Here is a 57,671-nt window from a genome sequence, read left to right as displayed (position 1 = left end):
TGCTGCCGCTCCATCTCGAGCGTGTCTTCATCCCACAGGCAAGCGTAAGCGGCACACGGAAAGGCCAACGCCAAGAGAACGAACCAAGTCCAACGAGAACGCATCGCGCACCTCCTGTTTTGAAGAGATTAGATTCCTTCAACCTACCAGAGAGTACCGGTGCGGTCGAAGAAAAAGTGAGACAAAACGCGGATCGGTTGCTCAAGCGGGCGAGGCAAGGTGAACTCACTGCGACAGATCATTCGCCCGCAATTCCGCCAGCTTCGCGGCCAGCTTTTGCTGAAACTCTTTCACCACGTCCTCGTACTTCGGATCGCTGGCCAGGTTGGTGTACTGCTGCGGGTCGTTCTCCATATCGAATAGCTCGACGCCGCCGGTGCCGTCTTCCTTGTATTGGATGAACGCCCAGCGATCGGTTCGTAGGAGGAAGCCCTTTTGCATGGGCGAGACGTTCAGGATCTCTTCGTGTACGCTGGCCTTGGGGTCTTTCAGCAGCGGGGTGATGTCCTTGCCTTGCAGCCGCGCGGGGACCTCCAGGCCGCATAGTGCCGCCGTCGTCGGGTAGAGGTCCAATAGCTGCGTGAGCGAGTCGCACACGGCGGGCTTCTGGCCTGGCACTTTGATGATCAGCGGAACGCTGGCAGACTCTTCGTGCAGGCTTACCTTCGCCCAGAAGTCATGCTGGCCCAGGTGAAAGCCATGGTCGCTGGTGAAGATGACGATCGTGTTGTCGGCCTGGTCGCTCGCTTCGAGGGCATCGAGCACCTTGCCTACCTGGGCGTCGAGAAACGCGACCGCGCCGTAGTACCCGCCGACCGCTTTCTTCTGGCGGCGGACGTCCATCTTCATATTCTTACTGGTCTTGTAGTTGATGCCCATCTTAGGAATGTCGTCCCAGTCGCCCGGGACCTTTTCTGGAAGCTGGCGGTCGGCGTACGGCTTGTAAGGTTCGACGTACTTGCGCGGAGCGACAAACGGAACGTGCGGGCGAACGAAACCCACGGCCAGGAAGAACGGCTTGTCGGCTTTGGCGTGCTGTTCGATTAGCTCCACGGCTTTCGCGGCTGTTTTGCCATCGCTATGGACCTGGTCGTCCCCGTCCGCTTCGACGACGACAAACGTGTTGCCGCCGACCACGGGCTTCTTGCCATCGGGGTTGCCTTCCAGTGTTTCGCCGTCGCCGGGGGCTTTCCATTCGGGGCCGGGGCTGTTGAAGCGCTCGACCCAGCAGATGGGATCGTCGGCACCGTCTCCGCCGCTTTCGATCCCGCCTGGGACCCCCATGTGAAAGATCTTGCTCACGCGAGCCGTATAGTATCCGTTGTTCTTAAAGTGCTGCGGCCACATGGCCCGATCGCCGATCTGCGGACGAGGACTCACGTAACCAAACACGCCGGTCGCATGCGGATAATAGCCCGAAAGAAACGACGCACGGCTCGGACCGCAGTAGGTGGCATTGCAGTAGGCATGCGTGAACCGCGTTCCCTGGGCCGCCAGCCGATCGATGTGGGGCGTTTTGCTGACGTCATTCCCGTAGCACGAAAGAGCCGTCGGCGTGAGGTCGTCTGAAATGATGAACAACACGTTCAGCGGCTTGTCGGCGGCCTGGCATAGGGATGACAGGAAGAGAACAAACAACAATCCGGTCAGGCGAGTCATCGGCAGGCGTTCCTTGGCAGGGAGGATCAACGTTTGGGGCAGGCGATACTCATTTTAAACAGTGTGCGCGAAATTGCACGACCTTTCGCTACGTTGATTCACTCGGCGGTTCTTTCCTGTTATATTCCCGCACTCACGAATCCTTTAGGAAAGAAGACGCCTGTGTCGGAAGATCCAAGCAGCCTGGAAGCAGGCAACCCCTATCAGTCTCCCCATAACGACGCTGACGCAAGTGAAGAATCGAAGCAGCCGAGTACCGCCAAGGTAGAGTGGCTGGCAAAGCCGTTGCCCCTGAAGTGGTTCTGGGAATGCCTGGCGTTGGGCGTTTTGATCAGCGTGGGTCCTCAGTATGAAGAGGTACTCGCGCTCTTCCGCGGTTCGTTGATTGCTCTGACGACGATCGTCCCGGTGACTCTTTTTGGCGTGATGACAGGCCTGGGGCTGGCCCTGCTGGTTAACTGTGCCAGCCGAGAGAAGTTCTCTCAACTGCAGCCTGGGCACTGGCGATTGATCGTGATTATGCTGACGAGCGTTCGCTTCCTGCTACAAGTGTTTGTGTTCGACATATCGCCCTACGATGGTCAGCCTATTTCTGATACGGAGTACCACAAGATCGAGCACCTGATGTATACGCCCGATGCGATTTACCTTCTCTTGGCGACCTCGCTCTACGTTTTGGTTCTTCGAACGACCAGCGAAACGAGCATCTGGAAGTGGTATGCCGGTATCTCGGCGTTCGTGTTTTTCGTTACTGGTACGATCAGAGGCCTTTTGGCGACACCGTTTCTCGACAGTTACGACTCGAATGGGACCGTACTTTCAATCGATAGTTCTGTCTTTCTGATCCCAGGTATCGTAATTACCTACGGCCCATATGCCATCGGACTTTTGATGGTGCTGGGGGTAATTTACGATTACGCGAAGAACGTGGAACGGGACTTCTATCACTATCTTGGTATCGTTCTCGTCGCGATCCAGCCCGGCGTCCAATGGTGGATGGACTACCTGGCGTATCACATTCGCTTCGGACCTCTCAATTAGAATGGCTTCCGGCTAATCTTCCAGCACGAGCTCGAAGTGATTTTCTCCCTTGTCTTTGACTTCCGCCTTCAGGGGAGTCTTGGACGCAGTGGCGAATTTGGCCGGGAGTTGATTGTCTGTCTGCAGGCTTTTCCCGCTTGCCATCGCGGCGTCAATTTCTTCCTGAGTAGGCTCGCGTGTTTTCTTGACCGTTACCTGATACTGGCCTGGCATGGCGCCATCGACCTGGCTCTTCGTGGCATTCCAATAGGTTGTAAGCGTGAAGTTTCCTTGCGAGTCGGTGGTCGCCGACGCGGGACTGGCGTTGGCTGCCAAGGGAACAAAAACGACCTGGGCTCCTTCCACGCCGCTACCTTTGTATTGAACGAGCCCGGTAACCTCCACGATATCGGGATTGCTGGAACTGCCAAAGCATCCGACGGTGAAAGGGAGAACCGCGACGATAGACAACCAGAGAAGAAAAAACCTGCTTTGTTGATCCATTTTTAAGCAATCCTAAAGGGGCAGTCGTCCCACGTGCTTGAAGAGAAGCAAGCTGGATGATCTGCCGATCGCGTGAACAAGCGGCAGATCATCCAGCGCGAAAGAGAATTAATACTCGCCAATCACTTCGCCATCGTGGCGATCACCCAGACGCTGGTAGGTGATATGTTCGATGGTCTCAGGCAGGAAATTCACGGAGCCATCGACAAAGACAAATTGAGCACCGCCGGGATGAAGGGATTTGAATCCCATGGAAGTCCAGTTATTGGGACGATTGGCACATCCGGAACCCGTATAACCATTCTCGCCTTCACAGGTGGGGAAATTGATGGGCATGGTGGTCGCGAACCACATTCCGTCCCCCTCAGCCCAGCCGGCGCCACCGCCGTGTTCCATGTTGCCGGAAGAGCAAACCATGCGGACTTCACCCATCGCAATGGTATTGGAGGTTCCGTCCTGAACATCGCTAAACCTGGCGGCCCATGGTGGTGTGAAATAGCCGCGTCCGAAGACTCCGGAAATCTCGCCGGAACGACCGTAGTCAGCGCGAATATTGCCACGATTGAAGGGATCTTCACCGTCGTCGTTCGAGTCGTAGGGATCGGGATATGTCACGACGGTGGTGACGTCGCAGCCGTCCATATCTTGCGCGCCCATGCTGGTTGCATAACTCGATTGTGCTTTGCCGTTAGGCATCAGCGGACCTTTCGATTCGCTGGGGCATTGAAGGTTGTCAATGACGCGATTATCCAATACGGTACCATCAATGGTCTGGTTAGCCACGTTGCCAGCTGCCAGGTCGATTGCATTATAGATGGCCAACTGCTCGAAGAACGGAAGCAGTTTGACCAGAGCGCTACTGTTGGTGTTTTCTCGTTCGTTATGGGGAAATCGCAAGTGTGTGTCGTGATAATTGTGCAGAGCCAACCCAAGTTGCTTTAGGTTATTGCTGCAACTAATTCAACGGGCCGCCTCGCGTGCCTGTTGAACCGCAGGCAAAAGAAGCGCGATCAAGACGCCGATGATTGCAATGACCACAAGAAGTTCGACGAGTGTGAAGCCACTCGATCTGGCGTTGGTGCGCATAAGACCGTTCCTTATGGAAAGATGAGAGTCAATGGCCGCGCGAAAAGTTAGTACAAAAACCAAAGCTCTCGGATCTTATGCCAATGGTGGGAGTGCCTACAAGAAAGATCTCCAAAAAAATTCCTAATTCGGGCATGTTTTACGGATACAGCCGTCACTTCTAGGCGTGGAGATCCAGAACCTCCCTTTACCAAATGGTGTGATTTCGATGACTCGATGTAAACCAACGGGAACTCTTGCCCTGATTCACGGGCCTAGAATAGCGGCTAATCCTTCGCGGCAACTAGCATATTTCGGCTGGAAATCGAGTTCTGCAACCAATCGGCGATTGCTCATCTTACGATCGGAGCCAGCCCGCTGGGCTGCTGGCGAATTGGGGTCTGGCGCTTCGAAGGTTGGGTCCGGGGCACCCAATAGCCGGGCTACTTCTCGGTAGTAGTCACGGCGGTCGACGGGGCTGCCGTCGCTGACGATATATAGGGGAGAAAACGTCTCGGCGTCGGCAGCCAGGCGGATGGCCTGGACGGCGTCGTCGACGTGGATCAAGTTCAACGCGCCGCCCCCGGGGGCGGGAATCGGTTTGCCGGCCAGGATATCGGCTGAGCGTGGGATGCGCCCCGGACCGTAGATGCCGGCCATCCGCAGGGTGACACTTCGCTGGGACCAGACCGGATGATCGCGCAGATATTGTTCGGCTTTCAGAAACGCTTTGCCGCCGGGGCGAGCCGGGTCGCAGGGGGTTTCTTCATCGACCGTCTGCCCGCCAGCGTCTCCGTAGACGCCGGTCGTGCTGACGAAGATCAGCCGCCGAGTCGACTCAGGCAGGTGATCGAGGACGTTTTTCAGGCCTTCGGCGTAGACTTCTTCCCGCGACGCACCGCTGCCGGTGTCATAGCCAACGGCGAAAACGACCGTGTCCGATTCTGGTAGCTTGCGCAAAGTATCCGGCTTGGTGACGTCGGCGATTTTTGCGTGGTAGCCTTGCTGTTCAAACTGTCGGGCTCGATCCGGGGAGCGTGTCGTAGGGAAAACCACATCGCCTGCGGCATGAAAAGCTGCGGCCAACGGCATTCCAACATAACCACATCCGATGATCATTCGCGAGCGTGATTCCAAAGGTTTTCCTTCCTAAACTGGGCAGACGAAACAAACGCTAAACTCTGACGAGCTTGGCGTTTCTGACAATTCTAACAATTCTAAAGCGAGACTACCAAAGTGCTCCGGGGTTGACTAACATGGTAGGAGGAATGCGGTGACAGCAACGCCTACCCAGGTTGGCCCCGCCTGCGGTGCTAGTGACCAAGAACGTGACAAACTCTTGATCGTATTCCTAGAATAAAACCGAACCTCGATACGACCCCTACGTATTTGAGGTTGTCAGTTGAAATTCTAAAGGGCACATCATGAAACAACGGATCCTCCCCTCCTCTTATCTTTCCGGTAGCGTGGCAGCATCCTTCCGAAAATTTCTGATCGTTTGTGGTTTGATCTTGTGTTTGCCGCTTCTGGCCAATGCACAAGATAAGGCCAATCCCCAGATTCAGCGCACGGCGCACTTCGCCGAGATCCTTACCGGAGACGCTCCGGATGACGTGGCTGATCTGCGGTCGATGGAACAGCAGATTCAACAAGTCAGCAAGAAAGCACTCGCCGCGACCGTGGGCGTAATCGTCGGTCCGGCTCAAGGCTCGGGCGTGATTGTCAGCGAAGACGGACTCATCCTCACGGCAGGCCACGTGATTGGTGCCCCCAACCGCGATGTGACCATCGTTTTGAACAACGGCGAGCGCGTGAAGGGGGTGACGCTGGGCATGGACCGCAGCATTGACTCGGGCGCGATCCAGATCACCACGCCGGGCAAATACGACTATCTGCCCATTCGTAAGTCGAGCGGACTGCACGAAGGAGAATGGGTTTTGGTGATGGGTCATGCTGGCGGGATCGTCAAGGATCGTCTGCCGGCTTTGCGACTGGGCCGCGTATTGGCTTCCAGCCGCGACGTGATCGCCACCGACGCGACCCTGGTGGGGGGCGACAGTGGTGGTCCGCTACTGGACATTCAAGGCAACGTGATCGGTATTAATAGCCGCATCGGCAACCGCATCACGGCCAACTTACATGTTCCTTCTACCCGCTACCTCGAGGACGTCGACCGCTTGAAGAAGTCGGAAGTCTGGGGGCGCGTGGGGGGAACGCAACCTTATTTGGGTGTACGTTGTGAATCTGACCGACAGGAAGTCGTTGTCACACGCGTCACCCCGGGTTCCCCGGCAGCACAAGCGGGAATCCAGGAAGGGGACGAAATCTTGCGACTGAACGATCGCACGATCGGAACCTTCGATGACTTGAAGCTGATGGTGAATCAGTATTCTCCGGGCGATCGCATTAAGGTACGGATACGGCGCAGCTCGGGCAGCGTAATTACTCTTGAAGTTGAACTTGCAGATCGTCGCGAGTTGGACCGGAACTAGAGTAACCCTGGGAAGAGACCGGCCTACAGCCACCTATTTGCCTAGAGTATCCCTAGCGCGAGCACGGCGTTTACGCTGGCTTGCAAGCCGTACCATCTTTCGACGAAACAACGGAGTGACCACATGCCCCGGTTTCGTTTGAATTCATTGCTGTTCCTATTGATCGTAGCCCCTTTGTCGATGGCGATGTTCGCCCCGACGCCGGTCATCGGTCAGGTCTTTGAAAGCGACGGCATCGCGATGCGTTTCATGAAACGCGTCCACCAGCGAAGCAGCAGCGAAGTGCTGGGCGCGTTCGACTCGGTCGTGCGCAATACGCGTCGCGCGACGGTCGAATTCAAGCGTGGCGGCGAACGCATCGCCATGGGGGGCATTGTCGATCCCAACGGCTTGATCGTCACCAAGGCCAGCCTGGTGAACACTTATGACAATGACGCTCCTCTGGTTGCGGAACTGGCCAACGGCGATCAGTACCTGACCAGCGAAGTCGCCGCGATCGACAAGGAGAACGACCTGGCCCTGGTTCGTATCGACGGCAAGAACCTGCCGGTGATGGAAATCGCGACGACCAGCAAGTTGTCGCTGGGCAGTTTGCTGGCGACCGCAGGACTGGATGAGGAACCGGTCGCGATCGGCGTGTATGGTCTCGATCCGCACAAGGTCGACATGAAGAACGCCATGCTCGGCGTGATGCTCTCACGTGAACCAGGCCCAGCGACGGTTGACATGGTGGTCGAAAAGAGTGCCGCGGCCAATGCAGGCATCTTGGCCCAAGACGTCATCGTCTCGCTGAATGACATGGTCATCGATTCAGGCAACCATTTGATCGAAACGGTCCGCACGTTCGAGCCAGGCGATTCGCTTCGCGTGAAGCTCATGCGAGCGGACCAGGAAGTTCTGCTGAGCGTCGTGCTCGGGGAATGGGTTGCCGGTCCGAACCAGGCTCGGCACGAGTTCCAGAATCACCTCGGCGGCGAGTTGAGCACGCGTCGTAGCGGCTTTCCTTCGGTCTTTCAGCACGATAGCTATTTGCAGCCAGAGCAGTGCGGCGGACCGGTCGTGAACCTGGACGGTCAGGTCGTGGGCCTGAACATCGCTCGAGCAGGCCGCGTGGCGACCTATGCCATCCCCGGGTCGGTGCTCTCGCAGTCGATCTCGAAGATGCTTTCGGCAGCCGGCGCGACGAAAAATCAGAACATTGTACAGTCGCGTCTGAGCGCCAAGCCGGTGATCTCTGAAAATAGCGATTCTGCCCTGGCTCCTGGCGAGACCCGCTGGATTCCTCGCGAGACTTCGAAGTAGAATAAGGTTCGTCGAAAGACGATCAACTCTGACTACTATCGAAGTTTTCCGTTGGAAGTGTTCATTCTTCAGCGGGGGCAGTCATCCCTGCACTGCCCCTGGCCGAACATGGAAAACGGTGTAACGAAGAACCAGGCTATCATGCAAGACAAACTAGCCGAGCTACGCGAAACGCTTGTCGAACTGCAGCGCGAACTACGCGAAGTGGACCAACTGGATGCCGATACCAAGTCGCGTCTGGAAGGGGTCATGGAATCGATTAACGACGCCCTGCATCGCGAGGACACCGAAGCCCTGTCGCACCCTTCGTTGCGAGAAACGATCAACGAGCGGAATGAGCAGTTGGAAGACAACACCTATCCGTCTCTTACGCGCATTCTGAACAATCTGGCCGATATCCTGGGCAACAGCGGGCTGTAAGCTCACGGGTCGCCCCGAGCAGTTAAGCAGCAGCCCGTTTTGTTTCAGACGTTCTTTACATGCCAAATGGATTGCCTGAGTCGGAGGTCGACTCGGGCATTTCCGGATGGTCGACCAGAAAGTACGTATGGTACAGCACCGCGTACGTGGCACTGAGCCAGATGAGCGCGGGGATGATGCCTACGCCACAGAGCAGCAGCCCACCCAGACCAATCAGGACCGACATCGCCATCAACGCGAATAAGGTCCCTTCGCGGCCGTCGGTCATGTGCCAGCTCTCCTTCATCGCTTCGATCATTCCCATCTTGCGATCGACGATCAAATACTCGACGAACGAAAACTTTACGATCAAGTAAAGTCCCGGCACAATCAACAATAGCAGTCCCAGCCCGACGAGAATCGTCTGCACGACGCCTGCTCCGACCGCGTGCAGATAGTTTCGCGAGAAAGCGCCAAAGATATCGCTCAACTCGAAGTGCTCACTGCGAGCCGCTTTCAAAAAGACCCACGTCAGCCCCATCGAAATGGGAGTCGCGACGAAGATTTCGTATCCCTGCGAGATCATCCACAGACCTGCCGGAACGTCGTCTCCCGCTGACGAAGCGATGTTTTCCAAATGATCGGCCGGAATGCGGATGAACATACAAACCAGCGAGAATCCCAAAAACGGCCAAAACCAGCGGGCCATCAAATCCCACCCTACTTTGAGCGCGTCCATGCAAGTGCCATCGCACACCATCCCGGTGCTGCTACTTAGCGTGGTTGGCGTTCTGGCAACCTCCGATTGCGGGGACGCGAACGGATTGTTGGACTGGGGATCGCTAGAGAAATCGTTTGTCAATCGACTGAGCTTTCAAAACAATGGTGCTAAACTTCAGGGACACTCGGCTTCGATTCGCCGTCATTTTCGGTGGGCTTCGGCTTGGCATAGTCTGCATCAATGCCCTCGGGAACACCAGAGAAACCGCTCGAAAAACTGGTATTCTGCCCAGACGGGGCGTCCGAATTCGGATCGGCACCGGGGCGAGTTTCTTGCGAGAACTCGACCTGTTTAAGACTGAGCGTAGGACGAGTCACGCCGACGATCATCAAGATTGCCCCGAGGAGTGCGCAGAAGATGCCCGGAGCACCGTTGACCCAGTTGAGGGACAACTTTCCAACCGTTCCCTGAAATCCAAATGGCGTAACGAACCCAATCGCGAATAGGATGACGCCGATCACGATCAAGAAGAATCCACCGATCGAGGCTATCGCAATTTGAACGTTGATCGTGCGGATCTGTGCGGCGCCGTATTCCAGGCCGGTAACGAACTCCAACGAAAACCTTTGCCGCTGGGGATCCGCGCTATCGATATCTTCAATCACGCTGTCAATCAGCTTTTCGGTAAACACGGGGGTACGCGTCAAAGGACCGATAATGCCGACGATCATATACAGAAGCACGAGAACCAACAGGCCTACGCAACCTAAGAATGCATAACCGACGACCCTCTTTGACAGAAGCTCTTCCGCAGGTCGTTCTGGTGCTGGATCGGCCAGATCAGTTGAGGGGTCGGGCAACGTTATACACCTCACCTGCATTGGTCGTATCGATCGAAAACTTGAAGTCGTCAGGAACGGACAATGTGAATAACCTTGTTTCGTAAACCAACACCATCTTGGTGATCGTCACGCCATTAGGCCCCTCATGCTCTTCCGCAACTGCCTTGGCCACGGTCTCTTCGACTTCTTCCGTCGTGCCTGGCTGCTGCCCTTGTACATCGGCTTTGCCTTGATTGTCTCGTACGACTTCCCAGCGGTAGGCCGCTCTTACATCGCGGTTCTCGTTATACCGATATGCCATATCCCACGGATTCAGGAGCTTTACATTTAAGAAATATTTAACCGAAGAATCCTGAATCTTTGGTGTTCGGATATAGATCGCGAACGTTTGGTCGTTCTTCGTCGGAGTGAAAAAGACGTTGGTCCGCTGAATCTCTAAACCGGGACCAATCCCTGATTTGGTGCAAATCACAACGGCTTCACAAGGCGTATCCTTCAGATTTTTGGCCCGTGCGAGAAAGTGAATCCTGTGATGATCCGTGCGTGGCTGAAGCGCGACGTGGCTGTTTGTAGCAGGAGACTTTGCGATCGTAAGCTCGGCAGCTGCTTGAGCGAGGACTTCCGAAGCTTGAAAAAAAGAGCCCAGAACGAAAGCCAAAACGAGGAGTAATTTCGCAATGCATCCAGTCATATCTGCCACGATCGATCGAGAGTTGTCGTTGCCACCGCACATCTTGAGCGATTGAGGTAGTCGACGTTATATCAGCCTAATACCTCGCCTTCAATAAAAAATACGCATGGCAACCAGCACTTTGTTGCCATGCGTATTCATCAAATTATCAGTTTCGTGCCGAGATCAACCGCCTCTCACCGGCTAATCGTGAACCAGCGACTACTTCCCGCCCAACGACGTCAAGTGCGAATACGTACGCAGGTACATCACGCCGTCGGATATCGAAGGCGTCGATTCGCTTCCTTCGCCGAGGTTGGTTTCGCCGAGAACTTCCAGGTTGGTATCGGCAGAGACCACCATCAGGTTCCCTTCTTCCGAGATACAGAACAAGCGGTTGCCAACGCGAATGGGCGAGCCGTAGTAATTGCCGCCGATGCGTTTCTGGCCGAGTACCTTTCCGGTCTTCGCATCCAGGCAGCTGACGATGCCCTTGTCGTACCAGACGAAGACTTTGTCGTCGAAGGTGACCGGCGTTGGCACATAACTGGCCTGGCGAGAGAGACGCCACGCCAGTTTCGGCTGACCACCATTGGGGTCAACCGCACTCACGGTGTTGCCACCACCCCCTGAGCCGCTGGACCCGAGAATCAAGTCGCCTGCGATGACGGGGGACGAAACGCTTCGCATGTTGAAGACCTGTTCGGCCCATAGCTGCTCGCCCGTTTCCGGATCGTGCGCGGCGATGCCATGGGCGCTGCTGTTGGCGATCAGTACCTTCCTGCCGTCTTTCATTTCATAAACACAGGGAACCGAGTAGGCCGCGACGTCGCTATCACGCGTGGTTTCCCACAGTTTCTCGCCCGTCTTCCGATCGAACGCGATCAGGCGGCTGTTGCCGATCGGCCGATCTTTAAGCTTGCGTTCGTCTCCTAACTGCATCAGGGAAATGATCACCTTGTCTTCGAAGATCATCGGCGACGTTCCAAAGCCGTGCTGGCTGACCCAAGGCCCCAGGTCGACGCGCCACGAAGGTTCGCCGTCGTGATTCAGAGCCACCAGTTGCGTGTGATCGTCATCGGCCCACGCGACGTAGACATGAACTTCGTCCACGGCAGGGCTGCACGAAGCGTAGCTGCTCTTGGTATGCAGATGACTGGCCCCGGCGGCGAATTCTTTTTGCCAGATAGTTTTGCCTGACTGCGTATCGAGACACAGCACATACCGCAAACCGGTATCAGGGTCGGCGCTCATCAGAAAGATACGGTTACCCCAAATCGTCGGTGACGAGTGCCCGATGCCTGGCAGTTGGACCTTCCAGTTGAAATCTTGCGGGGTCGGAGCGGAAGGGATATTCGCGTCCGCGGCAATGCCACTGCCATTGGGTCCGCGAAAACGGGTCCACTCTTGCGCATGTGCGGAAGAAGCAATGACGCTTGTCAAAACGACGGTGAGCAGGAAGCGATATGTCGACATGGTGATCTACCGAATAGAAAAAGGCAGGCTTGCAGGAAGGAGCAATCGTCTTCGATGGTAATCGGTTTTTCGGGCAGTTTCCACGGAGGAAGGGACGGTTTGCCAGGTAAATCGCCGGAAAGCCACGTCCGAGAGATTGATTTGGCCGACAAGACGGGATCGCTGAGACGATTACGGCCGCTTAAAACGATGATCTGGCAGTATTCAGGTCGATCGTCGAATCCTTCTGCATGGAAGGATATCAGCCGGCATCGGAAGAGAGTTCTTCCTGAGACGACGTCTTGCAGTCGTCCAAGCTGGCGATCCACTGCACGACGCGGTGATCCATCCAGCGGCGATCGGGTACGATGCTCTTGGAGGTGATGAAACCTAAGTGACCGCCGCCACGGGTGACTTCCAGTTCGACACTGCCGCTGCGCGGGTGCTTCTCGAAGATCTCAACCGGGATGACGCTATCGTCATCGGCCGTCAGAATGAGCCCCGGGATGTGGATGTTGGGCAGTACCGGGGCCGCGCTGGCCTTAGCGTAGTAATCTTCCGCCGATTCGAAGCCGCACTGCGGCGCGGTGAAGATCGAGTCGAACTCGATGATGCGGCCGGGCTTCTCGGTGAAGCGGAAACCGTCGTAGAAGTTCTCGTCCTTGGCCAGACGACCTTCCACCAGGTTCACCAGCCGCCGCGAGAAGTCCCAGTCGTAGACGCGATTGAAGCCGCGATTCATGTTCCGGCAGCAATAAGCCAGGTCGATCGGCGGCGCGACGGCCATCACACTGTCGGTCCCACCGATGCGTCCGCTACCCATCTCGCCGGCCAGCTTTAAAACGATGTTGGCTCCCATGCTGAAGCCGCACAGTGTGAGTGGCGAACCAAGGCATAGGGCGCTGATCGTTTCGACGCAGTGGGCGATGTCGTCGCTGCAGCCGGCGTGGAATGGACGCTTGGCGAGGTGATGCCCTGCTCCGCATCCTCGCAGGTCGACCCGGAAGGTGCGGATGCCCAGCGAATTCAACTTGTGGGCGATACGGACAAGGTAACCGCTGCTATGGCAACCACCAAGTCCGTGAATCATCAGGACGGTACGATCCCCTGGTTTCCACTGTTTCGGGCAATCATCGTGCAGGACAACTTGGTCGCCGTCTTCAAAAAGCACCAGATGCTGCCGCGCGTTGTATGGAATGTTGTGCCCATACCAGTAGGCACCCAGTATGGTCTGCGCATGGGAATTCCGCAGTAGTGGATGAGGCTTAAAAGGCCTCACCGAGGTCAGAACGTAAGGAGATCGGGCCAACATCGTTCAGCTACAGGGGATTACCCTGTCATCCATGCATTTCGTCTTGATTGGAGCCTGTTTCAACACCTTATTTCGGCTGCGATTGTGATCTCGCACTCGAAAACGGTTTTGAAACCGGCTCTAGCGCTGAATTTGGTATTCTTCGATCTTGCGATACAGGGTCGCACGGCTCGTACCGAGTAATTTTACGGCTTCTGGGATGCTCCCTCCAGTTCTTGAGAGGGCTTCTTCAATCAATTTCTTTTCCCAGAAGTCAAACCTTAACGACTCTGGCTCGTTCAGACCAGCGTCTCGTAAGCCTAAATCATGGGGTTGTATCGACTCGCCATCCGCCAAAACGACGCTGCTATCGATCACGTTTCGAAGCTGCCTGACATTACCCGGCCAGTTATAGTCGGCCAGTTTCTGTTGGGCACTGTCCGAAAGGGTAAGCAGTGGTCGCCCATGCGTCTTGCGGAAGTGCTCCAAAAAATGCTCGGCCAGAAGAATTATGTCCTTCCCGCGATCTCGAAGCGGAGGTATGTATAACTCAAATACACTCAGGCGGTAATAGAGATCTTCCCGAAATCGTTTCTCACGAACGAATTCCGCCAAATCTCGGTTGGTCGCCGCGATCACGCGAACATCGACACTCACTTCCTTAGTGGCCCCTAAGGGAAGGAATGGGTGCCCTTCTAAGATTCTCAGCAGCTTGGCCTGGCCATCGAGCGTCAGTTCCCCGACTTCGTCTAAAAACAAAGTCCCCGTGTCGGCTTGCTGAAAAAAACCAATATGGTCGGAGTCGGCCCCGGTGAACGCACCCTTCTTGTGACCGAACAATTGGCTCTCGATCAGGTTCTCAGGCAGTGCCGCGCAGTTGACGCTGAGCATCGGTCGATCGGCTCGGTTGGACGCCTTGTGCAGGGCCCTGGCAACCAGTTCTTTACCGCTGCCACTTTCACCCCGGACCAGCACGCAGCCGCCTGCTTTCGAGATGCGTGCGATCTTCTGCTTCAGTTCGCCCATCGCGGGGCTTTCGCCGATCAGTTCGTCGAACGCCGCCGATTTGTCGACTAATTGCTGGTAGCTTGCCTGAAGCTGCGTCACTTTCCAGGCCCGCAGCAGGGCGATAGTCAGGATATTTCCGACCGAAATTGCAAAATCGAGTTCGTTATGCCAGAAACGTTCCTGCTTGCGGTACAGATGCAGGGCTCCGAAGGCCTTCTTCTTATGAATCAGCGGTACGCAGATCGCGTCGGCGAAGTGGGTCAGCTTTTTGCTGGTATCTCCTTGGGCCTCGTTGGCGATCCAGACGGCGTTCCCTTTCTGGGTGACGATCTCGGTCAGGGCCTCGCTCAAAGGAGCTGGGCCTTCGGTGTCTTCCGGAAAAACGCGTTTGGCCCGTAACTGTCCATCGTCGCTGAGCCACAAAAAACCAACCACGACCGCTTTGGTTTGCTCTTTTACCATCTCCAACGTGACTTGAATGATGGTGTTGGGGTCTTCCTCGCCGAGGAGCCGAATCGCGAACTGGTGCAGCAGGAGCAGCCGCTGGGCTTGCTGGTAGTCCTTAAGTTCCTTAAGTGCTATCAGGTTCGTGTCTTGCGGATTGACCGGCATATTGCGGACGATCGTCTGCGTGATGCTCGGTGGAAGCTCGTCGTGCGAAGTGGGGGGCTGGGCGCTGTGATTAAAGCTGAATTCCGTATCGCCAATTTTCAGGCGGCACCCATCTTTCAGTTCTGCTTCGTCGATCGGCTGATCGTCGAGAAAACTACCATTACGGCTCTCGCGATCTTTCACGAACCACTTGCCGTTTCGCAGAAATATGGCCGCATGCACCCGCGAACAGAGGGGGTCGGTCAGGGTTACATCGCATTCCAGACCTCGCCCGATGAGGTTGTCTCGCGAGTCGTCTAAGGGAAAATTCTTCCCCGGACCGTTGCCGGATATCGTCTTAAGGTAGCTATAAATTGCCATTAGTTCGGCCGAAATTCCCCCTGGGTTCCCTCAATATTGGCAAGCATCTTGGGTGGTCCGCGTTAAAGTCAGCACTTGTCTTATCTTACGGAATTTACGCTTCGACCTGCCAGTCGGGTCATGAAAATCGTCCAGGAAAAGATGGAATTGCTTTGCACGCGAACCAACTTTCGTGAGTTCCCCTACGTATCGATAGAGGCTCGCTGATCCGACCAGGTTGCAAGCATTCGCCTTGAGTCGAGTTGCCGACCTAGATAGGATTACACGTGCCCTTCCTGCATACCCCCAAATCTGCTATTCGCTACATATTCACGCACACATCTTGCGATAAGGATTCATCATGGCAAACGTTCGAGGGAATTGGACTAACTTGCGCCATCCCATTTTCTTTCTATTTACGGTCGTCGCTACGTTCGCGACACTCGTCGTCGCGTCGTTGCTTCCCAAGAATGCCCCTGCTCAGGGCCCCCTTGCCGGCCAAGACCGACATCTTCCTGAGCGACACATCTCGCGAATGGTCTCTCGGCTGTTGCTTCGCGATCACCTTTCGACCGCTCCGCTGGACGATACGATCTCGCAACGGGCGTTCGACAAGTTCCTGAAATTCTGGGACCCACTCAAACTGTACTTCACAGAAGCCGACGTCGCCGAATTTGCGGCTAATCGCAACCTGCTGGACGACCAGGTCCGTAGCGGCAACACCGAGTTCGCTCACAAGGTCTTCGAGCGTTTCATTCAGCGAACGCTGGAACGCGTGCAGACGGTGGACGACCTTTTGGCCAACCACGAATTTAACTTCGAAGAAGACGAAGTCTTCGTCACCGATGGCGATAAGGTCAATTACCCAGCCAATGCGGCGGAAGCGACCGATCGTTGGCGTAAGCGTCTGAAGTACGACCTGCTCACTCAGCTGGCCGACGGTAAGACCCTGGAAGAAGCCAAAGAGCGGATCGGTAAACGCTACCACAGCTATGCACGCCGCATCGGCCAAACCAGCGAAGACGAACTGCTGGAAGTCTTCCTGACGTCGGTGACCTCCGCCTACGATCCACACACCACCTACATGTCGCCAGGCACGCTTGAGAATTTCAATATTCAAATGCGTCTGAACCTGGAAGGCATTGGTGCTGCCCTGATGTCGGAAGATGGATACTGCAAGGTTTCCAAAGTGATTCCAGGCGGTGCCGCCGATAAGCACGGTAAAAAGAACCCTGAAGAGAAACTGGAAGCCGGCGACTTCATCGTCAGTGTCGGCCAAGGCACCGATGGCGAAATGGTCGACGTGGTCGACATGAAGCTGAACGACGTCGTCGACATGATCCGCGGCAAGGCCAACACGGTCGTTCGCCTGGGCGTCAAGAAGAAGGGTAAAGGCGAAACCAAGATCTTCGACGTTACCCGTGCCAAGGTCGAACTGAAAGACAGCGAAGCCCGCGGCGAAGTCGTCGAGCAAACGACCGCGGACGGACGCAAGATGAAGATCGGCTGGATCGACCTGCCGTCGTTCTACCTGGACATGGAAGCCGCTCGCTCAGGCAACCCAAATGTCAAGCGCAGCACGATCGACGTGGCTCGCCTTTTAGCGGACTTCCGCCAGAAGGGGGTCGAAGCCGTGGTGCTCGACCTGCGTCGTAACGGCGGTGGTAGCTTGACCGAAGCGATCGACCTGACCGGTTTGTTCATCGATCAAGGTCCCGTCGTTCAGGTGAAGGACGCCGACAACAACGTCCATCCTTACGAGGACATGAACCGCGGCATGCTGTGGGAAGGCCCCCTGGTCGTGCTCACCAGCAAGATGAGTGCGAGTGCCAGCGAGATTCTGGCCGGTGCCATCCAGGACTACGGCCGCGGGATCGTCGTCGGCGACGAGCAGACCCACGGCAAAGGTACCGTTCAGACGCTGCTGGACCTGGGCCGCGAAGAGTTGATGGGTGCCAACCCCGTCAATCCTCCGTCGCTGGGTGCCTTAAAGATCACGCTGCAAAAGTTCTATCGCCCCAGCGGCAAGAGCACGCAGCTCAAGGGGGTTGAAGCCGACGTCGCCTTGCCGGCTCTGACCGCCAACATGGACATCGCCGAAGGGGACCTCGACTACCCGGTTCCGTTCGACACCGTTCAGACGACCCGTTACCCGGTGAGCAACGCCAATGCGGCACCCCTGGTGGCGGAACTGAATCGTCTGTCGGGGCAGCGAGTTCAATCGTCCGAAGGCTTCACGAAGCTGAACAAGATGATCGAAACCTACCTCGAACAGAAGGACAAGAAGCAGGTCGATCTCAACAAGCAGAAGTTCATGGCCGAGTACGAAGCCCTGAGCGAACGCGAAAAGGAAATCGAAAGCCTGGTTGGCGAAACGGATGACGACCCGAACGAAGTCGTCGAACGCGATTACTACTTCGACGAAGTGATCAACATCACCAAGGACTACGTTCGCCTGCTGGAACAACAAAAGGTCGCCTCGAACAACTAAGTTCGCTTGGCGATGGAAACGATAACCAATGAAAAGGGTCTGCTTCGGCAGGCCCTTTTTTTGTGGTCAGATGAAAAGCTATTGGCGTTGCCATTTTTTCTTCGTCAAACGTCCACTCATCTGGTAAACTTTGCACGCACCCTCCCCTGCCCCACCTACCTGACCACCACTTGCCCTCTTCCATCGGGAGCGATCCTTGAGCGATCAGGCGAACGTTGTTCTGTGTTTCATGGCCCATCCGGACGACGCGGAGATTCTGTGTGGAGGCGTCCTCATTCGCCTCGCGGAGTTGGGCTGGGACGTGCATATCGCCACGACGGCCGCCGGCGACTGCGGTTCCGAAAAACTGCCTCGCACAGAAATCGCCGCGATTCGCAAGAATGAAGGGATCGCCGCGGCCCAGTTGATTGGCGGCACGTATCACACGCTGGCCGAGCCCGACGTGAACGTCGTGTTCGACAAGTCGACCAACCGCAAGGCGATCGATCTGTTTCGGCAGATTTGTCCGACGCTGGTCATCACGCACCCGCGCGAGGATTACATGCTCGATCACGAGCAAACGCATCTGCTGGCTCGTAGTGCGGCGTTCAGCTTCCCGATCCCCAACGCTTCCAGCCTACCGCTGGCACCCGGTACGCATATTCCGCATCTGTATTACGCCGATCCGATCGAAGGCATCAACCCGTATACTGGCGAGCCGGTCACGCCAACGATTACCATTGACGTCAGTCGTGAAATCGAGAAGAAGGCCCAGATGCTGGCCTGCCATGCTTCGCAGCGCGAGTGGCTCCAGGCTCATCACGGCATGGACGAATACCTGGAAGCGATGAAGCGGCACAGTGCCCAGCGTGGCACGCTCATCGGAACCGACTACGCCGAATCGTTTCGCCAGCATTTGGGTCACGCGTTTCCCCAGAACGATTTACTTGCCGAGCTGCTCCCCTGATTGCGTACCCAGTGCGAATGATTGCGTACCCAGTGCGAACCTCCCTCCTAGACGCAAGGACAACTCAGAATGGCCCGACCGATTAGCAAAGTGGCACCGCAGTGGTGGGACTACACAACCCTGGACGAAGAACTGTTGGCCGATGCCGCCAGGCTGACGCCCGACGATCTGCTTCAGCTTTCCCGTCCTGGCTTCGAGGTACGCATTTTCGACACGTTGGAAGAGCTGTACTGCGCCGAAGCGTTGGAATACATCGAAGCCTGGCAGCAGAGTACGCCCGACAATCCGTGCGGTATCTGCGGCCCCATCGGCCCGACCGAGCAGTTGCCTCTGGTTGCCCGCATGGTGAACGCGCTGGGCATCGACCTAAAGAAGCTGGACGCGCATTTCTGGGGCATGGACGAATGGGTCGATGCGGACGACAACCCGGTGCCGGTCGAGTTTCCCCTTTCCTTCGCCAAGGCCGACAAAGACCTGTGCTTCGATCGGATCGATCCGAAGTACTCGATGCAGACCGCCAATCTGCACTTCCCCACCGGCGACCTGGAGGCATACTCGAAGTCGTACGACGAGATCCGCTGCCTGGTCATGCAAGGGGGCCAAGGCGAAGTCAAACACTGGGCCTTCAACGATCCACCCAAGCGCGAAGGAGATTACGTCGACGCTCCGCCCCCTCCGGAAGTTTATCGAGAACTGGGTACCCGCGTGACCGATCTGCATCCCATGACGGTCATTCAAAACGCACGCACCAGCGGCGGTGGTTACGTGCCGATGGTTCCTACCCGGGCATGCACTGTTGGGCCGAAGGAGACCTGGAAAGCCGAACGCGTGTCGATCTGGCACCCCGGCCATCACGATAACCCCTTCGGCATGCGACTTTCCGCCCTGATGATCAGCAAAGGGATTGCCGACACGAGCGTTCCGATGTCGCTTTTGGCCGATCATCCGAGCGTGACCTTCAGTTATTATCGCGGCGGTATTGGGACCGTGGAAACGGAAATGCATTAGATGTCCACCGAGGTTGAAGCCACCACGCCTGGCAGTGAAGACGAATATCACTTGGATCTGCTGGGCACGTTTCATTGGATCCTCGCGGGCCTTGTCGCCGTGGCAGGGCTCTTTCCCATCTTTCATGTGTTGTTTGGCTTCATCGCGATCGTGGCCAGTCTCGTCGGTGAGGCGGTCGAGCCCGAGGCTCGCGGGTTGGGTGTGCTGATGGGTTTCCTGTTCATGGCGATCGGCAGCGCGATCATGGTCACGTTTTGGGTGATCGCGTATTGTCTTTACTTGAGCGGCAGCTATCTCAAGGCGCACAAGAATCACACGTTTTGCATGGTGATGGCGGTGATTATCTGCTTTTCTTTTCCCCTGGGAACGGCCCTGGGGGTATTCACCATCCTGGTGCTTATTCGACCAAGCGTTCGGCAGTTGTTCGGGGTGGCCTGACCGCCAGCTACCCCACAGCGGCCTGCGAATCAGGGTGATTGAAGTTCCAGACTAGGCTGATCGCTCGCCATCACGTCGTTTGCTCTTTCAGCGAGGGGGAATGCCCCCGACTTGTTGCTTGACAGCAAGATCCGATCGCATAATGGCATGAGAGTTGCACCTTAGCAACGCACAACAACCACACGCTGAGATAGGAATGCGCACCATGAGCATCATTGGCGACTTCAAGAAGTTTGCGCTTCGGGGCAATCTGATCGACATGGCCGTCGGTTTTACCGTCGGGGCTGCCTTCACGTCGGTGGCGAAGTCGCTGGTGAGCGACATCATCATGCCGCCACTCGGGTTTCTACTGGGGAAAAGTGACTTCTCGGACTTGTTCATCGTGCTGAACGCCCCCGATCCCGAGAAGACGTACACGACGCTGGCTCAGGCGCAGGAAGCTGGCCTCACGACGATCAACTATGGGATGTTCATCAACAACATCATTTCGTTTTTGTTGGTGGCGCTCGCAATGTTCATGATCATCCGCTTGATCAACCAACTCGACAAGCGGCTCGAGGATACCTTCGGCGGCGACAAACCTCAGCCTGGCGATCCCGAAAACAAGAAGTGCCCTTACTGCCTATCGACCATTCCCTATCGCGCGACGCGATGTGCTCACTGCACGGCGGAACTGCCTGCGACCGAGCAGCAACCTAGTACTAACGGTTAACATCCACTCACCCATTTTTTGACTTCAACATAGGACCATGGCTCCCATCAAGATTTTCAACACAACCCCGGCAACGTATGGCGAAGACTACGAGCGCGGCTGGATTGGTTTCAATCACGCCGGCAGTTGGTTCTCGAAAGGGATCGCCCAGGTACAGCAGTGGCGACAAGTCTCGGACGTGACGGTCTCGCACGTATTCGTGGTGACCGGCGAGGACGAGTGCGTGGAAGCCGCGTACCCCAAGGGGGTCGTTCGCTCGAAGCTGAGCGAAGAGTACTGGCCCAAGGATGATCGTTACGTCATCTTTCGGAAACCGAAAGGTTTGACGCCAGAGCTTGCCGATCGGATCGCCGAAGCGGCGGAGGCCCAACTGGGAACGCAGTTCGATTATCACACCACCGCGAACCTCGCGTTACAAAAGAACTTCTTCGGCTGGATCATCAACTGGATCACCTCCGACGAAGCGAACCGGGCCGTCGACTCGCTGGTGGAAGACGACAGCCGGTGGCTTTGCAGCGCCTTGGGTGCGTACTGTTTGAAGTCGCAGCCAGAGTTTGACGAAATTGGCATCCTCACGCAGCAGCCTGGCATGATTACGCCTCAGGAGTTGTTCGAGTCGGACGAAATCTTTGAGCCAGTGCAGCGCACCGACGGAAGCCAGGCTCCCGTCAAGAATGTTAGCGAAGGATCATGAACGGAATCTGGTATACGCTGCCCTTGATAATGATTGCCCTGATCGGGTGCGTTTTGGGGCTGCGTGTTCTCGTTCGCAAACTACTCAGCGGAACGTACAAGGCCGGCGAGGTCGTCGATCCGTATCGTCCCAGGAACTTCGCGATCCCAGATCCGATCAAGGTCGAGTTCGAGGGTGAAAAGCATACGATCTTACGTGGGCGATTCTGGAAGGGAGAAAGCGACAAGGCCATCATTGTCGTGCATGGCATCGATGGCCCATCGATTGAAATGCTGCCGCACGTGTCGTACTTGTACCGTGCTGGGTACAGCGTCCTTTTGTACGACAACCGCGGACGAGGGAACAGCGACGGTGGCTTCTCGACGCTCGGGTTTCTCGAATGGCGCGACGTGCTGCACGCAATCCATTGGGTCCGAGGCCAGCCGGGGATTGCCGCCCACAAGATCGGTCTGCATGGTCTTTCCCTGGGGGCTGCCTGCGTGATCATGGCTGCCGCTAAAGATCACCAAATCCGTGGCGTGCTGGCCGAAAGCCCGTTCGTTTCGATGCCGATCATGCTGACCCACGTGGCCAATAAGATGACACGCCTACCGAAGTTTCTCATCGGCGAGTTGGTGCGTGTGCTTCTCGATTGGTCTCTGGAAACGAAGCTTCGCCTGGTCGAACCTCATACGGCCGTCAAGAATATCGCGCCGCGGCCACTCTACATCATCGACGCCGAGGAGGATCAACTCTTTCCGATTGATACCGCCCAAACCGTCTACGATGCCGCCGACGAGCCGAAACGATTCTGGAAAGTACGCGGCGCCGCCCATGCCAACTGCTGGCATGTGATGCCGGAAGAGTACGAACAGCGAGCCCTCGATTTCTGGGCAGACGTATTTTCAGGTAAGCCATTAGCTCGTAATCCCACGCAAGCCTCCGCCAAAGAACCAGAAAACTACGAAGAGAGTACGACCCCTGCGAACAATTCAACCGCTTCCTCTTAAGGTTCAAGCAAGCTTGCCGTTGACTAACTATGATGAACCGTTGGCAGGCCTCTGTGTCCTTGCCTGCGGTTTTTCTTTTTTGGGCACCCTGCTGATAGCGTCAATGATCGAGTACCAAGTCGAGCCGAATCTTTCTGTTGATGAATATCTGGACGTTCTAATCCGTTCGCAGTTGGCCGAGCGTCGTCCGGTCGACGATCGCGAGAAACTGACCAAGATGGTCCGCAACGCCGACATCCTTTGCACGGCTCGCAGTGAAGGTATGCTAATAGGAATTGCCCGCAGCATGACCGACTTCGCCCACGCGACCTACCTGGCCGACCTGGCCGTAGATGAAGCGTTCCAGAAACAAGGGATCGGCCGAGAACTGATCGCCCGCACGCATCAGGCAGCCGGCAAGCACACAATCCTGCTTTTACTGGCGGCACCCAAGGCGGCCAGTTATTATCCGCACGTGGGGATGGAGAAGCATGACTCTTGTTGGATTATTCCGCGGGAATGACAATTGCGAAATCTATTATCACTTGATTTGAGCAACAAAAGCCCCGAACCAAGTGTCTACGAATCGATCAAAAAATAATGGCTCATTACAATCGTTTCTGACCTTGATTCGGTATGTGAAGGGTTTTCAAAGCAAAATACTACGCGACAATTCGTTCTGACTACTTGCTAAGAATTAAGAATGAGGAGGGGTAATATGTCGCCTGATTCAACTCCAAATGACGACCCTAATTTGACAGAGCAAGACTTAGACACAAATGACGATGATTGCCAGTCGCCCGCGAACGTTGTTCGTCCACAATCAGTTGAAAAGAGTGCAGATCTGGGCAGTCTTAACGACTAGTCGATTACATCAAAACAACCACTTCTAATTCGACATTATCCGGATCAAAGAAAATGGCTGACAGCAATAACAATAGCCCATCCGAGTCGCCGAGTAGTTCCCCCACGGCGATTGCGCCATGATGGGTTATCTGCGACACTGAGGCAATGGCGGTCAGGCGATTTTGTGACGGAGGTTGTCGCGGCCTGATCCGGTGTTCTCAGGTGCCTTTCTCATGTCGTCACGTTCGCCTGTTTCCCTTCAAGAGTGCTTTGCCGATCTGACCGATCCGCGGACTCGCAAGGTGACTTATCCGTTAACGAATATCGTGACCATCGCGCTGTGTGCGGTGATGAGTGGGGCGGATGATTTTGTGGCTATCGCCGACTGGGCCGAGATGAAGAAGGAGTGGCTGGGTAAGTTCCTTGATTTGAGTTCCGGCATCCCTTCGCACGATCGCTTTAATGCGATCTTGGCTTCGCTGAATCCGGCTGAGTTTGAGAAGTGTTTGCTGACTTGGATCACCGCCTTACACGAAATCACCGACGGGCAGATCATCGCGATTGACGGCAAGACGCTGCGGCGGAGTTTCGACAAGGCCAGCAGCAAGGCGGCCATTCACATGGTCAGTGCCTGGGCGACTGCCAATCATGTGAGTCTCGGCCAGGTAGTAACCGACGCGAAGAGCAACGAGATCACCGCCATTCCCAAACTGCTTGAAATCGTCGAGGTTTCCGGCAGTTTAGTGACGATTGACGCTCAAGGTTGCCAACAGGACATCGCTCAGAAGATCGTCGACCAGGGAGCCGATTATTGCCTGGCCGTGAAGCGCAATCAGCCGACCCTCCACGATTCGATCGAAGATTTTTTTGTCGCGCAGCAGGAAAGCAATTTCAAGCGAGCCAAAGTACACCGTCACGAAACGCACGAGAAAGGGCATGGTCGCGAGGAGTCGCGTTCCTATTATATCTGCCCTGTGAACGACGAGATCATCACACGAGATCGTTGGTCGAACTTGAGGGCGATCGGGATGACGATCAATATCGTGAAGCAAGGCGGGAACGAGACGAGCGAGGTGCGATACTATATCCTGAGCAAGTACCTTTCCGGCAAGCGTTTCGCCGAGGCCGTTCGCGGTCATTGGGGCATTGAAAACAGCCTGCACTGGCAACTGGACGTGACGTTCGGTGAAGATCAATCTCGCATCCGCAAAGGGCACGCCGACGCCAACTTTAGCCTGCTACGAAGGACGAGCCTGAGCCTGCTGAAGAACAACAAGACAGCCAAGGTCGGCGTGAAGAACAAACGATTAAAATGCGGCTGGGGCGATGACTACCGCATGGAAGTCCTGCTGGGACGGTGAGTTATGGTGCAATCGCCGTGGTAGTTCCCCAGAGTCACCCAAGGAGCCAACTGTAAACTCACAGAAGAACTCAGACGACTCTCCACAGAATTCCGTTCGCCCTCAAACATTTCAGTTCAGCCAAGACTTCGATATCGATGAATAGCTTACCACCATCAACATTTATGGCATCTACATAACTTGAACTGAAGTGTTTTCGCATTCATGCTCACTTTTCTATCAGCGCGCGGGAATTCCAGTGCCAAACGCCCAATGCCAAATAACTTCTAAACCAATCACAACCAGAGGGAGCAGCAGGGAGCAGACCGCAAGCATATAGAAGTTTATTGCAACTCGAACAAAACGTGCCTTCATCTCAGTTCGGATGCGTAGGCCGGCACATGTCAAATGCCATTGCATTGCGAAATAGACTTCCGACGGCAACAGCGATCCATCCCCCTCTGCATCAGACTTCTCATCGTAATAATTAGCATATTTAAAAGCGCCATCGATCGTCGGCGGCAACTTGCTTTGGGTTGGACGCCTTGCCCGAACAGCCACGGCCATGGCAAAAATCGCGCATCCGATCGGAATCAGAGCTGATATCACTACTGGAGCACTAAAACTACCTTGGCTCGCCGTGAATAAGATCCCTCCAGTTATCAACGATGCTCCTCCACCAAGGTAGCGTATTATTGAATCGGCCTTAGAATCAAGTTGCTCATCAACTCTGTTCAATTGCTGATACATATCTTTCGCATATTGAACTACCCACGTATAGCGCGTAGTCGAGTGCTCAACGGGTATGCGGAACTCAGTTAACGATTTCTCGGCAGCAACATGATCATCGTGTTGATCAATCGAATCGTCGTATATAAATTGACGAAGAGCCAAATCCGCTAACAGGTTTGCCTTAACCCAGCGAAAGAACCTATCGGCCTCGCTTCGGCAAACCGTACTCATATTTCGCATCGTTACCAATCCCAGGCAGAACAGTCAAGCATTCGCCTAAATATCGTTAAAAACAAACGATTGCCAGAACGCGAGGTGCTATGCTACTAATCAATCCGCCTCAAAACGCAAGCATAAGATGTTGTACTCTCGCAGAATTCTTTCCACAATTGTGTCATCAATGGTCACCTAGGAGGGGCTTACATGGATCAAGATAATTCTAACGATGCGAAAAGTCAGACATCGGAAGAAAATTCAAAGCAACCGGAAATCTTGCGTGCGGAACAACCACCGTCTGAACTAGTTCGACCGCAGATCATTCATAACACGGGTCATGATAAGAAGCCCTAAGAACAGTGCTTGCCCCGCTAGCCTATCGATGGAGCGAAAAAGATGTCTTCTAAAGAGAACCACAACGGCGACGAATCCTCAAATGAGGACAAGCCATCCAACAGCCCCAACGAAGCATGTGCTGACAATGAACAAGATATTCCACCTGCCTTTTTAATTCGTCCTCAGTCGATGCAGTGTGGAGACGATCTTGGTGGAATCGTCTCGCCTGAAATGAGTCTTCCCCCAGAAGATTTGCTAAACTTCAAAAAACGATTCCTTCCCTAGCTACGTCAGCGGCAACTCCAGCCCATCGTAGGCCAGTTCCATCCCATCCGGCAGCGACGCGTTGGTTTGCTCATGCTCCAGCTTACAAGCAATGTGCGTGAAGTAAGTCTGTTTGGCACCCACCTTTTTCGCCACCTCGACGGCCTCTTCCAGAGAAAAGTGGGTCGGATGAGGTTCTGGCCGTAGGGCATCCAGGACCAGCACGTCCAGTCCTTCCAGCTTCCCCCAGCTTTCGTCAGGGATGTGATTCACATCGGTGCAGTAGGCAACGTTGCCGACGCGAAAGCCCAGGACTTCAAAGCGGGGCCCGTGCTGCAGGCGGATCGGCGTGACCGTTGCTCCGAGCACTTCGAACGGATCCAGTCCGATCAGTTTCATGTCTAATGCCGGCCGAGAGCCGACATGGGTTTGGACCTCGGTGCTGAACGCGTAGTCGTACACCTTGCGAATCTTGGCGTCGACGTTGGGTTCGCAGTAGATCGGAACGGCGTGGCCGATGTAGAACTGAAAGAGCCGGATGTCGTCCAATCCGAACAGATGATCGGCGTGGCTATGCGTGAATGCCACGGCATGGATGATGCCGATTCCATTGGCCAGCAGCTGCGTCCGCAAGTCAGGCGGAGTATCGATCAGCAGGTTCCCCTCCGGCAGGCCGAAGATGACGCTGCACCGCGTTCGCTTGTTCTTGGGATTGGTGCTTTGGCAGACGCCGCAGCCACAGCCCACCACCGGCACCCCCATTGAGGTACCTGTCCCCAGAAAAAGAAGCTTCCCGCGAATGTCCCGCGAGACGATATTCTTCTTCGCTGGCTTGGGCGGGGGGGACTGGCTCATTCTTCCTCTTTCTGGTCTCTTTTTCCTGGCCTGAGAATCGCAAATGGGGAGAGCCGATGCAACCCCCGCCAGACGAGCGAAACCACCTCGCGCGTAACCTCTTGGCAGGAAAACGCTTCTAACAGGCGGAAGCGAGCCACAAGCGTTATCTTGCGGCAACCATCGACTTACCTTGCTGGCTGACTGGTCCTAACATCGTGAGAATCTTCACGGAATCTACGCTAGCTGGGCAAGGGAAACGGTGCCGGTATCGAATACCATGATAGCGGAGTCGGCGATCGGTGCATGCTCAATCGCGGTTGACCCCCTTGAGTAATCCCTATAATCTACGAGATGGGAAGGGTTTGCGCGCACGCTTAAGTTGTGGCGGTGTCTACAAATAAGGTCTTGTTTCGCCGCAACTAGTGCTTTTGATACGCCCCTGCCCCCAGGTGATATTCAGCGATGGAGAAACTGGAACAGATTTGGGAAAAGATCAGCCTCTTTTTTGGCGGTCTTTTAAGCGGCTTTGAACGACTGATCACGTCGATGTTCGGTTCGTCTAACGCTCGCTATATCAAGAAGTTACAGGGGCTCGTTGATGCAATCAACGAGCTGGAATCGAAGTACGAAGCGTTTTCCGACGAAGAACTTCGCGACCAGACCCGTCTCTTCAAGCAACGGCTTGCCTCCGGCGAAACGCTGGACGACATATTGGTCGAGGCCTTTGCCGTCGGCCGCGAAGCGGGCAAACGCTATCTCGGCATGCGGCATTACGACGTCCAGCTGATCGGTGGCATCGTTTTGCATCGCGGTAACGTGGCCGAAATGGTGACCGGTGAAGGGAAAACCCTGGTGGCCACGCTGCCGGCCTACCTCAATGCGCTTGAGGGCAAAGGGGTGTACGTGATCACGGTGAACGATTACCTCGCTCGCCGTGACATGGAGTGGATGGCTCCGCTCTATCGTGGACTCGGCCTGACCGTGAACGCGATCCAGAACGACATGTCGGTTCGCGATCGCCAACAGGCCTACAGCTGCGACATCACCTACGGTACGAATAACGAGTTCGGCTTCGACTACCTGCGCGACAACATGCGCCCCGCCGCCCGCGGTGATAGCCGTTTCCCGAAAGAATATCAGCAGTCGCAAGGCCGTCTGCATTACGCGATCATCGACGAAGTCGACAACATTCTGATCGACGAAGCCCGGACCCCGCTGATCATCAGCGGCCCGGCCAACATGAGCAAAGAGAAGTACGGCGATGCCGACAAGATCGCTCGCACGCTGAAGAAAGACGTGCACTTCGTCGTCAACGAAAAAGACCGCACTACCAACCTGACCGAAGAAGGGGTGCGCGAAGCGGAACGCCTGGCTGGCGTGGAAAGCTTCTACACCTCGGGCAACATGGAATGGCCCCACCTGATCGACAACGCGCTGCGGGCCCATTACCTGTACCAGTTGGACGTCGATTACGTGGTGGAAGACGGCAAGATCGTGATCATCGACGTTCACACCGGCCGTAAGATGGAAGGGCGTCAGTGGAGCGACGGCATGCACCAGGCCGTCGAGGCGAAGGAAGGGGTCAAGATCAAGGAAGAGACCCAAACCTTGGCAACCGTCACGCTGCAGAACTTCTTCAAACTGTTCGACAAGCTGGCGGGAATGACCGGTACGGCCATGACCGAAGCGGGCGAACTTTGGAAGATCTACAAGCTGGACGTGATCGCCATTCCAACCAATCGGCCCATGCAGCGCATCATGTACACCGACGTGATCTTCATGACCGAAAACGAAAAGTACGAAGCGGTCGCCGACGAAATCGAACGCACCGTCAAATGGGACGTCGTCACGTTCAAAAACGGTGACGAGATGTGGGGCGAGATCCTCAAGGAGAACGAAGACTCGATCGAAATCCACCCCAAGGGTCAGAAGCAACCCACGAAGATCGAACGCGGCAAGATCAAGGCCATCCAGTACAAAGGCCGGCCGGTGCTGGTCGGTACGGTCAGTATTGAAAAGAGTGAACGTCTGTCGCGGCTGCTCGACAAACGCGGCATCAAGCACGATTTGCTCAATGCCAAGCAGCACAAGCGCGAAGCCGACATCGTAGCCCAGGCAGGCCGCATCGGCGCCGTAACCATCGCCACCAACATGGCTGGTCGTGGTACCGACATTATCATGGGTGGTAACCCCGAAACGATGGCCTGGGCTCAGCTGCAGCACAAATACCCCACGCGCTTGGACGTCCCACAAGACGAATGGGATCAGCTGGTCCAAGAGATCGAGCAGCGCGAGCAAATGAAGGTGATGGGCAAGAAGGTCAAGGAACTGGGCGGCCTGCACGTGATCGGTACCGAGCGTCACGAGTCACGCCGTATCGACCTTCAGCTTCGTGGTCGTTGTGGTCGTCAAGGCGATCCCGGTAGTTCGCGGTTCTTCCTCTCGTTGGAAGACGACCTGATGCGAATCTACTTCGGCGACTGGGCTCGCAACTTCATCCAACGAATGCCAGCCGCCATGCGGCCGCAACCAGGCGACGCGATCGAAAGCAAAATGATCATGCGTCGTATCGAAGGTGCCCAGAAGAAGCGTGAAGAACAGAACTTCGAGGCTCGTAAGAACCTGCTCGAATACGACGAAGTGATGGACGAGCAACGAAAGCGCGTCTACGGCTTCCGCCAGCAAATCCTGGAAGGTGGCGACAGCCGCGACCTGATCATGGACATGGTCCGCGAGCAGATCGAATACCACGTGCAGATGTTCTTGGAAAAGGACTTCGGCGTGGAAACGTTCGCCAAATGGGCCGGCAGCGAACTATCGTGCGAGTTGAACACGCGCGATCTTCGCGGCTTGGACTTCCCCGCGGCCGAAACGTATGCCAAGGACATGGCCGAGCGTGCCGCAGCGTCGAACATCATGGCTTCGATCGACGAGAACCTGCCGGACAGCGAAGACGAATCCGAATGGAACTGGGGCGCCATGGCCCGCTTCGCCAACAGCATGTGGAAGCTGAACCTGAACGACCGCGAGTTGCGTAAGGTCGGCCGCGATCAGGTCGACGAGTTCCTGATTACCAAGGCCCGCGAGTCGATCGAAAAGATCGACCTGAGCGATGGCGAAAAATTCCTTGAGAAAGACTTCGGGCTCAACACGCTGAATCACTGGTGCAAGTACAAGTTCGGCTTCAACGTCGACGTCGAGAAGCTGCAAGATAAGTCAGCCAAGGCCGTGATCGACCTGGTGCATGAAAAGGCGATCCAGGTCTACGACCAGAAGGAAGCCGAGTATCCGGTCCTCACCGGACTGTATCGCTTCAGCGACAAGAGCGGCGGTCATGCTCGCTTGAACCGCGACGGCCTTCTGGAATGGGCTGCCAACCGCTTTGAATCGCCGCTGAATCCGGAAGAATTCAAGAGCAAGCAGCGAGAAGAGATTCAGCAGATGCTGATCCCGCTGAGCGAGAAGCACAAGAAGATTGCCCTCGAGAAGATGAAGGCGGTCCACGACAAGGTCGAGCAGCTATACGAGGACAACTCGGAAACCCAGACCCTGTCGGTCATCAGCGGCGGCAACGGCCAGATGGGATCGCTCAACGCCTGGATCCAGCAGAACATCGAAACGGAAATTCCAGAAGCGGAGCTGGAACAATTCGATAAAGCCCAGCTGGAAGCACGCCTGATCCGTGAAGTTTACGAGCGTTATCGCCCGGAAATGACCCGCATGGAACGCAGCGTTCTGCTGGAATTGATCGACAATGCCTGGAAAGATCACCTCCTGGCGATGGATCACCTCCGCAGTGCGGTCAGCTTTGTTGGCTACGCCCAGGTCGACTCCAAAGTCGAGTTCAAGCGTGAAGGGATGCGAATCTTCGAACAGATGTGGCGTAGCGTCGGCGAACGCGTGACCGATCTGGTTTACAAGATCGAGAACCTGAACGAAGAGTTCGTCAGCTCGACCTGGAAGGAATCGGAAGCACGTCACGACTCCGCTTCCAGCATGACCGACATGGCTCGCCAGCAGGAACAAGCCATCAACAACTCGCAGGGAGACACCGAGGTCACCGCACCGATTCGTAACGTCGGCGAGAAAATCCGCCGCAACGATCCGTGCCCCTGCGGCAGCGGCAAGAAGTACAAGGCCTGCTGCATGAAGCAGGAACAAGCGAACTAAACTCGCCAGCTTTCCTCGCGCCGCCGGGCGCGAGGAAGCATACCGCTAGTAGCAACTCCGGGACGGATCCCATGTTCACCTGGCTACTCAACTTCGTCTACCTGGCCCTGGTCACCGTCGCCAGCCCGTTCTTACTGTGGGCTGCCGTGACCAAGGGTAAGTACCGCGAAGGGTTCGCGGAAAAGTTCCTCGGAAGCGTTCCCTCTCGGCCGGAGGGCACCTCGCAGCATCTCTGGCTGCACGCGGTCAGCGTGGGGGAAGTCAACCTGCTTGCTCCCTTGATTAAAGAGCTTCAGCAAGCCTATCCCGGCGTCACCTTTCACATCACCACGACCACCAAGGCCGGGCACGAACTGGCCCTGACCAAGTACGCCCAGCATACGGTCAGTTACGCACCGCTCGATTTCTCGTGGGCGATCCACCGTGCCTATCGGCGTATCCAGCCAGACGCGGTGCTCCTCGCGGAGTTGGAACTTTGGCCGAACCTGGTTCGCTTTGCCGATCGACACGATGCCAAGATCGGCGTGGTGAATGGCCGCTTGAGCGAGAAGAGCCATCGCGGTTATCGCCGCATCCGTTTTCTCGTCGGTGCCTTGCTGCAACAGCTGGACTGGATCGGTGCCCAGGATGAAACCTATGCGGCCCGGTTCATCGACCTGGGAGCCAATCCCGACAAGGTCCAAGTGACCGGCTCGATCAAGTTTGACGGCATCACGCCCGATCGCCAGAACCCCCAAACCCAGGCCTTTGGTCAGCTTGCGGGTCTGGCCAAAGACGATATCGTCTGGCTGGCCGGCAGTACTCAAAACGGCGAAGAAATAATCATTCTGGAAGCGTTCCAAGCGGCCCAAAAGCAAGTGCCGAGCTTGAAACTATTGCTCGTTCCACGACATCCGCATCGCTTCGACGAAGTCGCGACGTACCTTCAATCGCAAAACGTGCCCTTTCAGCGCCGCAGTCAACTTACCGCGGAACGTTGCGGCAATGGCAACATCCTGCTCGTCGATAGCGTCGGCGAGCTTTCCGCCTGGTGGGGAGCCGCGGACATCGCGTTTGTGGGTGGCAGTCTGGGCAATCGCGGTGGACAAAACATGATTGAGCCAGCCGCCTATGGCGCCGCCGTTGCCGTGGGGCCCAACACCTGGAACTTCAAAGACGTGGTCGAGCGCCTCGAGGCAGCCGATAGCCTGACGGTCGTCCACGACGCCGAGAGCCTGGCGGCGTTCGTCGTAAAGGCTTCCCTCGACACTACTTGGCGGCAGCAGCAAGGAAAGCGGGCCAGAGAAGTCGTTCTGGCCCAGCAAGGCGCGACGGCGCGCACGATCCATGGCCTGAAGCCACTTCTCGATCCGCCCAAGATCGTCAAATTCCGCACGGCCGCTTGACGTTACGTTCCCTGAGGCCGACTGTAACCCAGTGCGCTATGCGAATCTGATCCCTGACCGCGAGAATTCCGCCTTGTAAGTCATTTTCGGCTTATTTACCCGGTTGTTCGTCTTCTTCTCTTATCCCTATAATGCCCTATTCGCCAACAGGCTGGGGCCATGTGTTGGTGGTACCATTCCTCCCCGCGCACTGGCGCAGCATCGTATCTCAGGAGAATCTATCGGTGGCTTCTGGAAAGTATTTGTTCACTAGCGAATCGGTCAGCATGGGTCACCCCGATAAGATGGCCGACCAAATTTCGGACGGCATCTTGGACGCACTGCTCGCTCAAGACCCTTACAGCCGCGTTGCCTGCGAAACGATGGTTACCACCGGCGTTGCCATCGTAGCTGGTGAAATCACCACCAAGGCAACCATCGACTACCAAGACGTGATTCGCCAGGTGATTCGCGACATCGGTTACACCAACGACGACATGGGCTTCAATGCCGACACGTGTGCCGTCATGGTGACCCTGGACCGTCAAAGCCCTGACATTGCTCAAGGCGTCAACGACGACTCGGCCAAGGGCAAGGAAATCGGCGCCGGTGACCAGGGTCTGATGTTTGGCTACGCGTGTAACCATACCCCAGAACTGATGCCGCTGCCGGTAGCTCTTTCGCACCGCATCCTGAACCGCTTGACCGAAGCTCGCCAGAACGGCGAAGTCAATTGGCTGCGTCCCGACAGCAAGAGCCAGGTCACCGTTGAATTCGACGGCGATCGGCCGGTCGGCATCCATACGGTGGTCGTTTCGACCCAACACGCCGACGGCGTCGACAATGAAACGATCCGCAAGTTCGTCATTGAAAACGTCATCAAGCCGGTTCTGCCGGAAGAGTTCCTCGACGACGACATCATCTTCCACATCAACCCAACCGGCAAGTTCGTCGTCGGTGGCCCCATGGGTGACTGCGGCCTGACCGGTCGTAAGATCATCGTCGACACCTACGGCGGCTGGGGCCGTCACGGTGGTGGTGCCTTCAGCGGTAAGGACTCGACCAAGGTCGACCGCAGCGCCGCCTACATGGGACGCTACGTCGCGAAGAACATCGTCGCCGCCGGCCTGGCCGATCGCTGCGAAGTTCAGCTGGCTTACGCCATCGGCGTGACCGATCCTGTTTCGGTTCACATCGACACGTTCGGAACCGGCAAGGTCGACGACGAAAAGATCGCCGAGATCGTCAAGGACGTCTTCCCGCTGAGCCCTGGCGGCATCATCGACTACCTGGACCTGCGTCGTCCGATCTTCCGCGCCACCGCGGCAGGCGGTCACTTCGGTCGTGATGAATTCCCTTGGGAAGCCACCGATAAAGCGGAAGAACTGGCCAAGCTGGCTGGTGTGACCGTTTCGGCGTAGGTTCGCCACCGAGCATATATCCGCATTGCGAGAATTCAGGGTTCCTGTCACACTTCGTGGCAGGAACCCTTTTGTTTGCGCCCCGCTTGCAGGATGTGTTGGCATGGAACGCCAAAACCCCGCCGTTTCTCCGGAACTCCGTGGAATTTGCCTCTCGCTGGCAGCCGGAGGAACCGCACTGCTAGCGACCTCGGCCATGATTGCCTGCGGCACACGACTCTCGGTAGGCGAATTTGAACTCCTCTCGGCCGGGCCCTCACTGGCGATTGTCTTGCTTACCGCTGCCTGGTGCGCGTCGATTCGCTCCGGCTGGTTAGCCGCTTCGCCAAAAGCCTTCGGCCCGAGCCTGCACGCTGCGATTGCGATCGTTCCCTTCGTCTCGGCGGTCTTGATCGCACGAGCCGTCACCTTCGCTCCGCTGACCGAGTTCTCGACCTTCCTGCTTTGGTTTGCTATTTTGGCGCAGGAAGGGACCACCCTTTCACTTTTCGTTTCGACCCTCTATGGCGAACGTATTGGTGAAGCGTTGAGTCGCTCTGAAAAGCACCCAGCCACGCCGACGCTCCAGCCGATGTTGAAGGTCGAAACCGAAGACAACCAACACGTCGCTGAAGAGCCGATCGAAGAAGAGTCATTGGAGCTACCGCCCGGCGTCACCCAGCAACTCACCCGGGCAACCGAGGCCGGCCAGGAACAAGTTTACGGACTGGTCCGAGCGAAGTTCGTCAGCGGGCAGCGACACGTCTATTTGCATGTCGGCTTCTGCCCTCCCCTGCCCAGCGTGCCGCACGTGGAACTTCACCAGGTGGAAGGCCCCGACGTACAGATCAAACCGGGCCAGATTCTGACCAGCGGCGTTCGCTTTGACTTGAAGCTGCGCGAAGCCCCAACCATCGACGCGTTACCGGTGTTCGAGTTCATGGCGACATGCCCTACTTCGGATAACGGAGGGCTCCGGGCAGCCTGTTGATCGCTTTCTATTTGAAGAATCGCTGACTCTCGCAAGCCGCGGCAACCAGTGCTAACAAGCCGTAAATAATCGGCAGAAAGGCAAGTGGTTCTCCCGTTTCTCTGCAGGCTTGAATCCCAGCACCGATCGAGAGCAAAGCCATGGCAACCGTCAGAATGATTCCCCATGTGTATCCATAAACGATCCCCAAGCCAGCCACGATAAGAACCAAGCCTCGAATCATAACACCGACGCCCATAACATACAGTTCTGCTACTGCCAAGTTGGCCGTGCAATCGTGAACGACGCGGGGATGGGCTCGATAGGCCACAGAGTACAACCACATGCCACCCAGCAACTCTATCACCCCTACTGAATAATTCAGCAATGCAGTAGGGGTGAGCTTTTTCCGCGGCTCACGAGGCGGTTTGCGTCGTGACGGCGAAGAGGTATCGATCTTCAAATTTCTGAGGTTGTCCTCAAGAGACATTGGCAAACCCCTAGGGCATCACTTAAACGCTCTGGCATTGTCGGAATTCAACAGCACCACCAGCGTGAAGATCGCGTAGCCTGCGAAGAACAGCCCCAGCGGGTTGAGGCCCAAGAGAAACATCACAGCCATCAGCGCCGCGATGCCTGCCAGGACGATCGTCAGAATTCGTCCCCATTCTTTTTGGCACTGCACGCCGTATCCAGCCAGGATGGTGGGTAGCCCAGTCAAGGCAAACACGACCCCCATACCGATGAACACGGCGCTCATGATCTTGAATCCAGCCATATCTTGAGGCGTCATCTGCTGTTCTTGCTCAATGACGCCCTGCATCATCTGTGTGAATGTCGCGCCGAAGATGGCCAGACAAGCTCCGCAACCGACCTGAAGTCCACCAAACACATAGTTAATGATCGCCACGGCGATGATCAAACCGGTGTTTGCCTGGCCAGGCGGAGCACGATACCCAGGCGACTGAGTCGGCACGGGAGAGCGAAATGGATCTTCTTCAAATTGTGACACGAAAGCGTCCTTCGAAACGTGCGTCGCGGCACCAAAGCAAAGGGTCAGGGTTGGCAGGGATTCTATCACTTCGCTTGCTGAGGGGCCAGATTTCGTGGTTAGCTCGGGCAAAGCGGGAATTTTTTAGGAAGTTTTCGCCGAAGATGCGCTCCCTCGGCGGTTTCGGCGCGGTGAATGCCCTGCTTGGCTTGTAAGTCTTAGCACGTTTCCAATAATGACGTGCAGCCACAACCACCACGCTAGAGAACTAACGTGAAATCGGAGAGTACGATGTCGTCGCAGCAGGAACTTGTCAAACAACTCAACGACGCCGGCCAAACGGAAATGGCCCAATACCTGGCAGTTTGTGAAGAAGGGATCGCCCAGAAACTGGCCGCCCAACTCGAGCAAGTCGATTTGAAAGAACTGGCCGAACTGGCGGGCGAATCGGGTTCAGAAGAGGCCCCGCGAGACTACACCAAGTTGCAGCCTCCCAAGGCCGTGCGTCTGAAAGACCAGGACAATCCCAGCAAAGTCGCGGCGGCACGCGAAGTTGGTGAGCAGCTTCTACGTGAAGGGAAGGTCGCCGCTCTGCTGGTGGCCGGCGGACAAGGATCTCGCCTGGGATTCGATCACCCCAAAGGGATGTTCCCCGTCGGTCCGGTCTCAGGCAACACGCTCTTTCAGATCCACCTGGAAAAGATCGTAGCCCGCAGCCGCCGCTATGGCCAAGCGATCCCGCTGTACTTGATGACCAGCCCGGCCACGCACGACGAAACGATCGAGTTCCTGGAGCAGCACGACCGCTTCGGCTTGGCCAAGGAAGATCTGTATATCTTCTGCCAAGGCACCATGCCCGCGATCGATAAGGAAACCAAGCAGTTATTGCTCGCCGAGCCCGATCAACTGGCGCTGAGCCCCGATGGTCACGGCGGGATGCTGGCCGCTTTGGTCAAGAGCGGCTGCCTGGAAGACATGAATCGTCGCGGCATCGAGCAGATCTACTACTTCCAGGTCGACAATCCACTGGCGGACGTCTGCGAACCGGAATTCCTCGGCCTGCACCACCAGGCCGACAGTGAGATGTCGACGCAGGTCGTCGCCAAGATCCTGCCGGAAGAGAAACTCGGCATCCTGGCCGAACTCGACGGACAGCTACAACTGGTTGAATACAGCGAGCTTCCCGCCGAACAGGCCGCTGAAAAGATTGAGGACGGCACCCTGAAACACTGGGCCGGCAACATTGCCGTGCACGGCGTAAAGAAATCGTTCCTCCAGCGGATGTCGACGCAAGCAGGCAGCTTGCCGTGGCACAAGGCAATCAAGAAGGTTCCTTACGTCAGCCCCGCCGGCGATACCATCGCCCCCGAGTCGCCCAACGCGATCAAGTTCGAGCGGTTCATCTTTGATCTTCTCCCTCAAGCCCAGAATCCGATGGTGGTGGAAGTCGATCCAGCACTTCGATTCGCACCGGTGAAGAATGCCGACGGGGCCCCATCCGATACACCCCAAGCCGCGAAAGATGCGTTATGTGCAGTTTACCGCTCATGGCTCATCCAATGTGGCGTCGAGTGTGCTGAAGACCGTAAAATAGAGATCAGCCCGCTGACTGCCCTCGATGCCGAACAACTCAAGCAAAAGCTGGAAGCCAAGCCGGACCTGGCCCAGGCCGACTACATCAACGACTAAGGAAAGCACCATGTTGCACGCGATTATCATGGCCGGAGGATCCGGCACGCGTTTCTGGCCTGCCAGTCGAAACCAACAACCCAAGCAATTGCTGCGGATGACGGGCGAAGCTTCCATGATCCAGGCAACCTGCAATCGCCTGGGGGACCTTGTACCCAGTGAGCAGCTTTACATCTTCACGGCCAAGCACCTGATCGAGCCGATCGCCGAGCAGCTTCCCAAAGTGCCGAAGAACTCGATCGTGGGTGAACCCCATAAACGGGACACGGCACCTTGCATCGGCCTGGCCGCACTTCTGGTGCAAAAAAACGATCCCGAAGGCACGATGGTGGTCATGCCGTCAGACCATGTGATCTCGCCCGAATCAGTCTTTCGCGAGGCGATTGAGGCGGCCGTGGCACTGGTCGATGCGAAGCCGGAACGAATCATCACGTTTGGCATTCCTCCTACCTACGCGGCCGAAACATTCGGCTACATCGAACGTGGTACGCCGCTCCCCTCGACCTTGATCAAGGCCTTCAACGTCGTGCGTTTCCGCGAGAAGCCCAAAGGCAAAATCGCCCAGGAATACTTCGAGTCAGGCAACTTCTACTGGAACGCAGGCATCTTCATCTGGAAAGCCAAAACCGTTCTTGATGCCCTGAAGAAGAACGAGCCTGAGATGTTCGCTCACCTGCAAGCGATCGCCGACAGTTGGGGCACTGACAAGCAAGACGAAGTATTCGACAAAGAGTTCGGTGCCATCCAAGGCAAGTCGATCGACTACGCGGTGATGGAGCATCATGACGAGATCGTCGTCGTTGAAGCCCCCTTCAACTGGGACGACGTCGGCAACTGGCAAAGCATGGCTCGCCTGCATGGACAGGACGAAAGTGGCAACACGCACCTGGGGGACGTTCTGGCGATTGACTCGAACGGCTGCATCGTTCGCGGAGAAGAGGGGCACCTGATCGTCACGCTGGGCGCCCAGCAGTTGATTATCGTCCACACTCCGGATGCCACGTTGGTTGCCGACAAGTCACGCGAAGAAGACATCCGCAAGGTCGTCAAAAAACTGGAAGAGGGAGGACTGCGGCACCTTCTATAAAGGTCCGCCATCATGAGCAACCAGATCCCTGAGATCCCCGAAAAAGGACGTATCGCGGCAGTCGACTATGGCACGGTTCGCATCGGCGTTGCCATCACCGACCCCGACCGGGTTCTATGCAGCCCTTTGGAAAACTACAACCGCCGCAGTCCCTCGAAAGATGCCCAGTACTTCAAAGAACTCGCTGAGTTGGAACGCATCGTTCTCTTTGTCGTAGGCTTGCCGGTTCATATGAGCGGCGACGAGAGTCAGAAATCGTACGAAGCACGCCAATTCGGCAAGTGGCTGTACGAGACGACGAACGTACCGGTGACGTACTACGACGAACGCTTCACCACCAGCGTGGCAAAAGAGTTGCTGCAAGAGGCCGGGCTGACGAAGAAACGCCGCAAAGCACGTTTGGATATGTTGTCGGCGCAGATCTTATTGACTTCGTTTCTGGAAAACCCGGATCGTGCCCTGGGTAGCATTTCTGGGCTCGAAGATCGCTAAGCCTCGTTGGAGGCGAAATCTTTCCCGCTACGTGAAGCCACAATCACCAGCAGCAGCCCAAGTCCCATGATGATCGCCGAGATCACGAACGGGGCGACGATGTTCAGCTTCAACAGTGGAATGCCCAACGCTGAGCCGATAATGCGGGCCAGGGAGTTCACGCTTTGACCAATGCCCAGAATCCCGCCCTGCTTGTCGGGATCGCTGCGACGCGAGATGAACGAGTTGAGCGACGGCATCATGAAACCGAAACCGGCAACCACAACGGCCAGCGAGCCCAATAACAGCCCGACTGACTGGTCTTGCGTGGCCTTCAGAATCAGCAGCATACCGGCGGCCATCAAGATACACCCGAATGATGCCAGGATCCCTTCACTGACCTTGCCAGCCACGCGTCGCACGATGCCCCCTTGGACCAGCGCGAGCGTGAAACCGATGTAGGCGTACGTCAGACAGACCTGGCCAAAGGTGAACGAAAACGGCTGTTCTTGTCCTTGACGCCCCTTGAGCAGCATCGAGAGGGTGGTCTCGAAATTCGCAAACGCAAACACGACCACAAACAGCGCAATCAAGAGCATCGCGATCGATGGTATGGAAAGCGCATCCCGCAGGCCTGCGACCGAAAGGTTCTGCTTGGCGGCCGAAGGACTATCGACCGAGAGACTCTCAGGCAATTTGAAATAAGCCAACAGCAGCGCCGCCAGGGAAAGCCCAGCCGCAGCGAACCCCGGTGCCGGGCCGGGGTCGCCGGTCCCGGTGGGCACGGCCAGGTATCCAAAGAGAGGACCGAAGGTAAAACCGAGCCCGAATGCCATGCCGATCAATGCCATCCCCTTGGGACGTTCCGTTAAGGTCGTCGTATCGGCGATGTAGGCCTGGGCCGTCGAGATCGTCGCCCCAGCAATACCGGCGCCGATGCGTGACACGAACAACAGAGTCAGCGACTGCATGATCGTCGCCACGCCGAACAGCGAGTAAAATACGACGCTCCCCAGCAAACCGATCATCAATACCGGGCGACGGCCGATCCGATCGGAGAGTCTTCCCCACAGCGGGGCGAAGAGGAACTGCATGGCCGAGAAACTGGCCATCAGCAGACCAATTTGCCAGCCTGCTTCATCGACGACGAACTGGTCGGCATAGATGGGCAGAAGGGGTAGCACCATGCCGAAGCCGAGCAGGTCGATAAAGACCGTCAGGAACACAATGCCCCGGGCCGCTCGATTGCTTTGCGGTCCTTCCGTTTCGACTTGGGCATCTGTCATGTACTTCTCCGGCTGGGTATGGGGCGGTGGGCGAAACCATCCATCTTAATCGGAATACCCCACACTGCGTTAGGTGGGGGCGGCGAGCAATCACCCTCCCGACTGGTCTTGGCATGTCGGACGTTTTATGATTCATCCATGGAACCGACTACCCCCCAACAGCGCGAAACGTATCGTTGCCACAGCCCTGAGAATCTGGCCGAGTATCAGCTGTCGAAGCTCAATGCCATGCTGGCCGAGATACTCCCGCAGAATGGGTTTTACGCCGAGAAATTCGCTGGCCTGAAACTACCACTGACGTCGCTCGAAGAGTTGAGCCAACTCCCTTTCACGTTCAAAGAAGAACTGATCGGCAGCCACGAGAGTGGCGACCTGGCCAACAACCGCACCTACGATCTCGACCAGTATGTCCGCTTTCATCGCACAAGCGGCACACGCGGACGCCCGATGGTGGTGCTCGATACCGAAACCGACTGGCAGTGGTGGATCGAGGCCTGGCAGTACGTGCTGGATGTGGCCGAGGTCGACAGCACCGATCGCTGCTTCTTTGCGTTCAGCTTTGGTCCTTTCGTGGGCTTCTGGAGTGCTTTTGATGCGGCGACCCACCGGGGCTGCCTGGCCATTCCCAGTGGCGGCCTCAGCACGACCGGCCGGCTGGAACTGATTCAACATAGCCGGGCCACCGTCGTCTTTTGCACCCCGACGTATGCCCTGCACATGGCGGAAGTCGCCCAGCAGAATCACACTCACCTCGACGAACTAGGCGTTCGATGCCTGATCCTGGCCGGCGAGCCAGGGGGTTCGATCCCTGAGATTCGCGATCGCATTCAATCCGCGTGGAATGCCAAGGTGATCGATCATAGCGGCGCCACCGAAGTCGGCCCGTGGGGATTTTCCGACGCGGACCAAACTGGCGTCTACGTCAATGAAGCTTACTTCCTGCCGGAATTCATTTCGGTCGATACCGGGACTTCGGCCGCCGAAGGGGAGCTTTCGGAACTGATCATCACCACGCTGGGTAGAAATGGTTCGCCGGTGATCCGCTATCGAACCGGAGACCTGGTGAAGCCATGCTGGAACACCGCAGGCCGTTGCAATTTCGTGCTGCTGGAAGGGGGCGTGCTCGGCCGCGCGGACGACATGATGATCATCCGCGGCGTGAACGTCTTTCCGACCTCGATCGAACAGATCCTGCGCGGCTTTCCCGAGGTGATCGAATATCGCCTGACGGCGGTAAAACGGGGCGAGATGGACGCGATATCCGTGGAAGTCGAAGACCGCAAACAAGAGCCCGAGCGGATTGCCCAGGAATTACAGCTGCGACTGGGCCTGAAGGTCGAAGTTAAACTGGTCGAAGCAGGCACACTGCCCCGCTTCGAAGGAAAAGGCCGCCGCTTCATCGATTCACGGAAAGGGTAGCCCCATGTCCGCCCAGCCCACTGCCCTGAGTCTGCTGCCTGATGGACGACTGAGGATCGACTGGAGTGACCAGACCGTTCGCGTTTACAAACCGCGCGATCTGCGAGACGCCAGCCCCGATGCCCTGACGCGTGAGAAGAAATCGCATCAAGCCGAGAAGCCGGCAAGTCAGCTCACGATCTTAAGCCCCGCCGAGATGGCCCCAATCACCATCAAGGGGATGAACCCGGTGGGGCATTATGCGTACCAAATCGTCTTTAGCGACGGGCACGACTCTGGCATCTATCGGTACGAATACCTCTACGAACTGGGCGAACCCTACGAAGCTTAGGGGCGAGCAAAGTTAGACGTCCAAGTAGAACTCGTGCAGAAACAGGCTCACGAAGTCTCCGTGCAGGTAAACCTGGATACAGACTGATAAGAGCATGAAGATCCCGACGGCAACCAGAAAGATACCGTAGGGATTGATCGAGAGTTTTTCGTGCTGGCGAACGATCTGTGCCAGAGCCAATTCTAACTGCCGCCAGCCAGTGAAGTCTTGCCGAGGCCCGACCGACTTGATCAAGACGTTTCGCGTGCCGTAGTCTTCTTCCATCACAAGATGCAACTGCAACGTCGGCAGGAACAGGGATTCGCCTGCCCAACGTGCTGCAGGGTCGAGGCCATCGGCCACTTCCCGCAACAGGGGCCGCAGGTGTTTGATCGTCGTGTTGTAAGCCACGATCCGCGGTCGCCGCGTCAGAATGAAAAAGGCCACCATCAGGAAATAAAGGGTCAGCATCATCAGCCACGCATAGGGACCGTAGACGCTAATCGACCAACTTGGCATCATCAGAGCCAGCGGGCCGATCATCGCAAGACCACTGAGCCCAATCGACAACGCCAACGCATCGCGTCCGCCTGAAGTGATGAAGGGTCCCCTGCGCAAATTAATAAAGCCAATCAGTGCCAGATAAGCCGCCAGCGGGCAGATGGCAATCGCCAATCGTACAGGGTCGCCCGTCAAATCGCCGGTCATGATCGATTCCCGAAAGAGTTGCTTGAGTCGGGACTCATTTTAGGTCGCGCTGAATAGTGTGGTCAATCGACCAGATCAAAAGCATACGTACCGGGCGGCTACTGAGAGAATCAGATAGCCGCCAGCACACCTTTTAGCAGCGCAAGAAAATTTCTAGGCGACCAGTTCGACGTTCACGATTCCGTGCATCTTGCACAAGCGAAAAACGTCAGCAAGATGATCAAAGCGGCAAGCAGATGCCGCAAAAATACGCACGCGGGTACTCTCGCAACGATTGTCACCGCACAGTTTTGCGAGTAACTCGGTCAATGCAATCATCTTGCCGTCGACGAACGTTTTGCCCGTCGGCGATAACACCACATCGAGTCGTTCCGAAGCCGATGTGCCCGCCAAATGAAAATGTCGAGGTGCGATCATCTCTCTCGTTCGCCAATCCCCAAAGGTCAAGTTGCCAATGTCGGTAAGACCCGAAGTCTGCCTGGGAAGTTCGCTTGGCCACTGCCGGAAAGGCTACTTCCTAACTTCGAGATTCAGCCTTTGAGCACTTAACGTGCCAAAATGAACTAACTTCGGCTGAGTACCTGACCCTCGATGATTGTCGGACGAACTCCTTGTTCCCTGGAATGTTGTTTGTGAATCGTCGATCTGCCAAAAATGGACTGGAAGACCGAACGAGCCGCCTCACCTGCCATCCTGGCCAGTAGCATCACCGCCGTTACCGTTGCCATCAGTAAGGTCACGCCGATCGCCACAAATGCGGCAATAGCGGCGGCGATGAGCCAAATCATGGTCTCTACGACGCTAGGCTGTCGGTAGTTCATGGTTTTAGATTTCTTTCTTGAATCCCTAATCAGCGATACGTGAAGTTCTGATGCTACTTCGCGGAAATCGTTTCGATCTTGGTCAAAAAGTCAATCCAAACCATTGGGCGGCGGGACACAGAACGCCGATAAGTACGTGCCGCCCAACTGTTTGGCATCAAACCACTTGTGATTCCCCGCGTGGGGTGTCACAATGCGTCTGATTGCCAACGCCCAGCAATATAACACCGCACCACCGGTTTGGGTTACTAGGTGAGCAAAAAATTCTCACTTTTTACCAGAAAACCCACCTGACGGCGGTTCATTTCTCCTTAGGCCGAGTGGCGGAACTGGCAGACGCACAGGACTTAAAATCCTGCGATGGGTAACCATCGTGCGGGTTCGATCCCCGCCTCGGCCACTTTTCTATTCATGCATCGGAGTTCGTTGATGGAAACCCGGTCTGCTCGCGGTGCGAAGGATGCGGGCCGACTGCGCGATTTGAAATTCGCGACGCTTGAGGAAGCGGTGGTGGATGCTCGGCAGCTTCTTGAATCGGGTTACGTTCGCCACGGTAACTGGACTTTGGGCCAGATATGCTGGCATTTGCGCACCGTTCAGGACCCGAGCATTGATGGCTATCCTTGGTTCTTCAGCTTGTTCGCGTTTCTGCGCCCGATCGTTCGGCGGACGCTAATGCCTAAGATCTTGCGCGGGGACTCGCCGCGAGGAATCCGAACGGCTTCCATCTTCATTCCGGCCAACGAATTGAACGACAACGAGGAAGTCGCGGCATTTGCAGAAAGTGTCGAACGATTCCTGCAGCATCAAGGCACCTTTCATCCACACCCTGGCTTTGGGCATTTGGATCTGGAAACGCTGCATCGTGTTCACGCGGCTCATGCCGCGCATCACTTGCGTTTCCTGCGATCCGCCGGCGAATTGTAGCAGGGTAGACTTTTCTAAATCCAGGAAAGCATGCGGTGGGCTAAGGCTTCACTCCGTCCGCACAGTCTGCCGGATACGTCGCGGAATGGTCCACTAAATCCCGAATCAACTCGATCAATAGCTGGCGATTGATTGGTTTGGTGGCGAAGTCGTTGCAGCCGGCGTCCAGGCATTTTTGACGGTCCCCCACCATGGCATGTGCCGTCAGTGCCACGATGATGCCTTGGTAGCCGGATTCTCGAAGCTTTCCGACTGCCGAATAGCCATCAAGTACGGGCATCTGCATGTCCATCAGAACGACGTCAAACGCCGAGCCGTTGGAAACTGCCTCTTGCGCCGCCTCGTAGGCCAGCTGACCGTTTTCCACAACTTTCACTACGGCCCCGGATTTTCTGAGCACGAGCGAAATCAGGCGCTGGTTATCCAGGCCATCCTCAGCGAGAAGAATCTGCAATCCCTTCAGCAGCCTATCCGATTGGTTGAAGTCCGTAGCTGTCGATGTTTTCGACGACTTGGAATCGTCCGACAATACGATCTCGTTTTCTGCCCCGTCCTTCAGCTGAACCATCGAAGACGAACGAATGTCTCCGGTAGCAACCGTGACGGTAAACGTGCTGCCGAAGCCTTGCTCGGAATCGACGATAATTTGTCCTCCCAACATGCTGGCCAGGCAGTTCGAGATCCGCAGCCCAAGTCCAGTGCCTCCGAACTCACGCGTGGTGGATGAGTCGGCTTGGATGAACGGTTCGAAGTTGGCGATCTTTTCCAACTGGGCGGGCGTCATCCCCAACCCTGTGTCGGTAACGCGGAACTGCATCAGACCTTGTTCTGGCAGATGAGAAAGCGAAATTACTACCTCGCCGATCTCCGTAAACTTGATGGCATTCCCAACAATGTTCAACAGAATTTGACGCAATCGAGTCGGGTCTGATTGAATCGTTTCAGGAAACTCCGAATCATATCGAAGCCGCAGAGCAATCCCTTTGCCAATCGCTCGTACGTTGAGCAGGGAGATCACCTCTTCCGCAATCGCATGCGGCTGGGTCGCTAGAACCTCTAGGGATAACTTTCCCGCGTCGATCTTCGACATGTCCAGAATGTCGTTGATGATCGCGAGCAGATGCTCGCCGTTGCGATTGATCGTTTCCAAGGCATTGTTATGCTCGTCGGATAAGTCTTCCGCAGATAGGTCGTTGAGGAGCAACTCAGAATAACCAAGGATTGAGGTCATCGGAGTGCGAATCTCGTGGGACATGTTCGCCAGGAAATCGCTCTTGGCTTGATTCGCTGAATTCGCTTGTTCGATCGCCTGTTGCAGTTCCTGAACGTCAATATGTACGCCGACCATTCGTTTCGGCGAGCCGTCCTCGTTCCAGGCCACCACTTCGCCTATATCGCGAACCCACAGCCACGATCCGTCCTTGCAGCGAACACGATGCTCGCAACAGTAGACAGGATCTTCTCCTCGAAAATGCCGCTGAATGGCATCCGTCGCCATTGATAGGTCATCTGGATGGCAAAGGCTGATCCATGTATCAACGTGCATCGGCAATTCCCCAGGCTCGTATCCAAGCATGGTATACCAAATATCGCTGAAGACCGTCTCACCAGTCGGCACAACCCAGTCCCACAAACCAGTGTTCGAGCCGCGAAGAGCCAGGTCAAGGCGTTCCGTCAATCGGCGGTTCTCCTCTTCGGCGCGCTTACGCGCTGAGATGTCCTGCGCAATCCCCAGATAGCCAATGATCTGGCCCTCGTCATCGTACCTGGCCGTAACGGTAAGCGAGACATCTAACGTCGAGCCGTCTTTGCGAACGTAGGTCCATTCACGTTCCTCATGCCCGTTGATCATGGCCTGCTTGACGAAGACCTGGAAACCTTCGACTCGCTCTCCCAACAATTGGCTTAACTCTTTTCCTCGAGCGACGACTTCCGACTCAACGTGAATGATCGCCGGCGTTTGCTTTCCAACCATTTCTTCGGCCGTGTAGCCAAGCATCGCTTCAGCCCCGGCATTGAACGTCGTAATGATCCCTTGACAGTCGCTGGCGATGATAGAGACGCGCGTCGCGGCCCCAAGGACGCCCTGCAACTCGTTGCTCGCCGCGATGGAGCGTTCTTCGGCACGCTTTCGGTCGGTGATATCGAACCGAAGCGAAACAAACTTTTCGATCTTCCCATCGCTGTCGTGAAAAGGAATGTTCGTGGCATCTACCCAATACAGGCTGCCATCCTTGGCTCGATTGCAAACTTCACCACGCCAGGTCTCTCCGGCGAGAATCGTCCGCCACATCTCTCCCCAGAACGATTTCGGATGGTGGCCAGAATTCAGAATGCGATGATCACGACCGATCAATTCGTCTTCCTTGTAGCCAGAAATCCGGCAGAACCCTTCGTTTACCTCGATGATTTTTCCCGATCGATCGGTAATCGAATAGAGCGTGTGTTTGTCGAGGTTAGACTTGAGTGAATGAATCTGTCGACTTGACTCACGTAGCTCCTTCTTTGCCTGGTAGAGTTCTTCGATCGCAATTTCGACTTGCCACTGCTTTTCCTTGAGCGACGACACGACGTTGTTGTATGCCTGAGCGATCTGTCCCACGTCGGTGTGCGACTGCAGGTCAATTTCAATTTCAAAGTTGCCTGTCTCGGAGTGTTGCTCCATGACCCTCAGCAGGTCGTGGAATTCGGATCGACTGCCGTGTTCGGACACATTCAATCCGATCGATTCGGTTTGACGATCGACCCGAAACGAACGAATCCGATTCAAACACCAGAGCACACCAAAGCCGACCCCAAAAGACCAGGCAAAGCAGACCGTCGCGCCCAACCCTTGTACGCCCAACTGCTCCCAACGCCCCAAGCCGGTATCAAGCACGGCCAGGTTGCCAAATAAAGCAACCGATAGGATCCCCCAGACGCCGGCGACGGCATGCACCGGCACGGCCCCCACCACGTCATCTATTCTTAGTTTCTCCAGCAAGTGCGAACTGGCCATCATGGCCAGGCTGGCCACGAATCCGATGACCATCGCATCGAACAGGGACACCACATGACAACACGCGGTGATGGCAACGAGACCGGCCAGGAGACCATTGATCAGTAGTTCCAACTCTCTGCGAATACGCAGCACGCGAGCAGCGGCCAGCGAGGTTACCGCTCCGGCTACCCCCGATAACATGGTTGCGGTGACGATATGTGGGATCCGGTCGTCCAGTTCGAAGGTGCTTCCTCCATTGAAGCCAATCCATCCAAACGCCAGGAGCAGCCCCCCCAAGGCCGCCATCGGCAAGTTGTGACCGACGCAGTTCGTTGAGTTTTTGTCGCCAAAGCGACCGATTCGCGGCCCCACGATCAGGCAAACCGCCAAGCTGATCCAGCCTCCCACGCCATGGACGACCGAGCTTCCTGCAAAGTCGACAAACCCCAGTCTGGCCAGCCAGCCACCACTGCCCCAGACCCAATGGGCATATAAGGGATAAATCAACAAGGCAACGACCGACGCCGTGATCAAATAGCTTACAAATCGCATTCTTTCGGAAACGGCGCCGCCGATAATGGTGGTCGCTGTTCCGCAAAACATGAGCTGAAAAAGAAAGAAGGCCTCGAGGCCCCCAGACTTTGAGCCGCCGTCGAAAAAGAAATCAGTGGTACCCAACCATCCCCAGGCTGTGGCACCATAGATCAGCCCGAAGCCTACGGCCCAAAAGATCACCCCCGAGAGAGCAAAGTCAGCCAGATTCTTGGCGGCGACGTTAATACTGTTCTTCGAACGAACCAATCCGGCTTCCAAACAGCAGAAACCGGCCTGCATCAGGAAGACCAAGGCCGCACAGCTGACTAGCCATACGTCATTGAATGTACTCGAAGAGATCTGCACGAACTGTCCCTCGAAGCGATAGTGACGACGTTTCCTGCCCCAAACGGTACTCTGTCAGCCCCCACAACCATGAAGGACGTAAGTTGCCACGAGGAAGATGCCCCGAAAAACGCCGCAACTGGAAGATCGGATGTCCAACGCGAGCGGCTTCGATCTCACGTCGACCGGCCAAACGATTCATCCACACTACTCCATTTTTCGGATGGACGGTCGCGAATCGATAAACTATCTGAATTGACCCGATTAAGTTGCCTGGGCTGACTTGGACAACCCGGTTCAGACAGTTCGCCCCCCTCTTCGGAACGTGCCCGTATAAGCCGCTACGGAGATGCCGGGATGCCGCAATGCCGACCTGCCGGATAGACATTTTACGTTTCTCACCCCAAGCAGCGCAACAATTGGCCAGGCATCGCCGTTAGCCCGCTTTCCTCGCACGCAATGGTAACAATCCCAACTGTTACCCCCACTTTCTCCTGGAGCTTGCCCCTGTTCACTCGCGCCGGATCGTATACAATCGCAAGCGACCACTTTGTTCCTTTGCTTATTGGCATCTTAGCTCGACTGAGCCCCGCACTTTTCGCGGCGACGCAGTCACCGTCACTGGCTTTTCCCAGAAGGGGAATCGACCAGAGCACTCTTGTTTGCGCGGTGACTGGCCTGGACGAGAATACGAGACGTTCGACGGATGACGACCGAAACACTGAAAAAGACACCACTCTACGACTGGCACGCCGCGAACGGGGGACGAATGGTCGACTTTACCGGCTGGTCGATGCCGGTTCAGTACACCTCGATCATTGACGAGCACAACGCGACCCGAAACGCCGTCGGTCTGTTCGACGTTTCCCACATGGCCCGCTTCCGCTTCGATGGGGACGGGGCTCTTGAATTCATTGATGGATTGGTCACTCGCAAAGTGGCGGATTTGAAGCCTGGCCGCATTCGCTATGGTCTGGTTTGCAAAGAGGATGGCGGCATTCTCGACGACATCCTGACTTATCATCTCCAAGACAGTGATGGCAAGTCGTACACCTGGATGGTGGTTAACGCCGGCAATCGCGAGAAGATCGCCGACTGGATCAATGCTCGCCTGGCGGACGACGTGAAGTTCACCGACCACACCGAACAAACGGCCATGATCGCCGTGCAAGGCCCCAAAGCGATGGCCATCGCCCAGGAGTTAATCGAGGGTGACATCTCGGAGCTGAAATACTACCAAGGTCGCGAAGCGACGATTCTCAGCCACCACGGGCTCGTGAGCCGAACCGGCTACACCGGTGAAGATGGTGTCGAACTGACCGTTCCCGCGGAAAACGCGATCGCCGTTTGGGAAGCCCTGCACGTGGCGGCCACCGAAGTGGGTGGTCATGCGGTGGGACTTGGTGCCCGCGATACGCTGCGACTGGAAGCCGCGATGCCGCTCTACGGGCACGAGCTTTCCGAAGAGATTACGCCACTGCAGGCAGGTCTTGGGTTCGCCATGTCTTGGGACCACGAGTTCATCGGCAAGGCGGCCCTGGAAACGCTCGACAAAGATTCGCTTCCGGTTCGTATCGGTCTGGTGATGCAGGACAAACGTGTCCCGCGAGAGCACTATCCGCTTTACTCTGGCGACGAACTCATTGGCGAAGTGACCAGCGGTTCGCAATCGCCCACCCTCGCCGCGCCCATCGCGATGGGTTATGTCGCTCGAAAATACGCGGCCGAAGGCACGCTGATCGATGTCGACGTGCGCGGCAAACGCCACTCGGCGAAAGTCGTTCCGCTTCCGTTTTACAAGCGGAAATAAACGACGCCCCTCTCCCCTTCATTCCAGTCAACGCAATTTCCAAGCAGGTAAGTTTAGGAGTTTCCCGATCATGTCCACGGACAATTTGCTTTTCGCCAAGACGCACGAATGGGTCAAAGTGGAAGAGTCGGACGGTGCGAAGATTGCCACGGTCGGCATCAGTGCCCACGCGATCGAAGCCCTGAACGACCTGGTTTACCTGGAACTGCCCGAAGTGGGCAAGGAAGTCACCGCTGGCGAGTCGTTCGGTGAAATCGAGTCGGTTAAAGCGGTTAGTGATATCTACGCTCCCGTAACCGGCGAAGTGATCGAAGCCAACTCGGCCCTGCCCGACAATCTGGATTCGCTGCACGAAGACGCGTACGACAACGGCTGGATCGCCAAAATCAAAATCAGCGATGACTCGGCCCTGGCCGACCTGATGGATAAAGCCGGCTACGACAAGATGTGTGCCGAAGAAGGCTAAGGCCTTCTTCGTTGGAAGTTTTCAGTTTGAAGTGTTCAGCGAGGAATACTTCTCCCTCTCCCCCCACTGAAAACTGAACACTGAGAACTGAAAACTCAATTTTTGGAACCGATTGGATGAGCTATCTCTACAACACTCCGGACGATCAGGCAGCGATGCTGAAGTCGATCGGAGTCGATTCGATTGAAGAGTTGTTTAGCACCATTCCCGAAGACCTGCGGCTCAGGCGAGACCTGAATCTTCCGCCGCAAATGGGCGAGTTGGAACTGACGCAGCACCTCTCGGCCCTGGCTGCGAAGAATGCTTCTCCAGCGACGCATGCCTGTTTCCTGGGTGGTGGCAGTTACGACCACTTCATACCGGCCGCCGTCGACGCATTGGCATCGCGCGGCGAGTTCTACACTTCGTATACGCCCTATCAGCCGGAAGTCTCGCAAGGCAACTTGCAGGCCATGTTTGAGTACCAAACATTGATCTGCGACTTGACCGGCATGGACCTTTCCAATGCCAGTCTGTACGACGGCGGCAGTGCTTTGGCCGAAGCGGTCATCATGGCACTCAACACCGGCAAGCGGGGCGAAAAGGTCGTCGTCCTCGGTTCGGTTCATCCTGAATATCGACAAATTCTGCAAACCTACTTCGCCGATCTGGGCATCGAAATCGTCGAAATCGCCTGTCCGGACGGCATAGCCGATCTCGTTAAGGTCGAAGCTTCGGTCAACGCCGACACGAATTGCGTGATCGTTCAGTCGCCAAACTTCTTCGGCGGAATCGAAGACGTCGCCGCGATTGCCGAGATCGCCCACAAGAATGACGCGGTCGTCATTCAAAGCTTCGATCCGATCAGCCTGGGCTTGCTCAAACGGCCAGGCGACCTGGGCGCCGACATCGCCGTCGCCGAAGGACACTCGCTCGGTTCGCCCATGCAGTACGGCGGACCTTACCTGGGCATCATGGCTTGTAACGATCAATTCGTTCGCCGCCTGCCGGGTCGTATTGTCGGTCAAACCGAAGACCGCCGCGGCAAACGCTGCTGGGTGCTGACGCTGCAAACGCGGGAACAACACATCCGCCGCGAAAAAGCGACCAGCAACATCTGCACCAACCAGGGATTGTTTGCCCTGCGTGCTTCGATTTACCTGTCGCTGCTGGGCCCCGGCGGTCTGAGGCAAGCCGCGACGCTGTGCACGCAGAAGGCGCACTATGCTCAGCAGACGTTGACCGAAATCGATCGACTGGAGCCGGTATTCGGCGGCAGCCCATTCTTTAAAGAGTTTGTCCTTCGCGATACGCAAGGCAACGTCGAAGGCCTACTGGCGGAAGCTCGCGAAGCTGGCTTCCTCGGCGGCGTGCCGCTGGGGCAATTCTTCCCCGAAATGGATGACTGTTTCCTGGTGTGCGTGACCGAGAAACGCACCAAGGCCGAAATCGACGCTTTGACCCGAACATTCTCCCTCTGTCACACCGGGGGTTCCACGATCCATGCGTAACCAACAAGCAACCCAACTACTGTCCGAGCTTTCCCATCCTGGCCGCGTCGCCGTTCATTGGCCACCTTGCGACGTCCCAGAGCAGCCGATCGAGGACATCATCCCCTCGAACTTCCTTGCAGACGAAGCGCCCAAGCTGCCGGAACTGACCGAGGGGGAAGTCGTTCGTCATTATACGAACCTCTCGACCAAGAACATGTCGGTCGACACGCACTACTATCCGCTCGGTTCGTGCACGATGAAGTACAACCCGAAGCGGAACGAGCGTCTGGCTTCGCTGCCGGGTATCGTCGATCTGCACCCTTACCAGGACCAGTCGACGATCCAAGGGATGCTGCAGCTACTATACGAACTGCAAGGCATCTTTTCGGAGATCTCAGGCCTGCCGGCTTGCTCGCTGCAACCAGCCGCCGGGGCTCACGGCGAACTGACGGCCCTGATGGCTGCTGCCAAATACTTCAAGAGCATCGGCGAAGATCGCAAGGTCGTGCTGGCCCCTGATAGCTCGCACGGCACCAACCCGGCCAGTGCCCAGATGGCAGGCTTCAAGGCCGTCAGCATCAAGAGCGATCCCAATGGGGGCGTCGATATGGATGACTTCCGCAAGAAGTTGACCGACGACATCGCCGTGTTGATGATCACCAACCCCAGCACCTTGGGCTTGTTCGAGAAGAACATGCGCGAGATCGCCGACGCGGTACACGAAAAGGGTGGCCTCATCTACCTGGATGGCGCCAACATGAATGCGATTCTCGGCATTGCTCGCCCCGGAGATTTCGGGGCCGACATGATGCACTACAACCCGCACAAGACCTTCAGTGGTCCGCACGGCGGTGGTGGTCCGGGGGCTGGTCCGATTTGCGTGACCGAGAAGTTGAAGCCGTTCCTTCCTTCACCGATCGTGGAAAAGGATGGCGATCGTTACAAGCTCGACTTCGATCGCCCCGATTCGATCGGCCGCGTGCGGAGCTTCTTTGGCAACACCGGCGTGCTCGTCCGCGCTTACTGCTACATTCTCTCGCATGGTCCCGAGGGGCTGCGAGAAGTCTCCGAGAATGCCGTGCTCAACGCGAACTACCTGCTGAGCAAGGTAAAGCACTTCCTTCCCGTTCCGCGAGGCGAACGCTGCATGCACGAGTTCGTTGCGTCCGCTTCCGAACTGAAGAAGGAACGGGGCATCACGGCAATGGACATCGGCAAGCGCCTGCTCGACTATGGCTTCCACGCTCCGACGGTTTACTTTCCGTTGACGATTCCGGAGGCCATCATGATCGAGCCGACCGAAACCGAGAGCAAGGAGACGCTCGACGCCTTCGTCCAGACGCTCTTCAAGATCACCGAAGAAGACGCCGAACTGCTGCACGAAGCGCCGCATACGACCCCCATTAGCCGTCCGAACGAGGTCCAAGCAGCAAGAAGCCCTTGCCTGCGGGCCGACTTCTGCAGCAGCTAGTTACCAGCAACATGTCCGGTAGCGGTTCTCTGGTCCCCCTCCATCGCTCGATGGGAGAGGGCTAGGGTAAGGGATTGAAATCTTACCCGTGGGAAGTCTTTCCCAACGCTTTTCACTTCAGCGCTGTCCTCTGCGCCGGAGACGAGGCTAAGCCCAAAACGAGTTACCTTGAACGAGATGCGTCTAATCGTCGACCCACCAACACGCGGCACATGGAACATGGCGGTCGACGAAGCGATCTTGCGCGGAGCGGTTGATTTGGGGATGCCAACCCTGCGGTTTTACGGATGGAGCGAACCGACTCTCTCGCTGGGCTATTTCCAGAGGTACGACGATCGCCGACAGCACGAGGCCAGCGCCAGCTGCGCGTGCGTCCGACGAGCCTCTGGTGGTGGAGCGATCATGCACGATCGCGAGTTGACCTACAGCTTCGTCGCCCCTGTGCGAGATTCCCGGTCGGAAGAAACCACACGCTGGTTCGACCTGTTCCACGAGACGTTGATCGAAGTGCTAGCAAACTGGGGTATCAACGCCCACTTAAGCGGCAAGCCGCACGCCAGTTCTGCTCCGGAACCCTTCCTCTGCTTCCAAAGGCGCCACGAAGTCGACGTAATCGTTGATGACCACAAGATTTGCGGTAGCGCGCAGCGTCGCCACCAAGTTGCCGTTTTGCAACACGGGAGTGTGATATTGCAACAATCACCCTGGGCGCCCGAGCTACTTGGGCTCGAAGACATTACCGGGCAAGAAATTTCCGCCCAGTTGCTGATCGACCGGTGGAAAGACACCTTAAGACACAAATTCCAAAGTACTTACACCATCCAGCCGCTAACCGACAAAGAGACACAATCCGCCCAAGAGATCGAATCGGTCAAGTTCGCACATTCCGACTGGACGCATAAACGTTAACCAATACCAATATCAAAACCATTGACCTGGACTTAGTGGGGACATATGCTTAGTTAAGGATGAAAGCCAGATTGTCGATATAGGTTTTAGAGTTCACGTTTGGAGGCAGCGGAAAAAATCGCAGTGCGTGGTTTACCGCACCCCCAAAGAAACCATTTGCAATCGCGGTTGAAACCGTTATTTTAAGAGGACTTTTCTGTAGGGTCAGTTAGCCGAATTTATTCTCATTTGTCTTCACGCTCGGCGCGCTGATTGCATCGGAACAGATAGACCCCTTCGGTCGGCTCGGTGAATCCCGAATCAATCCTTTTAACCGCCATTATTTGAGTTTCTCAAAGGTGGGATTAGCCGTTGCACAGGAAGGATTTAAATATGCAAGTCATGCTCCAAGTTATCCGAGGACCAAGTGCCGGCAAGGAGTTCAAACTCCCCGTCGACAACTTCGTCATCGGTCGAGGTGATGGATGTCACCTGAAGCCCAAAAGCGACATGGTCAGTCGCAAGCACTGCGCACTCGCAGTACGTGATTCCAAGCTGTTTCTTGAGGACTTCGGAAGCAAGAATGGAACTTACGTCAACGGCGAACGCGTCGAGGGCACTATCGAGTTGAAGATGGGAGACGAACTCCGCGTAGGACCACTCGACTTCCTGATTCTGATCGACCACACCCTGGGTGCGGCCAAACGCTCGAAGGTTAGCAGTGTGAAAGAAGCTGCCAGTCGTGTGGCGGAAGCAAGCGGCCTCGGCAACGACGTTGCCAGCTGGCTGGAAGAAGCCGACGAAGAAGAACGCCAGATGCGGATGGAGAATCCGGAGACGCGTCAGTTCCGCGTCGACGAAACGCGTACTGTTTCCCTGGACGAACTCCGTGAGTTGGAAGAGGAAGAAGCAGCTGCTGGCGACATGAAGGATGGCAAGACCAAGACAGGCCTTTTGGGCATGTTTGGCTCGAAGAAGAAGACCTACGGCAAATTGCCTCAGGTAGAAAACGCCGGCTCGAAGGACAGCCAAGCGGCTGCCAATGACGCCATTCGTCGACTGATGGATAACCGCCGCTAGTGCCGATATCCACCCGAGTGCAAACGCTTCGTTAAAAACCATTTAAGCCACTCCTCATGGAGTGGCTTTTTTCGTTGATGATCGCAGCGGAACGAACGAAACGGACAATTCTCGCTCGCAGACTCCAAGAATACCCGCTAAGCTAGGAATAACTGGTCAATCTCGCTCACTTTCTCTAATTCTGCGAAACCGTCTATTCTAGTCGTGGGTATAAGTATGCAGAGTGGATGTGATCAGTCCAGGAGCGGTCCTTTGACGAACTTCAGCCTGCTAGTCGACCAATGCATGGACGGAGACCAGAGCGCGGTCTCTGAGTTCGTACGTCGTTTTCGAAACCAGGTCTACCTGCTGTGCTACCGTATGGTGGGGGAACACCACGAGGCCGAGGACATGGCCCAGGAAACCTTCCTGCGCGTGTTCCGCAACCTCCATCGGTGGGATCGAAGTCGTCCGATCGAGCCTTGGATCATGACCATCGCCGGCAACCGCTGCCGGACTCACCTGGCCCAAAGAAACCGGCGGCCGATCGCCTGTGAGACTCAGGATCACGTCGAAGACCACCGCGGGGCCGACCATCGGGGCGAACTGTTAGCCGAAGAAGTTCAGTTGGCCCTATCCCATGTCCGAGAAGAATACCGCAGGGCGTTTCTTCTGTTCCACGATCACCAACTTTCGTACGGTGAAATCGCCGAGCAGATGGATTGCCCGCTAGGAACCGTAAAAACCTGGGTTCATCGTGCCCGCCGCGAATTGGTCCAACGTCTCGCCAGTCGCGGCGTTACCCAGGAATACCGGGCGAGCCAGCTTGCTCGAGCCACCGACTAAACTACGCTTCCCCTAAAGGCACCTCCTTACAATCACCCTTCAGGAATCGATTCGTGAAGTTTGCAGAGTTTGAAAACACGCTCCAAGACTGGCTCGACGAAGGCCGCCTCGACGAGGTGGAAACGTTGTTACCGCTAGTCTGCCAGGCCGATCGCGCCGAGTGTGAAGAACTCTTGTTCACCTATCAGGCACTTTTCGCCGGGCTCAAGTGTGCTTCCCCGGCGGACACGTCATCTGCCAAGGTGTCGCCTGCTTCCCGGGTCGAAAGCACCTTGTGGAAAGAGGTTTCGCTGCCGGCAATCGCCATGGGGCTGGCCTTGTGCCTGACGGTGATCGCAGCCGTGCCTGGCATCTTTATTCCAGCAGAATCCGCTACGTCGCCGTCCACTCAGACATTGGTAACCGTTCCGCAACCGGTCGACTTACAGCCAAGTACCCTCCCCCAACTTGCTCCTGCGGCTCAGTTCGCATCACGCGAACCAGGCTTCACGCGATTTGCCACTTCATCGTTTGAGCCATTGGCTCGCAGCATGGTCAGCCAGACCGACATGGCCCTCAAATCGATCAACCGCGTCGCTACCGATTTGAACCCAATCGAAGAACAGTTATCCGCTTACCAGGATGCGGCCCCTCTGATCGACACGCTCACGCGCAGCTTCCTGCCAGGTACACGATCTCTTGGGAATGCCTTCTCGGTCCTACATGAAACAACGATCGAACCGGCCGCATCGACTCAAGAACAAGAGTCGAGCCATCTTTCGCCAGCTACTGAGCAAAACCCCGTCGTCAGCTAAGACGTGGCTCAGCAGAAGCTGAAATCCCAGGCCGAGTAGCGTCAGCGTTCCTCCTTCTTTCCTACTATTCAAGGCCGTGCGTCATGATTCGCACGGCTTTTTTTGGGCCTGACCACCTGGAGAAAGGGATGATGCATTCTTTGCGCAGTCACAAGGGTCCTGCTAACCGGAATAATCTGCACAATC

Annotated in this window: 53 protein-coding genes and 1 tRNA gene (1 of these 54 only partly in view); 33 read left to right on the top strand and 21 right to left on the bottom strand. The window is 56.2% G+C overall.

What is annotated here, in order from left to right; translation table 11 throughout:
- On the bottom strand, positions 1–104 hold the start of the coding sequence (locus Pan97_RS05515; protein WP_144971128.1) for a hypothetical protein. 1,150 nt of this gene lie to the left of the window's left edge; the window shows 104 of its 1,254 coding nt (coding positions 1–104); the start codon lies at positions 102–104; its stop codon lies beyond the left edge, outside the window.
- A gap of 121 nt (positions 105–225) precedes the next feature.
- Positions 226–1,659: a sulfatase gene (locus Pan97_RS05510; protein ID WP_144971127.1), complete on the bottom strand. Its 1,434-nt coding sequence runs from the start codon at positions 1,657–1,659 to the stop codon at positions 226–228.
- Positions 1,660–1,821: 162 nt separating this feature from the next.
- Here Pan97_RS05510 and Pan97_RS05505 point away from each other — a divergent pair, with 162 nt between their 5' ends.
- Positions 1,822–2,700: a hypothetical protein gene (locus Pan97_RS05505; RefSeq protein ID WP_144971126.1), complete on the top strand. Its 879-nt coding sequence runs from the start codon at positions 1,822–1,824 to the stop codon at positions 2,698–2,700.
- Between the two features lie 12 nt (positions 2,701–2,712).
- Here Pan97_RS05505 and Pan97_RS05500 read toward each other — a convergent pair whose 3' ends face one another.
- The 4 genes from Pan97_RS05500 to Pan97_RS05485 all read right to left on the bottom strand — a co-directional run bounded on the left by Pan97_RS05500 (position 2,713) and on the right by Pan97_RS05485 (position 5,385).
- Positions 2,713–3,183, bottom strand: a complete 471-nt coding sequence (locus tag Pan97_RS05500; protein WP_144971125.1) for a carboxypeptidase-like regulatory domain-containing protein — start codon at positions 3,181–3,183, stop codon at positions 2,713–2,715.
- Positions 3,184–3,291: 108 nt separating this feature from the next.
- Complete coding sequence (locus tag Pan97_RS05495; protein ID WP_165698625.1) at positions 3,292–4,110, bottom strand: DUF1559 family PulG-like putative transporter; 819 nt, start codon at positions 4,108–4,110, stop codon at positions 3,292–3,294.
- 33 nt (positions 4,111–4,143) lie between these two features.
- Positions 4,144–4,269, bottom strand: a complete 126-nt coding sequence (locus tag Pan97_RS26620; protein WP_144971123.1) for a type II secretion system protein — start codon at positions 4,267–4,269, stop codon at positions 4,144–4,146.
- A gap of 246 nt (positions 4,270–4,515) precedes the next feature.
- The gene (locus Pan97_RS05485) at positions 4,516–5,385 is read right to left on the bottom strand and encodes an SDR family oxidoreductase (RefSeq protein WP_144971122.1); all 870 of its coding nucleotides are present in this window, start codon (positions 5,383–5,385) and stop codon (positions 4,516–4,518) included.
- 287 nt (positions 5,386–5,672) lie between these two features.
- Here Pan97_RS05485 and Pan97_RS05480 point away from each other — a divergent pair, with 287 nt between their 5' ends.
- The 3 genes from Pan97_RS05480 (at position 5,673) to Pan97_RS05470 (ending at position 8,462) form a co-directional block, all read left to right on the top strand.
- Entirely contained in the window at positions 5,673–6,740 is a 1,068-nt protein-coding gene (locus tag Pan97_RS05480; RefSeq protein WP_144971121.1) for a S1C family serine protease, read from the top strand.
- A 123-nt stretch (positions 6,741–6,863) separates the two neighbouring features.
- Positions 6,864–8,042, top strand: a complete 1,179-nt coding sequence (locus Pan97_RS05475; protein WP_144971120.1) for a PDZ domain-containing protein — start codon at positions 6,864–6,866, stop codon at positions 8,040–8,042.
- A 141-nt stretch (positions 8,043–8,183) separates the two neighbouring features.
- Positions 8,184–8,462 (top strand): DUF4404 family protein, encoded by a 279-nt coding sequence (locus Pan97_RS05470; RefSeq protein ID WP_165698624.1) that lies wholly within the window; start codon positions 8,184–8,186, stop codon positions 8,460–8,462.
- A gap of 55 nt (positions 8,463–8,517) precedes the next feature.
- Here the strand turns inward: Pan97_RS05470 and Pan97_RS05465 are convergent, their stop codons facing one another.
- From Pan97_RS05465 to Pan97_RS05440, 6 genes are all read right to left on the bottom strand, one after another.
- Positions 8,518–9,180: a hypothetical protein gene (locus Pan97_RS05465; RefSeq protein ID WP_144971118.1), complete on the bottom strand. Its 663-nt coding sequence runs from the start codon at positions 9,178–9,180 to the stop codon at positions 8,518–8,520.
- A 149-nt stretch (positions 9,181–9,329) separates the two neighbouring features.
- Entirely contained in the window at positions 9,330–10,022 is a 693-nt protein-coding gene (locus Pan97_RS05460; protein ID WP_144971117.1) for a hypothetical protein, read from the bottom strand.
- Positions 10,003–10,704: a hypothetical protein gene (locus tag Pan97_RS05455; protein WP_144971116.1), complete on the bottom strand. Its 702-nt coding sequence runs from the start codon at positions 10,702–10,704 to the stop codon at positions 10,003–10,005. The genes Pan97_RS05460 and Pan97_RS05455 overlap by 20 nt, the downstream gene beginning before the upstream one ends.
- Before the next feature lie 192 nt (positions 10,705–10,896).
- The gene (locus Pan97_RS05450; protein WP_144971115.1) at positions 10,897–12,150 is read right to left on the bottom strand and encodes an outer membrane protein assembly factor BamB family protein; all 1,254 of its coding nucleotides are present in this window, start codon (positions 12,148–12,150) and stop codon (positions 10,897–10,899) included.
- Positions 12,151–12,391: 241 nt separating this feature from the next.
- Complete coding sequence (locus Pan97_RS05445; RefSeq protein WP_165698623.1) at positions 12,392–13,408, bottom strand: YheT family hydrolase; 1,017 nt, start codon at positions 13,406–13,408, stop codon at positions 12,392–12,394.
- Positions 13,409–13,561: 153 nt separating this feature from the next.
- Positions 13,562–15,400: a sigma 54-interacting transcriptional regulator gene (locus tag Pan97_RS05440; protein ID WP_144971113.1), complete on the bottom strand. Its 1,839-nt coding sequence runs from the start codon at positions 15,398–15,400 to the stop codon at positions 13,562–13,564.
- Between the two features lie 340 nt (positions 15,401–15,740).
- Here Pan97_RS05440 and Pan97_RS05435 point away from each other — a divergent pair, with 340 nt between their 5' ends.
- The 9 genes from Pan97_RS05435 to Pan97_RS05395 all read left to right on the top strand — a co-directional run bounded on the left by Pan97_RS05435 (position 15,741) and on the right by Pan97_RS05395 (position 24,843).
- Positions 15,741–17,870 (top strand): carboxy terminal-processing peptidase, encoded by a 2,130-nt coding sequence (locus Pan97_RS05435; protein ID WP_144971112.1) that lies wholly within the window; start codon positions 15,741–15,743, stop codon positions 17,868–17,870.
- A 196-nt stretch (positions 17,871–18,066) separates the two neighbouring features.
- Positions 18,067–18,816 carry a PIG-L deacetylase family protein gene (locus Pan97_RS05430; RefSeq protein WP_196782290.1) on the top strand — a complete coding sequence of 250 codons (750 nt, stop codon included), beginning with the start codon at positions 18,067–18,069 and terminating at the stop codon, positions 18,814–18,816.
- A gap of 69 nt (positions 18,817–18,885) precedes the next feature.
- Positions 18,886–19,824, top strand: a complete 939-nt coding sequence (locus tag Pan97_RS05425; RefSeq protein ID WP_144971111.1) for a sugar phosphate isomerase family — start codon at positions 18,886–18,888, stop codon at positions 19,822–19,824.
- A complete protein-coding gene (locus Pan97_RS05420; RefSeq protein WP_144971110.1) occupies positions 19,825–20,262 on the top strand; it encodes a hypothetical protein in 438 nt (145 codons plus the stop codon).
- A gap of 205 nt (positions 20,263–20,467) precedes the next feature.
- Positions 20,468–20,974 (top strand): large conductance mechanosensitive channel protein MscL, encoded by a 507-nt coding sequence (mscL, locus tag Pan97_RS05415; protein WP_144971109.1) that lies wholly within the window; start codon positions 20,468–20,470, stop codon positions 20,972–20,974.
- 37 nt (positions 20,975–21,011) lie between these two features.
- On the top strand, positions 21,012–21,668 hold the full coding sequence (locus Pan97_RS05410; protein WP_144971108.1) for a hypothetical protein: 657 nt from the start codon (positions 21,012–21,014) through the stop codon (positions 21,666–21,668).
- Positions 21,665–22,657, top strand: coding sequence for an alpha/beta hydrolase (locus Pan97_RS05405; RefSeq protein WP_144971107.1), 993 nt, complete (start codon positions 21,665–21,667; stop codon positions 22,655–22,657). The genes Pan97_RS05410 and Pan97_RS05405 overlap by 4 nt, the downstream gene beginning before the upstream one ends.
- Positions 22,658–22,760: 103 nt before the next feature.
- Positions 22,761–23,159 (top strand): GNAT family N-acetyltransferase, encoded by a 399-nt coding sequence (locus Pan97_RS05400; RefSeq protein WP_144971106.1) that lies wholly within the window; start codon positions 22,761–22,763, stop codon positions 23,157–23,159.
- A 556-nt stretch (positions 23,160–23,715) separates the two neighbouring features.
- A complete protein-coding gene (locus Pan97_RS05395) occupies positions 23,716–24,843 on the top strand; it encodes an ISAs1 family transposase (protein ID WP_144970136.1) in 1,128 nt (375 codons plus the stop codon).
- Positions 24,844–25,062: 219 nt separating this feature from the next.
- On the opposite strand, the gene Pan97_RS05390 is transcribed toward Pan97_RS05395, so the two are convergent.
- On the bottom strand, positions 25,063–25,785 hold the full coding sequence (locus Pan97_RS05390; RefSeq protein ID WP_144971105.1) for a hypothetical protein: 723 nt from the start codon (positions 25,783–25,785) through the stop codon (positions 25,063–25,065).
- Positions 25,786–26,166: 381 nt separating this feature from the next.
- Between Pan97_RS05390 and Pan97_RS05385 the strand changes: the two genes are divergently transcribed.
- Complete coding sequence (locus Pan97_RS05385) at positions 26,167–26,391, top strand: hypothetical protein (protein ID WP_144971104.1); 225 nt, start codon at positions 26,167–26,169, stop codon at positions 26,389–26,391.
- Here the strand turns inward: Pan97_RS05385 and Pan97_RS05380 are convergent, their stop codons facing one another.
- Positions 26,392–27,225, bottom strand: coding sequence for an MBL fold metallo-hydrolase (locus Pan97_RS05380; RefSeq protein ID WP_144971103.1), 834 nt, complete (start codon positions 27,223–27,225; stop codon positions 26,392–26,394).
- A gap of 444 nt (positions 27,226–27,669) precedes the next feature.
- On the opposite strand from Pan97_RS05380, the gene secA reads away from it, so the two are divergent.
- The 4 genes from secA (at position 27,670) to Pan97_RS05360 (ending at position 35,132) form a co-directional block, all read left to right on the top strand.
- Positions 27,670–31,377: a preprotein translocase subunit SecA gene (secA, locus tag Pan97_RS05375; protein ID WP_144971102.1), complete on the top strand. Its 3,708-nt coding sequence runs from the start codon at positions 27,670–27,672 to the stop codon at positions 31,375–31,377.
- Positions 31,378–31,448: 71 nt separating this feature from the next.
- The gene (locus Pan97_RS05370; RefSeq protein ID WP_144971101.1) at positions 31,449–32,762 is read left to right on the top strand and encodes a 3-deoxy-D-manno-octulosonic acid transferase; all 1,314 of its coding nucleotides are present in this window, start codon (positions 31,449–31,451) and stop codon (positions 32,760–32,762) included.
- Between the two features lie 266 nt (positions 32,763–33,028).
- Entirely contained in the window at positions 33,029–34,162 is a 1,134-nt protein-coding gene (gene metK / locus Pan97_RS05365; protein WP_241676410.1) for a methionine adenosyltransferase, read from the top strand.
- A 103-nt stretch (positions 34,163–34,265) separates the two neighbouring features.
- Positions 34,266–35,132, top strand: a complete 867-nt coding sequence (locus Pan97_RS05360) for a hypothetical protein (RefSeq protein WP_144971099.1) — start codon at positions 34,266–34,268, stop codon at positions 35,130–35,132.
- Between the two features lie 7 nt (positions 35,133–35,139).
- On the opposite strand, the gene Pan97_RS05355 is transcribed toward Pan97_RS05360, so the two are convergent.
- Both Pan97_RS05355 and Pan97_RS05350 read right to left on the bottom strand, forming a co-directional pair.
- Complete coding sequence (locus Pan97_RS05355) at positions 35,140–35,601, bottom strand: hypothetical protein (RefSeq protein WP_144971098.1); 462 nt, start codon at positions 35,599–35,601, stop codon at positions 35,140–35,142.
- 18 nt (positions 35,602–35,619) lie between these two features.
- Positions 35,620–36,123 (bottom strand): hypothetical protein, encoded by a 504-nt coding sequence (locus Pan97_RS05350; RefSeq protein WP_144971097.1) that lies wholly within the window; start codon positions 36,121–36,123, stop codon positions 35,620–35,622.
- A gap of 252 nt (positions 36,124–36,375) precedes the next feature.
- On the opposite strand from Pan97_RS05350, the gene Pan97_RS05345 reads away from it, so the two are divergent.
- The 3 genes from Pan97_RS05345 to ruvX are packed head-to-tail and all read left to right on the top strand — an operon-like array spanning position 36,376 to position 39,370.
- Positions 36,376–37,791 (top strand): UTP--glucose-1-phosphate uridylyltransferase, encoded by a 1,416-nt coding sequence (locus Pan97_RS05345; RefSeq protein ID WP_196782289.1) that lies wholly within the window; start codon positions 36,376–36,378, stop codon positions 37,789–37,791.
- Between the two features lie 10 nt (positions 37,792–37,801).
- Positions 37,802–38,878, top strand: coding sequence for a mannose-1-phosphate guanylyltransferase (locus Pan97_RS05340; protein ID WP_144971096.1), 1,077 nt, complete (start codon positions 37,802–37,804; stop codon positions 38,876–38,878).
- A gap of 12 nt (positions 38,879–38,890) precedes the next feature.
- Positions 38,891–39,370 carry a Holliday junction resolvase RuvX gene (gene ruvX / locus Pan97_RS05335; protein ID WP_144971095.1) on the top strand — a complete coding sequence of 160 codons (480 nt, stop codon included), beginning with the start codon at positions 38,891–38,893 and terminating at the stop codon, positions 39,368–39,370.
- On the opposite strand, the gene Pan97_RS05330 is transcribed toward ruvX, so the two are convergent.
- Complete coding sequence (locus Pan97_RS05330) at positions 39,367–40,635, bottom strand: MFS transporter (RefSeq protein WP_144971094.1); 1,269 nt, start codon at positions 40,633–40,635, stop codon at positions 39,367–39,369. The genes ruvX and Pan97_RS05330 overlap by 4 nt on opposite strands.
- A gap of 138 nt (positions 40,636–40,773) precedes the next feature.
- On the opposite strand from Pan97_RS05330, the gene Pan97_RS05325 reads away from it, so the two are divergent.
- Entirely contained in the window at positions 40,774–42,054 is a 1,281-nt protein-coding gene (locus tag Pan97_RS05325) for a phenylacetate--CoA ligase family protein (RefSeq protein WP_144971093.1), read from the top strand.
- A 4-nt stretch (positions 42,055–42,058) separates the two neighbouring features.
- Positions 42,059–42,385 carry a DUF971 domain-containing protein gene (locus Pan97_RS05320; RefSeq protein WP_144971092.1) on the top strand — a complete coding sequence of 109 codons (327 nt, stop codon included), beginning with the start codon at positions 42,059–42,061 and terminating at the stop codon, positions 42,383–42,385.
- Positions 42,386–42,397: 12 nt separating this feature from the next.
- Here Pan97_RS05320 and Pan97_RS05315 read toward each other — a convergent pair whose 3' ends face one another.
- The 3 genes from Pan97_RS05315 to Pan97_RS05305 all read right to left on the bottom strand — a co-directional run bounded on the left by Pan97_RS05315 (position 42,398) and on the right by Pan97_RS05305 (position 43,893).
- Positions 42,398–43,072, bottom strand: a complete 675-nt coding sequence (locus Pan97_RS05315) for a hypothetical protein (RefSeq protein ID WP_144971091.1) — start codon at positions 43,070–43,072, stop codon at positions 42,398–42,400.
- Between the two features lie 153 nt (positions 43,073–43,225).
- A complete protein-coding gene (locus Pan97_RS05310) occupies positions 43,226–43,489 on the bottom strand; it encodes a hypothetical protein (protein WP_144971090.1) in 264 nt (87 codons plus the stop codon).
- A 146-nt stretch (positions 43,490–43,635) separates the two neighbouring features.
- Positions 43,636–43,893: a hypothetical protein gene (locus Pan97_RS05305; protein WP_144971089.1), complete on the bottom strand. Its 258-nt coding sequence runs from the start codon at positions 43,891–43,893 to the stop codon at positions 43,636–43,638.
- A gap of 314 nt (positions 43,894–44,207) precedes the next feature.
- Here Pan97_RS05305 and Pan97_RS05300 point away from each other — a divergent pair.
- Positions 44,208–44,293: transfer RNA gene (locus tag Pan97_RS05300), tRNA-Leu, on the top strand.
- Between the two features lie 29 nt (positions 44,294–44,322).
- A complete protein-coding gene (locus tag Pan97_RS05295) occupies positions 44,323–44,820 on the top strand; it encodes a DUF1569 domain-containing protein (protein WP_174819540.1) in 498 nt (165 codons plus the stop codon).
- Between the two features lie 40 nt (positions 44,821–44,860).
- On the opposite strand, the gene amt is transcribed toward Pan97_RS05295, so the two are convergent.
- On the bottom strand, positions 44,861–48,700 hold the full coding sequence (gene amt, locus Pan97_RS05290; RefSeq protein WP_144971088.1) for an ammonium transporter: 3,840 nt from the start codon (positions 48,698–48,700) through the stop codon (positions 44,861–44,863).
- Between the two features lie 685 nt (positions 48,701–49,385).
- Here amt and gcvT point away from each other — a divergent pair.
- The 8 genes from gcvT to Pan97_RS05250 all read left to right on the top strand — a co-directional run bounded on the left by gcvT (position 49,386) and on the right by Pan97_RS05250 (position 57,485).
- Entirely contained in the window at positions 49,386–50,489 is a 1,104-nt protein-coding gene (gene gcvT / locus Pan97_RS05285) for a glycine cleavage system aminomethyltransferase GcvT (RefSeq protein WP_144971087.1), read from the top strand.
- A gap of 70 nt (positions 50,490–50,559) precedes the next feature.
- On the top strand, positions 50,560–50,955 hold the full coding sequence (gene gcvH, locus Pan97_RS05280) for a glycine cleavage system protein GcvH (RefSeq protein ID WP_144971086.1): 396 nt from the start codon (positions 50,560–50,562) through the stop codon (positions 50,953–50,955).
- 116 nt (positions 50,956–51,071) lie between these two features.
- Positions 51,072–52,445, top strand: coding sequence for an aminomethyl-transferring glycine dehydrogenase subunit GcvPA (gcvPA, locus tag Pan97_RS05275; protein ID WP_144971085.1), 1,374 nt, complete (start codon positions 51,072–51,074; stop codon positions 52,443–52,445).
- A complete protein-coding gene (gcvPB, locus tag Pan97_RS05270) occupies positions 52,438–53,898 on the top strand; it encodes an aminomethyl-transferring glycine dehydrogenase subunit GcvPB (RefSeq protein WP_144971084.1) in 1,461 nt (486 codons plus the stop codon). The genes gcvPA and gcvPB overlap by 8 nt, the downstream gene beginning before the upstream one ends.
- A gap of 177 nt (positions 53,899–54,075) precedes the next feature.
- Positions 54,076–54,807: a lipoate--protein ligase family protein gene (locus Pan97_RS05265; protein WP_241676409.1), complete on the top strand. Its 732-nt coding sequence runs from the start codon at positions 54,076–54,078 to the stop codon at positions 54,805–54,807.
- Between the two features lie 372 nt (positions 54,808–55,179).
- Entirely contained in the window at positions 55,180–55,866 is a 687-nt protein-coding gene (locus tag Pan97_RS05260; protein WP_144971082.1) for an FHA domain-containing protein, read from the top strand.
- Positions 55,867–56,118: 252 nt separating this feature from the next.
- Positions 56,119–56,691 carry an RNA polymerase sigma factor gene (locus Pan97_RS05255; RefSeq protein ID WP_165698622.1) on the top strand — a complete coding sequence of 191 codons (573 nt, stop codon included), beginning with the start codon at positions 56,119–56,121 and terminating at the stop codon, positions 56,689–56,691.
- Between the two features lie 53 nt (positions 56,692–56,744).
- Positions 56,745–57,485: a hypothetical protein gene (locus tag Pan97_RS05250; RefSeq protein WP_144971080.1), complete on the top strand. Its 741-nt coding sequence runs from the start codon at positions 56,745–56,747 to the stop codon at positions 57,483–57,485.
- Positions 57,486–57,671: the final 186 nt, after the last annotated feature.

Origin of the sequence: Bremerella volcania (assembly GCF_007748115.1) — a bacterium.
Taxonomy (GTDB): domain Bacteria; phylum Planctomycetota; class Planctomycetia; order Pirellulales; family Pirellulaceae; genus Bremerella; species Bremerella volcania.
The sequence above is the reverse complement of the archived record's forward strand: the minus strand, read 5'-3'. Positions and strand labels throughout refer to the sequence as shown.

Coding starts and splice junctions, on each gene's coding strand:
- Pan97_RS05420 (WP_144971110.1), top strand. CDS start 19,825: ATGTCCACCGAGGTTGAAGCCACCACGCCTGGCAGTGAAGACGAATAT.
- Pan97_RS05410 (WP_144971108.1), top strand. CDS start 21,012: ATGGCTCCCATCAAGATTTTCAACACAACCCCGGCAACGTATGGCGAA.
- Pan97_RS05315 (WP_144971091.1), bottom strand. CDS start 43,072: ATGACCGGCGATTTGACGGGCGACCCTGTACGATTGGCGATTGCCATC.
- Pan97_RS05480 (WP_144971121.1), top strand. CDS start 5,673: ATGAAACAACGGATCCTCCCCTCCTCTTATCTTTCCGGTAGCGTGGCA.
- gcvPA (WP_144971085.1), top strand. CDS start 51,072: ATGAGCTATCTCTACAACACTCCGGACGATCAGGCAGCGATGCTGAAG.
- secA (WP_144971102.1), top strand. CDS start 27,670: ATGGAGAAACTGGAACAGATTTGGGAAAAGATCAGCCTCTTTTTTGGC.
- metK (WP_241676410.1), top strand. CDS start 33,029: ATGGGTCACCCCGATAAGATGGCCGACCAAATTTCGGACGGCATCTTG.
- Pan97_RS05265 (WP_241676409.1), top strand. CDS start 54,076: ATGCGTCTAATCGTCGACCCACCAACACGCGGCACATGGAACATGGCG.
- Pan97_RS05500 (WP_144971125.1), bottom strand. CDS start 3,183: ATGGATCAACAAAGCAGGTTTTTTCTTCTCTGGTTGTCTATCGTCGCG.
- gcvT (WP_144971087.1), top strand. CDS start 49,386: ATGACGACCGAAACACTGAAAAAGACACCACTCTACGACTGGCACGCC.
- Pan97_RS26620 (WP_144971123.1), bottom strand. CDS start 4,269: ATGCGCACCAACGCCAGATCGAGTGGCTTCACACTCGTCGAACTTCTT.
- Pan97_RS05355 (WP_144971098.1), bottom strand. CDS start 35,601: ATGTCTCTTGAGGACAACCTCAGAAATTTGAAGATCGATACCTCTTCG.
- Pan97_RS05330 (WP_144971094.1), bottom strand. CDS start 40,635: ATGACAGATGCCCAAGTCGAAACGGAAGGACCGCAAAGCAATCGAGCG.
- gcvPB (WP_144971084.1), top strand. CDS start 52,438: ATGCGTAACCAACAAGCAACCCAACTACTGTCCGAGCTTTCCCATCCT.
- Pan97_RS05310 (WP_144971090.1), bottom strand. CDS start 43,489: ATGATCGCACCTCGACATTTTCATTTGGCGGGCACATCGGCTTCGGAA.
- Pan97_RS05400 (WP_144971106.1), top strand. CDS start 22,761: ATGATCGAGTACCAAGTCGAGCCGAATCTTTCTGTTGATGAATATCTG.
- Pan97_RS05295 (WP_174819540.1), top strand. CDS start 44,323: ATGGAAACCCGGTCTGCTCGCGGTGCGAAGGATGCGGGCCGACTGCGC.
- Pan97_RS05475 (WP_144971120.1), top strand. CDS start 6,864: ATGCCCCGGTTTCGTTTGAATTCATTGCTGTTCCTATTGATCGTAGCC.
- Pan97_RS05320 (WP_144971092.1), top strand. CDS start 42,059: ATGTCCGCCCAGCCCACTGCCCTGAGTCTGCTGCCTGATGGACGACTG.
- Pan97_RS05440 (WP_144971113.1), bottom strand. CDS start 15,400: ATGGCAATTTATAGCTACCTTAAGACGATATCCGGCAACGGTCCGGGG.
- Pan97_RS05470 (WP_165698624.1), top strand. CDS start 8,184: ATGCAAGACAAACTAGCCGAGCTACGCGAAACGCTTGTCGAACTGCAG.
- Pan97_RS05260 (WP_144971082.1), top strand. CDS start 55,180: ATGCAAGTCATGCTCCAAGTTATCCGAGGACCAAGTGCCGGCAAGGAG.
- mscL (WP_144971109.1), top strand. CDS start 20,468: ATGAGCATCATTGGCGACTTCAAGAAGTTTGCGCTTCGGGGCAATCTG.
- Pan97_RS05305 (WP_144971089.1), bottom strand. CDS start 43,893: ATGAACTACCGACAGCCTAGCGTCGTAGAGACCATGATTTGGCTCATC.
- Pan97_RS05395 (WP_144970136.1), top strand. CDS start 23,716: ATGTCGTCACGTTCGCCTGTTTCCCTTCAAGAGTGCTTTGCCGATCTG.
- gcvH (WP_144971086.1), top strand. CDS start 50,560: ATGTCCACGGACAATTTGCTTTTCGCCAAGACGCACGAATGGGTCAAA.
- Pan97_RS05425 (WP_144971111.1), top strand. CDS start 18,886: ATGGCCCGACCGATTAGCAAAGTGGCACCGCAGTGGTGGGACTACACA.
- Pan97_RS05510 (WP_144971127.1), bottom strand. CDS start 1,659: ATGACTCGCCTGACCGGATTGTTGTTTGTTCTCTTCCTGTCATCCCTA.
- Pan97_RS05325 (WP_144971093.1), top strand. CDS start 40,774: ATGGAACCGACTACCCCCCAACAGCGCGAAACGTATCGTTGCCACAGC.
- Pan97_RS05370 (WP_144971101.1), top strand. CDS start 31,449: ATGTTCACCTGGCTACTCAACTTCGTCTACCTGGCCCTGGTCACCGTC.
- ruvX (WP_144971095.1), top strand. CDS start 38,891: ATGAGCAACCAGATCCCTGAGATCCCCGAAAAAGGACGTATCGCGGCA.
- Pan97_RS05340 (WP_144971096.1), top strand. CDS start 37,802: ATGTTGCACGCGATTATCATGGCCGGAGGATCCGGCACGCGTTTCTGG.
- Pan97_RS05435 (WP_144971112.1), top strand. CDS start 15,741: ATGGCAAACGTTCGAGGGAATTGGACTAACTTGCGCCATCCCATTTTC.
- Pan97_RS05405 (WP_144971107.1), top strand. CDS start 21,665: ATGAACGGAATCTGGTATACGCTGCCCTTGATAATGATTGCCCTGATC.
- Pan97_RS05465 (WP_144971118.1), bottom strand. CDS start 9,180: ATGGACGCGCTCAAAGTAGGGTGGGATTTGATGGCCCGCTGGTTTTGG.
- Pan97_RS05380 (WP_144971103.1), bottom strand. CDS start 27,225: ATGAGCCAGTCCCCCCCGCCCAAGCCAGCGAAGAAGAATATCGTCTCG.
- Pan97_RS05390 (WP_144971105.1), bottom strand. CDS start 25,785: ATGAGTACGGTTTGCCGAAGCGAGGCCGATAGGTTCTTTCGCTGGGTT.
- Pan97_RS05360 (WP_144971099.1), top strand. CDS start 34,266: ATGGAACGCCAAAACCCCGCCGTTTCTCCGGAACTCCGTGGAATTTGC.
- Pan97_RS05450 (WP_144971115.1), bottom strand. CDS start 12,150: ATGTCGACATATCGCTTCCTGCTCACCGTCGTTTTGACAAGCGTCATT.
- Pan97_RS05385 (WP_144971104.1), top strand. CDS start 26,167: ATGTCTTCTAAAGAGAACCACAACGGCGACGAATCCTCAAATGAGGAC.